At 62.5% G+C, this 57,671-nt stretch carries 47 protein-coding genes and 6 tRNA genes (2 of these 53 cut by a window edge); 21 read left to right on the forward strand and 32 right to left on the reverse strand.

The window, feature by feature from the left end; all coding sequences use genetic code 11:
• Positions 1 to 1,730, forward strand: partial view of an ATP-binding cassette domain-containing protein gene (locus ACOSV0_RS12565; RefSeq protein WP_434106501.1) — the 3' portion only. Its footprint begins 205 nt before the window's first position; only the last 1,730 of its 1,935 coding nucleotides appear in the window; the start codon falls outside the window, past its left edge; the stop codon is at positions 1,728 to 1,730.
• 190 nt (positions 1,731 to 1,920) lie between these two features.
• Positions 1,921 to 2,991 carry a CaiB/BaiF CoA transferase family protein gene (locus ACOSV0_RS12570; protein WP_434110258.1) on the forward strand — a complete coding sequence of 357 codons (1,071 nt, stop codon included), beginning with the start codon at positions 1,921 to 1,923 and terminating at the stop codon, positions 2,989 to 2,991.
• Positions 2,992 to 3,122: 131 nt separating this feature from the next.
• On the opposite strand, the gene ACOSV0_RS12575 is transcribed toward ACOSV0_RS12570, so the two are convergent.
• The 3 genes from ACOSV0_RS12575 to alr all read right to left on the reverse strand — a co-directional run bounded on the left by ACOSV0_RS12575 (position 3,123) and on the right by alr (position 6,166).
• Positions 3,123 to 3,401, reverse strand: a complete 279-nt coding sequence (locus ACOSV0_RS12575; protein WP_434106502.1) for a DUF2866 domain-containing protein — start codon at positions 3,399 to 3,401, stop codon at positions 3,123 to 3,125.
• Positions 3,402 to 3,545: 144 nt separating this feature from the next.
• Positions 3,546 to 4,922: a DNA repair protein RadA gene (gene radA / locus ACOSV0_RS12580; protein ID WP_434106503.1), complete on the reverse strand. Its 1,377-nt coding sequence runs from the start codon at positions 4,920 to 4,922 to the stop codon at positions 3,546 to 3,548.
• 173 nt (positions 4,923 to 5,095) lie between these two features.
• On the reverse strand, positions 5,096 to 6,166 hold the full coding sequence (alr, locus tag ACOSV0_RS12585) for an alanine racemase (protein ID WP_434106504.1): 1,071 nt from the start codon (positions 6,164 to 6,166) through the stop codon (positions 5,096 to 5,098).
• A 218-nt stretch (positions 6,167 to 6,384) separates the two neighbouring features.
• On the opposite strand from alr, the gene lplT (ACOSV0_RS12590) reads away from it, so the two are divergent.
• Positions 6,385 to 7,692 (forward strand): lysophospholipid transporter LplT, encoded by a 1,308-nt coding sequence (lplT, locus tag ACOSV0_RS12590; protein ID WP_434106505.1) that lies wholly within the window; start codon positions 6,385 to 6,387, stop codon positions 7,690 to 7,692.
• Between the two features lie 55 nt (positions 7,693 to 7,747).
• On the forward strand, positions 7,748 to 8,554 hold the full coding sequence (gene thiD / locus ACOSV0_RS12595; RefSeq protein WP_434106506.1) for a bifunctional hydroxymethylpyrimidine kinase/phosphomethylpyrimidine kinase: 807 nt from the start codon (positions 7,748 to 7,750) through the stop codon (positions 8,552 to 8,554).
• Positions 8,555 to 8,709: 155 nt separating this feature from the next.
• Here thiD and ACOSV0_RS12600 read toward each other — a convergent pair whose 3' ends face one another.
• From ACOSV0_RS12600 to tsaB, 4 genes are all read right to left on the reverse strand, one after another.
• A complete protein-coding gene (locus tag ACOSV0_RS12600; RefSeq protein WP_434106507.1) occupies positions 8,710 to 9,657 on the reverse strand; it encodes a DUF1853 family protein in 948 nt (315 codons plus the stop codon).
• Positions 9,658 to 9,950: 293 nt separating this feature from the next.
• A complete protein-coding gene (locus tag ACOSV0_RS12605) occupies positions 9,951 to 11,141 on the reverse strand; it encodes a uracil-DNA glycosylase family protein (protein WP_434106508.1) in 1,191 nt (396 codons plus the stop codon).
• Entirely contained in the window at positions 11,128 to 11,622 is a 495-nt protein-coding gene (gene rimI / locus ACOSV0_RS12610; protein ID WP_434106509.1) for a ribosomal protein S18-alanine N-acetyltransferase, read from the reverse strand. Before rimI ends, ACOSV0_RS12605 begins: the two co-directional genes overlap by 14 nt.
• Positions 11,619 to 12,434, reverse strand: a complete 816-nt coding sequence (gene tsaB / locus ACOSV0_RS12615; protein ID WP_434106510.1) for a tRNA (adenosine(37)-N6)-threonylcarbamoyltransferase complex dimerization subunit type 1 TsaB — start codon at positions 12,432 to 12,434, stop codon at positions 11,619 to 11,621. The genes rimI and tsaB overlap by 4 nt, the downstream gene beginning before the upstream one ends.
• Before the next feature lie 162 nt (positions 12,435 to 12,596).
• Here tsaB and ACOSV0_RS12620 point away from each other — a divergent pair, with 162 nt between their 5' ends.
• The 3 genes from ACOSV0_RS12620 (at position 12,597) to aceA (ending at position 16,871) form a co-directional block, all read left to right on the forward strand.
• Positions 12,597 to 12,866, forward strand: a complete 270-nt coding sequence (locus ACOSV0_RS12620; RefSeq protein ID WP_097389630.1) for an acyl-CoA-binding protein — start codon at positions 12,597 to 12,599, stop codon at positions 12,864 to 12,866.
• A 640-nt stretch (positions 12,867 to 13,506) separates the two neighbouring features.
• Positions 13,507 to 15,123 (forward strand): DEAD/DEAH box helicase, encoded by a 1,617-nt coding sequence (locus ACOSV0_RS12625; RefSeq protein ID WP_434106511.1) that lies wholly within the window; start codon positions 13,507 to 13,509, stop codon positions 15,121 to 15,123.
• Between the two features lie 443 nt (positions 15,124 to 15,566).
• Entirely contained in the window at positions 15,567 to 16,871 is a 1,305-nt protein-coding gene (gene aceA / locus ACOSV0_RS12630) for an isocitrate lyase (protein ID WP_028199401.1), read from the forward strand.
• A 309-nt stretch (positions 16,872 to 17,180) separates the two neighbouring features.
• Here the strand turns inward: aceA and ACOSV0_RS12635 are convergent, their stop codons facing one another.
• Both ACOSV0_RS12635 and ACOSV0_RS12640 read right to left on the reverse strand, forming a co-directional pair.
• On the reverse strand, positions 17,181 to 17,615 hold the full coding sequence (locus ACOSV0_RS12635) for a universal stress protein (protein WP_434106512.1): 435 nt from the start codon (positions 17,613 to 17,615) through the stop codon (positions 17,181 to 17,183).
• Between the two features lie 249 nt (positions 17,616 to 17,864).
• Positions 17,865 to 18,776 carry a LysR family transcriptional regulator gene (locus ACOSV0_RS12640; RefSeq protein ID WP_093633358.1) on the reverse strand — a complete coding sequence of 304 codons (912 nt, stop codon included), beginning with the start codon at positions 18,774 to 18,776 and terminating at the stop codon, positions 17,865 to 17,867.
• Positions 18,777 to 18,951: 175 nt separating this feature from the next.
• Between ACOSV0_RS12640 and ACOSV0_RS12645 the strand changes: the two genes are divergently transcribed.
• Together ACOSV0_RS12645 and aceB are read left to right on the forward strand one after the other, a co-directional pair.
• Entirely contained in the window at positions 18,952 to 19,800 is an 849-nt protein-coding gene (locus ACOSV0_RS12645) for a (S)-2-haloacid dehalogenase (RefSeq protein ID WP_434106513.1), read from the forward strand.
• 83 nt (positions 19,801 to 19,883) lie between these two features.
• A complete protein-coding gene (gene aceB, locus ACOSV0_RS12650) occupies positions 19,884 to 21,494 on the forward strand; it encodes a malate synthase A (protein WP_434106514.1) in 1,611 nt (536 codons plus the stop codon).
• A 268-nt stretch (positions 21,495 to 21,762) separates the two neighbouring features.
• Here aceB and ACOSV0_RS12655 read toward each other — a convergent pair whose 3' ends face one another.
• Both ACOSV0_RS12655 and rraA read right to left on the reverse strand, forming a co-directional pair.
• Entirely contained in the window at positions 21,763 to 22,164 is a 402-nt protein-coding gene (locus ACOSV0_RS12655) for a gamma-glutamylcyclotransferase family protein (protein WP_434106515.1), read from the reverse strand.
• Positions 22,165 to 22,216: 52 nt separating this feature from the next.
• Positions 22,217 to 22,711, reverse strand: coding sequence for a ribonuclease E activity regulator RraA (rraA, locus tag ACOSV0_RS12660; RefSeq protein WP_434106516.1), 495 nt, complete (start codon positions 22,709 to 22,711; stop codon positions 22,217 to 22,219).
• Positions 22,712 to 22,950: 239 nt separating this feature from the next.
• On the opposite strand from rraA, the gene ACOSV0_RS12665 reads away from it, so the two are divergent.
• Complete coding sequence (locus ACOSV0_RS12665) at positions 22,951 to 23,820, forward strand: AraC family transcriptional regulator (protein WP_434106517.1); 870 nt, start codon at positions 22,951 to 22,953, stop codon at positions 23,818 to 23,820.
• A gap of 90 nt (positions 23,821 to 23,910) precedes the next feature.
• On the opposite strand, the gene ACOSV0_RS12670 is transcribed toward ACOSV0_RS12665, so the two are convergent.
• From ACOSV0_RS12670 to gltX, 7 genes are all read right to left on the reverse strand, one after another.
• The gene (locus ACOSV0_RS12670; RefSeq protein WP_434106518.1) at positions 23,911 to 24,375 is read right to left on the reverse strand and encodes a GNAT family N-acetyltransferase; all 465 of its coding nucleotides are present in this window, start codon (positions 24,373 to 24,375) and stop codon (positions 23,911 to 23,913) included.
• Positions 24,376 to 24,529: 154 nt separating this feature from the next.
• Positions 24,530 to 24,606: transfer RNA gene (locus tag ACOSV0_RS12675), tRNA-Asp, on the reverse strand.
• Between the two features lie 82 nt (positions 24,607 to 24,688).
• A tRNA-Glu gene (locus tag ACOSV0_RS12680) sits at positions 24,689 to 24,764 on the reverse strand.
• Between the two features lie 61 nt (positions 24,765 to 24,825).
• Positions 24,826 to 24,902 (reverse strand) — tRNA-Asp (locus tag ACOSV0_RS12685).
• A 94-nt stretch (positions 24,903 to 24,996) separates the two neighbouring features.
• Positions 24,997 to 25,072: transfer RNA gene (locus ACOSV0_RS12690), tRNA-Glu, on the reverse strand.
• Between the two features lie 166 nt (positions 25,073 to 25,238).
• Positions 25,239 to 25,314, reverse strand: a tRNA-Ala gene (locus ACOSV0_RS12695).
• Between the two features lie 122 nt (positions 25,315 to 25,436).
• A complete protein-coding gene (gene gltX, locus ACOSV0_RS12700) occupies positions 25,437 to 26,846 on the reverse strand; it encodes a glutamate--tRNA ligase (protein ID WP_434106519.1) in 1,410 nt (469 codons plus the stop codon).
• A gap of 414 nt (positions 26,847 to 27,260) precedes the next feature.
• On the opposite strand from gltX, the gene ACOSV0_RS12705 reads away from it, so the two are divergent.
• Complete coding sequence (locus ACOSV0_RS12705) at positions 27,261 to 28,220, forward strand: patatin-like phospholipase family protein (protein ID WP_434110260.1); 960 nt, start codon at positions 27,261 to 27,263, stop codon at positions 28,218 to 28,220.
• 194 nt (positions 28,221 to 28,414) lie between these two features.
• Here the strand turns inward: ACOSV0_RS12705 and ACOSV0_RS12710 are convergent, their stop codons facing one another.
• From ACOSV0_RS12710 to ACOSV0_RS12735, 6 genes are all read right to left on the reverse strand, one after another.
• Positions 28,415 to 29,080 (reverse strand): C40 family peptidase, encoded by a 666-nt coding sequence (locus tag ACOSV0_RS12710; RefSeq protein ID WP_434106521.1) that lies wholly within the window; start codon positions 29,078 to 29,080, stop codon positions 28,415 to 28,417.
• A 136-nt stretch (positions 29,081 to 29,216) separates the two neighbouring features.
• Positions 29,217 to 30,815 carry an ABC transporter ATP-binding protein gene (locus tag ACOSV0_RS12715; protein WP_434110262.1) on the reverse strand — a complete coding sequence of 533 codons (1,599 nt, stop codon included), beginning with the start codon at positions 30,813 to 30,815 and terminating at the stop codon, positions 29,217 to 29,219.
• A gap of 32 nt (positions 30,816 to 30,847) precedes the next feature.
• A complete protein-coding gene (locus tag ACOSV0_RS12720; protein WP_434106522.1) occupies positions 30,848 to 31,954 on the reverse strand; it encodes an ABC transporter permease in 1,107 nt (368 codons plus the stop codon).
• On the reverse strand, positions 31,954 to 32,991 hold the full coding sequence (locus ACOSV0_RS12725; protein WP_434106523.1) for a microcin C ABC transporter permease YejB: 1,038 nt from the start codon (positions 32,989 to 32,991) through the stop codon (positions 31,954 to 31,956). Before ACOSV0_RS12725 ends, ACOSV0_RS12720 begins: the two co-directional genes overlap by 1 nt.
• A 42-nt stretch (positions 32,992 to 33,033) precedes the next feature.
• Entirely contained in the window at positions 33,034 to 35,007 is a 1,974-nt protein-coding gene (locus ACOSV0_RS12730) for an extracellular solute-binding protein (protein ID WP_434106524.1), read from the reverse strand.
• A 379-nt stretch (positions 35,008 to 35,386) separates the two neighbouring features.
• Positions 35,387 to 35,734, reverse strand: coding sequence for a hypothetical protein (locus tag ACOSV0_RS12735; RefSeq protein WP_115780276.1), 348 nt, complete (start codon positions 35,732 to 35,734; stop codon positions 35,387 to 35,389).
• An 868-nt stretch (positions 35,735 to 36,602) separates the two neighbouring features.
• Between ACOSV0_RS12735 and ACOSV0_RS12740 the strand changes: the two genes are divergently transcribed.
• The 3 genes from ACOSV0_RS12740 (at position 36,603) to ACOSV0_RS12750 (ending at position 41,584) form a co-directional block, all read left to right on the forward strand.
• On the forward strand, positions 36,603 to 37,889 hold the full coding sequence (locus ACOSV0_RS12740) for an MFS transporter (RefSeq protein ID WP_434106525.1): 1,287 nt from the start codon (positions 36,603 to 36,605) through the stop codon (positions 37,887 to 37,889).
• A 19-nt stretch (positions 37,890 to 37,908) separates the two neighbouring features.
• Positions 37,909 to 40,332 (forward strand): TIM-barrel domain-containing protein, encoded by a 2,424-nt coding sequence (locus tag ACOSV0_RS12745; RefSeq protein WP_434106527.1) that lies wholly within the window; start codon positions 37,909 to 37,911, stop codon positions 40,330 to 40,332.
• 64 nt (positions 40,333 to 40,396) lie between these two features.
• Positions 40,397 to 41,584 carry a porin gene (locus ACOSV0_RS12750; protein WP_434106528.1) on the forward strand — a complete coding sequence of 396 codons (1,188 nt, stop codon included), beginning with the start codon at positions 40,397 to 40,399 and terminating at the stop codon, positions 41,582 to 41,584.
• 94 nt (positions 41,585 to 41,678) lie between these two features.
• On the opposite strand, the gene ACOSV0_RS12755 is transcribed toward ACOSV0_RS12750, so the two are convergent.
• The 6 genes from ACOSV0_RS12755 to cysS form a co-directional block, all read right to left on the reverse strand.
• Positions 41,679 to 41,772 (reverse strand) — tRNA-Ser (locus tag ACOSV0_RS12755).
• Positions 41,773 to 41,985: 213 nt separating this feature from the next.
• Complete coding sequence (locus ACOSV0_RS12760; RefSeq protein WP_434106529.1) at positions 41,986 to 43,236, reverse strand: aspartate kinase; 1,251 nt, start codon at positions 43,234 to 43,236, stop codon at positions 41,986 to 41,988.
• A 395-nt stretch (positions 43,237 to 43,631) separates the two neighbouring features.
• Positions 43,632 to 45,122, reverse strand: coding sequence for a tRNA lysidine(34) synthetase TilS (gene tilS / locus ACOSV0_RS12765; protein WP_434106530.1), 1,491 nt, complete (start codon positions 45,120 to 45,122; stop codon positions 43,632 to 43,634).
• Between the two features lie 46 nt (positions 45,123 to 45,168).
• On the reverse strand, positions 45,169 to 46,140 hold the full coding sequence (locus ACOSV0_RS12770) for an acetyl-CoA carboxylase carboxyltransferase subunit alpha (protein WP_007181378.1): 972 nt from the start codon (positions 46,138 to 46,140) through the stop codon (positions 45,169 to 45,171).
• Between the two features lie 209 nt (positions 46,141 to 46,349).
• Positions 46,350 to 47,423, reverse strand: coding sequence for a DNA-3-methyladenine glycosylase family protein (locus tag ACOSV0_RS12775; RefSeq protein ID WP_434106531.1), 1,074 nt, complete (start codon positions 47,421 to 47,423; stop codon positions 46,350 to 46,352).
• A gap of 47 nt (positions 47,424 to 47,470) precedes the next feature.
• Entirely contained in the window at positions 47,471 to 48,868 is a 1,398-nt protein-coding gene (gene cysS / locus ACOSV0_RS12780) for a cysteine--tRNA ligase (RefSeq protein WP_434106532.1), read from the reverse strand.
• Between the two features lie 258 nt (positions 48,869 to 49,126).
• Between cysS and ACOSV0_RS12785 the strand changes: the two genes are divergently transcribed.
• The 4 genes from ACOSV0_RS12785 to ACOSV0_RS12800 all read left to right on the forward strand — a co-directional run bounded on the left by ACOSV0_RS12785 (position 49,127) and on the right by ACOSV0_RS12800 (position 51,979).
• The gene (locus ACOSV0_RS12785) at positions 49,127 to 49,855 is read left to right on the forward strand and encodes a tetratricopeptide repeat protein (RefSeq protein ID WP_434106533.1); all 729 of its coding nucleotides are present in this window, start codon (positions 49,127 to 49,129) and stop codon (positions 49,853 to 49,855) included.
• 49 nt (positions 49,856 to 49,904) lie between these two features.
• The gene (locus ACOSV0_RS12790; protein WP_097389655.1) at positions 49,905 to 50,486 is read left to right on the forward strand and encodes a peptidylprolyl isomerase; all 582 of its coding nucleotides are present in this window, start codon (positions 49,905 to 49,907) and stop codon (positions 50,484 to 50,486) included.
• A gap of 143 nt (positions 50,487 to 50,629) precedes the next feature.
• Positions 50,630 to 51,124 (forward strand): peptidylprolyl isomerase, encoded by a 495-nt coding sequence (locus ACOSV0_RS12795; protein WP_434106534.1) that lies wholly within the window; start codon positions 50,630 to 50,632, stop codon positions 51,122 to 51,124.
• Between the two features lie 57 nt (positions 51,125 to 51,181).
• On the forward strand, positions 51,182 to 51,979 hold the full coding sequence (locus ACOSV0_RS12800; RefSeq protein WP_434106536.1) for a UDP-2,3-diacylglucosamine diphosphatase: 798 nt from the start codon (positions 51,182 to 51,184) through the stop codon (positions 51,977 to 51,979).
• A gap of 187 nt (positions 51,980 to 52,166) precedes the next feature.
• On the opposite strand, the gene cysE is transcribed toward ACOSV0_RS12800, so the two are convergent.
• Positions 52,167 to 53,000: a serine O-acetyltransferase gene (cysE, locus tag ACOSV0_RS12805; RefSeq protein ID WP_434106537.1), complete on the reverse strand. Its 834-nt coding sequence runs from the start codon at positions 52,998 to 53,000 to the stop codon at positions 52,167 to 52,169.
• Positions 53,001 to 53,290: 290 nt separating this feature from the next.
• Positions 53,291 to 54,127, reverse strand: a complete 837-nt coding sequence (locus ACOSV0_RS12810; protein ID WP_434106538.1) for an RNA methyltransferase — start codon at positions 54,125 to 54,127, stop codon at positions 53,291 to 53,293.
• A gap of 411 nt (positions 54,128 to 54,538) precedes the next feature.
• Here ACOSV0_RS12810 and ACOSV0_RS12815 point away from each other — a divergent pair, with 411 nt between their 5' ends.
• From ACOSV0_RS12815 to mutS, 3 genes are all read left to right on the forward strand, one after another.
• Positions 54,539 to 55,342 (forward strand): inositol monophosphatase family protein, encoded by an 804-nt coding sequence (locus tag ACOSV0_RS12815; RefSeq protein ID WP_434106539.1) that lies wholly within the window; start codon positions 54,539 to 54,541, stop codon positions 55,340 to 55,342.
• Positions 55,343 to 55,608: 266 nt separating this feature from the next.
• On the forward strand, positions 55,609 to 56,907 hold the full coding sequence (lplT, locus tag ACOSV0_RS12820; RefSeq protein WP_434106540.1) for a lysophospholipid transporter LplT: 1,299 nt from the start codon (positions 55,609 to 55,611) through the stop codon (positions 56,905 to 56,907).
• Between the two features lie 148 nt (positions 56,908 to 57,055).
• Positions 57,056 to 57,671: the 5' end (the start) of a DNA mismatch repair protein MutS gene (mutS, locus tag ACOSV0_RS12825; protein WP_434106541.1), read on the forward strand. The gene runs 2,081 nt beyond the window's last position; only the first 616 of its 2,697 coding nucleotides appear in the window; the start codon lies at positions 57,056 to 57,058; its stop codon lies beyond the right edge, outside the window.

The following is a 57,671-nucleotide window of genomic DNA, read 5'->3' on the forward strand; positions in this document are numbered from 1 at the left end:
TCGCGCAGGAAACGCCCGCGGCAGATAAAACCGCCCTCGCCTACACGCTCGACGGCGACGCCGCATTGCGCGCAATCGAAAGGTGCATCGCCGAAGCCTCCGCCGCGCATGACGGCGCAGCCGAAGGCGAAGCGCACGCCGCCTTCGCCGACGCCGACGGCTACACCGCGCCCGCTCGCGCCGAAGCCTTGCTGCTCGGCCTCGGCTTCACCCTCGAACAGACGCGCGAGCCGGTCAGCAGCTTCTCGGGCGGCTGGCGCATGCGGCTGAATCTGGCGCAGGCGCTGATGTGCCGCTCCGATCTGCTGCTGCTCGACGAACCGACCAATCACCTGGATCTCGACGCGATCGTCTGGCTCGAAGACTGGCTGAACCGTTATCCGGGCACGCTGATCGTGATCTCGCACGACCGCGAATTTCTCGATTCGATCTGCAATGTCACGTTGCATCTGGAGCATCAGCAGATCAAGCGTTACGGCGGCAACTATTCGCAGTTCGAAATCCTGCGCGCGCAACAGATCGCTTTGCAGCAAAGCGCGTATGAGAAGCAACAGCGCACGGTCGAGCATCTGCAGAGCTACATCAACCGTTTCAAGGCGCAGGCCACCAAGGCGCGTCAGGCGCAGAGCCGCGTGAAAGCGCTCGAGAAGATGGAATTGATCGCGCCGGCACACGCGTCCTCGCCGTTCACGTTCGAATTCCGCACGCCCGATTCCGCACCGAATCCGATGATGGTGATGGAAGACGTACGCTGCGGCTACCGCGGTGAAGACGGCGAAATTCCAATCGTCGACCATGTGATGCTGTCGATCCAGAACGGTCAGCGCATCGGCCTGCTCGGCGCGAACGGTCAGGGCAAATCGACGCTGATCAAAACGCTTGCCGGCACGCTTGAAGCGCTCGGCGGCCATGTGCGCGAAGGCAAAGGCCTCCGCATCGGCTACTTCGCCCAGCACCAGCTCGAAACATTGCGGCCGGACGACACGCCGCTGCAGCATCTGGCGCGTCTTGCACCGGATACGCGCGAACAGGAATTGCGCGACTTCCTCGGCAGCTTCAATTTTTCCGGCGAGATGGCGACCGCGAAAATCGCGCCCTTCTCGGGCGGCGAAAAGGCCCGTTTGGCGCTCGCGCTGATCATCTGGCAAAAGCCGAATCTGCTGCTGCTCGACGAGCCGACCAACCACCTGGATCTCGAAACACGTCACGCGCTGACCATGGCGCTCGCGCAATTCGAGGGCACGCTGATTCTGGTGTCGCACGACCGGCATCTGTTGCGCGCCACGACCGACGTGTTCATGCTGGTCGCGAAGCATCGTCTGCAGGAATTCGACGGCGATCTCGACGACTATCGCGACTGGCTGCTGCAACATGCCGCGGAACAACGCGCGGCGCTGAAAGCGGGCACGGCGTCGAACGGTCCGGATGGTGCGGACAGCGGCGTCAATCGCAAGGAGCAACGCCGTCTCGAAGCGGAAACGCGCCAGAAGCTCGCACACCTGAAAAAACCGCTGCAAAGCCGTATCACGAAGATCGAAAAGGAAATGGACGCGCTCAACGCGGAAAAGGCGACGCTCGACGCGTTCGTCGTCGATCCGGCCAGTTACGAGCCCGAGCAGAAGAGCAAACTGACGGACGCGATCCGCCGTCAGGCAGATGTGAACGCGCGCCTCGAAACGCTCGAAGCCGAATGGCTCGAGACTCATGAGGAACTCGAACAAATCGGCTAGCGGCTGGCTGTTCGCGGTCCGCGCCGGCATCGATCGGAGGTAGCCCTTGTCACCCGTGAGTCCGTCTGCGTCCTCATCTGAGTCCTCATCTGGGTCCTCATCTCAGTCGTCAACTGAGTCGTCAACTGAGTCGCCATCTGCTTCAGCCGCGCCATCGGTTGCGTCGTCTTCCACAGCCGAGCCTGCTCCGCTGCAAGGCCTGCGCGTGCTGGACCTGACGCGCCTGCTGCCCGGTCCGGTGGCCGCCTTGAGGCTTGCCGAACTCGGCGCCGACGTGCTGAAGATCGAAGCGCCCGGCGCGGGCGACCCCACCCGCACGATGATGCAATCGTCGAGCGACCGCGTGGCGGGCCGCCCCGGCGCGTTTTACCGGCTGGTGAATCGCGGCAAGCGCGAAACGCGCCTCGACCTCAAATCGGAAGCGGGACGCAACGTCTTGCGCGCGCTCGCAGCCGAAGCGGACGTGCTGATCGAGAGTTTCCGGCCCGGCGTGATGGAACGCCTCGGCGTCGGCTACGAAACCCTGCACGCGCTCAATCCGAGACTGGTGTACTGCGCGATCAGCGGTTACGGCGCGAGCGGTCCGTTTGTCGACCATGCCGGTCACGATCTGAACTACATTGGCTACGCGGGCGTGCTCGATCAGTTGGCGAGCCGCGACGGCACGCCGATCCTGCCGAATTTCCAGATCGCCGACCTGCTCGGCGGCGCGTTGAGCGCGGTCACGCAGATTCTCGCTGCGCTATGGCATGTGTCGCGCGGAGGCGGCGGCCGCTTCGTCGACGTATCGATGGCGCATGTCACGTATGCGCACAACGTCGTCGCGCAAGTTTCGCTCGCCAACGAGGGCGCCGCGCCGGCCGCGGGCGCGAGTCTGCTGAACGGCGGCGTACCCTGCTACAACCTGTATCGGACGCTCGATAACCGCTGGCTCGCGGTCGGCGCGCTCGAACTCAAGTTCTGGGAAACGCTGTGCATGGCGCTGGACCGGCCCGAATGGGCGACGCGTCACTGGAGTCTCGGCCAGGCGATCGGCGGCCCGGACGCCGCCGCACTGACGCAGGAGTTGGCCGACCTGATCGCCAGGCGTCCGCTGGAGGAATGGGTCCTGCTGCTGGAATCGTTGGACTGCTGTGTCTCGCCGGTGCTGACCCCGGCAGAAGCCGCGCAGCACCCGCTGTTCAATCGCGAAGCGTACGCGGCGATGAGCGCGGACCAGAACGGAAACAATGCCGGAAACGACGGTCGCCAGAACGGTTAAGCGCTACCAGGATTAAACGGCGATCAGGCTAAGACTTGCCCGGACAGTCTGGGTGTGAGATCTGCGGCCCGCAGCGATTAACTCGCCATCCAGACAGAGGCAGCCGGGCCACACGCCCGCCGCGCAAAACCTCAGCGCCGCGCTGCTGTTTGCCGCGGCAAAACCTGGCGCGGCGTTTTTTCGTCGTCGTACAGAACATGTTTGCGGCCTTCGACATGACGGTTGATTGTCGCGCGCACTTCGGCCGCGGTCACATCTTCGGCCACCACCCGGCGCGAAATCTGCCCCGTCGTATCGATCCACTCGACAATCCGGCAAGCGCCGCCCCAGGGCTGGCGAATAGGCTCGGAGACGCGACAACCACGCACCTGCATCGGGCGCTCGGCCACGGTTTCATATGACTGTTTCAAGGCGCGATCCTTTTTCGGGCATCAGAAGGGATGCAATACCCTCGCAGCTTAGGAAAAAGGAATGGCGGCGTGGTTACAGCCAATATGGAGATATTTACCGCGCATTACCGGGGCCGAGCGCGCCCACAGGCGCCAAAGCCCCGTCTATTCGAGCGTGCGCACCCGGTCGATAGCCTGTTCGATCCGTTCGACCGCAACAACCTGTAAGCCTTCAATCGGCTGCTTCGGTGCATTGGCCTTCGGAATGACCGCGATCGAAAAACCCAGTTTGGCGGCTTCCTTAAGACGCTCCTGACCGCGCGGCGACGGCCGGATTTCGCCGGCGAGTCCGACTTCGCCGAAGACGACCAGCCCCTTGGGCAGCGGCTTGTTGCGCATCGAAGAGTGGATGGCGAGCAGCACGGCCAGGTCGGCCGCGGGCTCGGTGATCTTCACGCCGCCCACCGCGTTCAGGAACACGTCCTGATCGAAACAGGCAATGCCGGCGTGCCGATGCAGCACCGCCAGCAGCATCGCGAGGCGGTTCTGTTCCAGCCCGACTGCAAGGCGCCGCGGATTCGGCGCGTTGGCAGAATCCACCAGCGCCTGCACTTCGACCAGCAGCGGCCGCGTGCCTTCCTGCGTCACCAGCACGCAAGACCCCGGAACCGATTGCTCGTGCTGCGACAAAAACAGCGCCGACGGATTGGCGACGCCGCGCAAACCGCGCTCGGTCATCGCGAACACGCCGAGTTCGTTGACCGCGCCGAAGCGGTTCTTGATCGCGCGCACCAGGCGGTACGACGAATGGGTGTCGCCCTCGAAGTACAGCACCGTATCGACGATGTGCTCGAGTACGCGCGGCCCGGCGAGCGCACCTTCCTTGGTGACGTGGCCGACCATGATGATCGTGGTGCCCGACTGCTTGGCGATGCGCGTCAATTGCGCCGCGCACTCGCGAACCTGCGCGACCGAACCGGGCGCGGAGGTCAGCGCGTCGGAATAAACGGTTTGAATCGAGTCGATCACCGCGACGTCCGGCCGCTGTTCGGCGATGGTCGCCTGAATTTTCTCGAGCTGGATTTCCGCCAGCAGTTGCAATTCGCTCGCCTTCGAACCGGGTTCCAGCAACGAAAGCCGTTGCGCACGCAACGCAATCTGCGCGGCCGATTCTTCGCCGCTGATATAAAGCGCGCGTTTGTCCGCGGCGATTTCCGCGAGCGACTGCAGCAGCAGCGTCGATTTGCCGATGCCCGGATCGCCGCCGATCAGCACCACGCCGCCCGGCACGAGACCGCCGCCCAGCACACGGTCGAACTCGCTGACGCCGGTCGAAAAGCGCGGCACGTCGGACGCTTCGATATCGGCGAGACGCCGCACCGGCGCACTCTTCGCGAGCGACTGGAAGCGATGTGTGGACGGCGCCTCCGCGACCGACTCCACCAGCGTGTTCCACGCATTGCATGACGGGCACTGCCCGGCCCACTTCGGCGACTGGCCGCCGCATTCACTGCAGATATACAACGTCTTCTGTTTAGCCACGCGCCCTTGCCTTGTTGCTGTTCGTTGTTGCTGTTCTTTGGATTGATGCGCTCGCCGCGGTCCTCATTGAGCCGCTCCAGCTCACCGGGAACCTCACTGCGACCGTCCTGGGGATTGTCTTTGCACCGTCATCGAGACCGCCGGCACGGCGGCCCGCACGTCCGTGCTGCACGTTACTCCGCCCGCACCGGCACGCGCGGCGCCACCGCGCACATCAGCTCGTAGCCGATCGTGCCGCACGCCTGCGCGACGTCGTCGATCGGCAGCGCGGCCCCCCACAACTCGACGCGCGAGCCCACGTTGGCCGTCGGGATCGGCGTCAGGTCGACGGTCAGCATGTCCATCGACACCCGTCCGACGATCCGCGTACGCACGCCGTCGACGATCACCGGCGTGCCTTCCGGCGCGACCCGCGGATAACCGTCCGCGTAACCGCAGGCCACCACGCCGATGCGCATCGCCCCGCGCGCCTTGAACGCCGAGCCATAGCCGACCGTATTGCCTTCGGCGAGCGTCTGCACCGCGATCAGTTCGGAGGCGAGCGTCATGGCCGGCTGCAGGCCGGTGCCTGCGATCGCGGCCGTCACGCCCGACGGCGAAGCCCCGTACATGATGATGCCCGGACGCACCCAGTCGAAATGCGCTTCGGGATGCCATAGCGTTGCCGCCGAATTCGACAGGCTGCGCGCGCCGGCAATGCCCTGCGCGCCGCGCTCGAATGCTTCCATCTGATGCGCGACGCCGCGTTCGCCGTCCGCATCCGAGAAATGGGTCATCAACGTGATCTGGCCGACGCCCTGGCAAGCCCGCGCGCGCTCCCACGCGGAGCGGAATTTTTCCACCGTGTAGCCGAGGCGGTTCATGCCGGTATTCATCTTCAACTGGATATTGACCGGCTTGGACAGGCGCGCCATTTCGAGCATGCGCAACTGTTCGTCCGAGTGCAGCGCCGTGGTCAGACTGTAGCGGTCGATCACGTCGATATCGGTTGGACGAAAAAAACCTTCGAGCAACAGAATCGGGCCGGCCCAGCCCAGTTCACGCAACTTCACCGCTTCTTCGAGGTCCAGCAAACCAAAGCCGTCGGTTGCGCGCAAGCCGGGAAAAGCGCGTGCAAGGCCGTGCCCGTAAGCATTCGCCTTGACGACGGCCCAGATTTTCGACTTCGGTGCGTAACGCCGGGCGACGGCGAGATTATTGGCGAGTGCGGCGGTATGAATCGTGGCTGAGAGGGGGCGCGGCATGGGTAATTTTCGTAAAGACGCTTGCGAATCAGGAGCTTACAGGGCGTTTTCAACGCTCGGCGGCCCGCTGGGCGGTGCGATCAAGGATTCTGCTAGTCCGAATCCAGCTATTTTCGTGATATAAAGCCGTGCGCACAACCCATTTCGAACGGCATAAGCCCGGACGCTTTCCACACGGCCGGGGCGGACAGACCGCAGCGAGGACAGCATCGCATCAGATGAAAAAAGGTTTTTACACCATCATGGCCGCGCAGTTTTTTTCGTCGCTGGCCGACAATGCGCTTCTGATCGCTGCTATCGCACTGCTGAAAGATCTTCACGCCCCGAACTGGATGACGCCGCTGCTCAAGTTGTTCTTTGTGCTGTCGTACGTCGTTCTGGCCGCCTTCGTGGGCGCCTTCGCCGATTCCCGGCCGAAGGGGCACGTGATGTTCGTCACCAATACCATCAAGGTCGTGGGTTGCATCACGATGCTGGTCGGCGCGCACCCGTTGATCGCCTATGGCATTGTGGGTTTCGGCGCGGCCGCTTACTCGCCCGCCAAATACGGCATTCTTACCGAACTGCTGCCGCCTGACCGGCTCGTCGCGGCGAACGGCTGGATCGAAGGCACCACGGTCGGCTCGATCATTCTCGGCACGGTACTCGGCGGCGCACTCATCAGCCCGCACATTGCCGCGCCGATCCTCAGGCAGCACATCCCTACCGTCAACACGCCCGCTGAAGCGGCGATGCTGGTGATCATGGCCATCTACGTGATCGCAGCGCTGTTCAATCTGCGCATTCCCGACACCGGCGCGCGCTATCCGAAACAGGAACGCGGCCCGATCAAGCTGGTCACCGATTTCGCCGACTGCTTTCTCGTGTTGTGGCGCGACAAGCTCGGCCAGATTTCGCTCGCCGTCACCACGCTGTTCTGGGGCGCCGGCGCGACGCTGCAATTCATCGTGCTGAAGTGGGCGGAAGTGTCGCTGAACATGTCGCTTTCCGAAGCCGCGATTCTGCAAGCGGTGGTCGCAGTCGGCGTGGCGGTCGGCGCGATTTACGCAGCCTCGCGCGTGCCGTTGAAGAAGTCGCTCACCGTGCTTCCGGTCGGCATCATGATGGGTATCGCCGTGATGCTGATGGCCTTCTATACGCGCAATCTGTTCCCCACGCATTGGGGTCTGTATTTCGGCCGCATGCATGTGCCGGGCTATCTGATCGTCGCGTATATCTTCCTGATGGTCGTCGGCGGCCTGTCGGGCTTTTTCGTCGTGCCGATGAATGCGCTGCTCCAGCATCGCGGCCACGTGCTGCTGTCGGCGGGTCACTCGATCGCCGTGCAGAATTTCAACGAAAATCTCTCGGTGCTCGTGATGCTGTGCCTGTACGCCGTGCTGGTGTGGCTCGACGTGCCGGTCACGGCGGTGATCGTGCTGTTCGGCACCTTCGTCTGCGTGATGATGTGGTTCGTCATGCGCCGCCACCAGGCGAATCAGCGCGCGTTCGACTCGGTCGCGTTGATCGGCGAAGTCAAGCACTGACCCGCGGCGGGCACCGCGCCTGGTGCCCGCGCCTTCCCCCTCTCCTCGCTTTGCCATGACTCAACCCATTCCCAATGTGCTGACGATCGCCGGTTCCGATTCCGGCGGCGGCGCCGGCATTCAGGCCGATCTGAAGGCTTTCTCGGCGCTCGGCGCCTACGGCGCGAGCGTGATCACCGCGCTCACCGCGCAGAACACGCGTGGCGTCACGGCGATTCATGCGCCGGAGCCCGCCTTCATTGCCGCGCAACTCGATGCGGTGTTCGACGACATCCGTATCGATGCCGTGAAGATCGGCATGCTGGCGAATGCGGGAATCGCGCGTGCGGTCGCCGACGCGCTGCGGCGGCACAAGCCGAAACACATCGTGCTCGACACGGTGATGATTTCGAAGAGCAATCACGCGCTGCTGCTGCCGGATGCCGTTGCTGCCGTGCGTGACGAGTTGTTGCCGCTGGCCGATCTGCTGACACCCAATCTGCCGGAAGCCGCGGCCTTGCTAGGCGTGGAAGCGGCTACCGATGAAGCCGGCATGGTCGAACAAGGCGAAGCGTTGCGTGCGCTCGGTGCGCGGGCAGTGCTGATGAAGGGTGGCCATCTGAGCGCGGCGGACAGTCCCGACTGGCTCATTCAGGACAGCGGCACGCTGCGCCTGGGCGGCCCGCGCGTGCCGGTAAAGAATACGCATGGAACGGGTTGCACACTGTCGTCGGCGATTGCGGCTCTGATTCCGCAGCGCGCCGATCTGGCGAGCGCGGTCGCCGACGCCAAGCTGTATCTGACCGGTGCGTTGCAAGCGAGCGATCGGCTCGACGTCGGCAGCGGCGTCGGGCCGGTGCATCATTTTTATCGGTGGTGGTGAGGGGCTGAACGGGGCCGCATATGGCTGCACCGGGCGATGCCATCGGCCATTCGATTCAGGTGCCGGGTTCAACGATGAATCCGGTCGGAAGTCAGCGGCTACGCAGCTATGCGTTGGAACAGCCCCCGTGCCGATGTCGGCAACCACAAATCCCGCTACTGTCGCGCGTAGGCTTGCGCAAGCTCAGGCCATTCGTTGGGCACGATGAAGCCGCGCGAGCGTTCTATCAGGTTGCCGGCGTTGTCGGCAACGAACGCCGCCACCATCGTCGGTCCGTGCTGATGTGACGTTTGCGCAGCGAGCGTTCCGGCATCGACAAAAACGGATCCCACGCCCTCCGCCTCACCTGACACACCTGACTCGTGCCAGCGTGGCGCAAGCCATTCCAACCGTGGCAGCACACGCCACGTTTGCGCATGCGCCGCGGCAAAGTCCGTCCATTCGCCGCGAGTCACCCACCAGCCTCGTCCATGCGACGGATCGAGCTCGGCAGGATCGGCCGGCGTCTCGCCAGCGCGATAGAACAACCAGCCTTTGATGAACATCTGCGGCGTCCACGGCCCTGGATGACCGACCGAGGCGAACTCTTCGCGTGCGCTCAACGGTAGTTGATGATTCAGCACATGCGCGAGCTTCAAATCGAAGCGGTCTTTCAGATTCGGCCCGACGTAATCGGCTAAGCGCGCTGTCGACTGCGTGGTCGACTGCGTGGTCGATTGCGCACGGCTTTCGCCCGCATGCAGATAGCACTTCACCGCCAGCTCCCAATGCAACCGCGCGCCCTGCTGCGTCTGCACGAGAAAATCGCATTCGCCGAGCGTAACGCCCGCGCGCCGCAACGGCACCCCGGCCGCGACCAGCCGCGCTGCAGGTCCATGTTGCAGGAACCATCCGAGCAACCGTTCGGCATAGCGGCCAAGACGCGTGATACGCGTCGCGGCAAGATCGCGCTGCAACTCGGCCGGATCGGTATCTAACGCACGCAACCAGTCGACGGTTGCATCAGCTTCCTGCTGCGTGTCGAAAGGGTTCGCAAGCGCGCCCACCGGTGGTTGCGCTCGCAACAAATCGGCGCTCAGCAGCAACCAGGCAAGATCGCGCACTGCCGGTTCGCGAAGGGTGCCAAGCAGATTCTCGAGGACCGCCGCGGATGCGCCGGATGCGCCGGATGTGCCGGATGTGCCGGATGCGCCGGATGTGCCGGATGTGCCGGATGTGCCGGATGTGCCGGATGTGCCGGATGAGCCGGATGAGCCGGATGAGCCGGATGAGCCGGATGAGCCAGATGAGCCAGATGAGCCAGATGAGCCAGATGTGCTTGATGTGCTTGATGCGCCAGATTTGCCCGATGAGCCGGGCGCGGCGGCGCGACGCGACGCCGGCCAGGTCACGTCGGTCACTTTGCCGCGTTGGACGGCACGCCGCCCGCCGCAAGCCACGTGTCGCGCGCGAGGCACAGGTCCGCCCAGGCCTTCGCTTTATCCGGCAGGCTGCGCAACAGATACGCCGGGTGATAGGTGACGATGACCGGCACCCCCTCGTATTCGTGCACGCGGCCGCGCAGCGAGGAAATGCTCGCCTCGGTCCGGAGCAGACTTTGCGCGGCGAAGCGGCCGAGCGCGACGATCAGCTTCGGCTTGACCAGCGCGACCTGCCGTTGCAGATACGGCTCGCAACGCGCGACTTCGTCCGGCTCGGGGTTGCGGTTGCCAGGCGGGCGGCACTTGATTACGTTGGCGATATAAACGTTGCTGTCGCGTGCGAGCGTGAGCGAACGGAGCATATTGTCGAGCAGCTTGCCGGCCTGGCCGACGAACGGCTCGCCCAGGCGGTCTTCGTTCTCGCCCGGCGCTTCGCCGATCAACATCCAGTCGGCGTTGCGATCGCCGACGCCGAATACCGTGTTCGTGCGTTTCTCGCACAGGCGGCAACGTCGGCAGGCGGCGACCTGCTCGCTCAGCGGTTCCCAGTCGAGCGTCTGGATCGATAAGGGTTCGGGTGTCTCGCGGCGCGCTTCAGCGGGTGCAACGGGTGCGTGGGCAGGCTGATCGTCGAACCATGCGAAGTCGTCGTCGGGTGGGCCGTCGAACGCCGGCGGTTCGGGTGTACGAGGCTGCTGCGATGACTGCCGCGCTTCGGCCGGCGCCTGCACGCGTCCTGGCTGTTCCTGCTCCGGCGGCGCAAAGCGCTCGCCTTGATCCCGCTCCGGCATAGCCCGCGACGAATCGCCTGCACGAACCGGAGTCTGGCGATCAGATCGATCGCGCATTTCAGCAGGCGGTGACGCTTGATCCGCACGAACCGGCGCACGGCGCTCGCTCTGCACGTGTGCGGAATCGGCTTGTCGAGCGTCGCCGGTTTGCATTGCCGGCCGCGTACCGTCTCGACCATCCTGCGCAAACGCAGCCAAAGACGCGTCACGCGCCGCCACACGCGGATCGTCGCGATGCGCCTCCTGATTCGCTAACGCACCGGCGCCCTGCTCGACCCCGGCGTCACCGGCGGGCTCCTGCGCCGCCGACATCCCGCGACGCACCCACAGCGGCGCAAGTCCGAACTCTTCCAGTACCGATTCATGCAGCGCCATCTGCGCCCTCCGTGGCAAACGAGAAACGCATCACGATGGCGTCCTCCCGGCTGCGATGCCGCGCCGGATAATAGTTTTTGCGCCGGCCAATCGACGCAAAGCCGAAGCGCTCATAAAGCCGGATAGCCCGATGATTCGACGGCCGCACTTCGAGCAGCAAACCGTCGAGCTTTTCGGTGCGCGTAATTCGCACCGCTTCACGCAACAGCGCGAGCCCGGCACCGGCGCCTTGCGCGGCAGGCGCCACACACAAATTGAGCAGATGCATTTCGTCGACGACCGGCATCAGCACACAATAGCCGATCAGCGTGCCTGTTACGTGACGCAGGCAGATACCGAAATAACCGTTGCGCAGCGAGTCGCCGAAATTGCCGCGGCTCCAGGGGAATTCGTAGGCGATCTTTTCGATCGCCGCGACCTCGTCCAGATCGGCTTCGGTCATCGGCGACATGTAACGGTCCGCCAGCAACACGCCACTCATTGCCGGCCCTCACCTTGATGCGCATCTTGCGCGGGCCTCTCGGCAGCTTGCTCCGCCTTGGCGGCTTTTTCTGCGACGCGCTCCGCCGTGGTCTGGGCGACCTTGTCGCGTATGTATTCCGGCGCGGCCTGGTCGGCGGGCACGGTGCGGTCGGCGCGAAACGCGCGCAGCGCCGCATGCGCGAGCGGCACGGCATGCGGCAGCGCTTCACCGTCGACGATTCGCGCAGCCGCGACGGCGGGCAGCCGCGCGCCGAAGGCGGCTGCGGCATTACCTGCCAGCGTGAAGGGGACGTCGGGCAACACGAGCCGTTCCGGCGCGTCGAGCGAAGCCGGCTGGAGCGTGCGCCATTCGCCAGAGGCTGCGTCCCACGCGTAGTCGGCCCAATAGATTTCGTCCATCCGGGCGTCAAGCGCGGCGAGCACGCGGGTCGCCGACGGATCGCGCAGCCGTGCGCTTTCCGCGCATGCCAGCAGCGTGCTGACCGGCACGACCGGCAAATTCAGGCCGAATGCGAGGCCCTGAGCGACGCCGGTTGCCGTGCGAAGACCGGTGAATGAGCCGGGACCGGAACCGAAGGCGATGGCATGGCAGTCCGCCAGTTTCAGGCCGGCTTCGTCGAAAAGTTCGCGGATCGCGGGCAAGAGGCGCGTGCTGGAGACTGCGCCGGTTTGCTCGTGACGCACCCAGATCCGGGGTTCGGCGCGGTCTTGTTCCGCTGTCTGGCTCGCCGCGCCGCTAGCGGCGGACAGGAGCGCTACCGAGCAGAATTCGGTCGAAGTATCGAGGGCAAGGAGCACAGTTTGAGTCATGGACCGTATTGTAATCGGCACGGCGCGTGCAGATGCGGTTTTGGGTTTGCCCTCCCGGTGGAGAGGGATGTTTGGAATAAGCCCTCGGCCCCGCGGCGGCATGCAGTTGTTATGATCATCGGCCCAGCCAGAACTAACCCCGCCAGCCGGGCAAAAAACACCATGACAGACATCAACGCGCAATTCGTCCAGGCCCAGGAAGATGCCAAGCAACTGCCCGAGCGTCCGGGCAACCTTACCCTTCTGCGCCTTTACGCCCTCTACAAGCAGGCCATCGACGGTGACGTCCACGGCGACAAACCCGGCTTCACCGATATCGTCGGCAAATACAAGTACGATGCGTGGGCCGCGCTCAAAGGCACCGCGCAGGACGCGGCGAAGCAGCAATACGTCGAATTGATCGAAGCCCTCAAAAGCGGCACCGCCGCCTGAATCCGACCTCGCGGCGAAATCCGCCGTCTGGACGGCAGGCTGGGACGTCGTCCTGGAATGGCCGCGGTAATTGCGACCGCTTAGGCGATCCCTAGGATGTGTTCCCTAAAGTGCCCCCTGAGGGTCCCTAACGTGGTCCCTAAGGCGGCCCCCGTGGGCACGCCCGCTCGGGCAGCCCTGCGGGCAGGTCCAGGTCCTTAGGCGGCCCCGGCGGCGGGCTGCCTCCCTAAGCCCCTTCACGGGCAGCCAAACGGAAGTTTTCCACCAGGAAACTTCTTAACGGTGGCGCAGTGCAACAAAACCCTATACAATGCTGCCTGCGCTTCACTGCTTTGCCCGGCTTTCCTCTAGCGGCCTTTGCGGCGCAGCGCCTCGTAGCGTTTAGCTCCAATCCAGTTTAGAACCTGTCCCCTCCTGCCTAGCCCCCTACGGGCGATCATGTCCCAGGCTGGCGGCACGCCGTGTTGGCATGTCGCATCCGATACAGCTTCTAACGAAAAGCTCGCCTTCATTGCCGCGAGCTGCCCCCGTTTTTCGATTTGCTCGCTGCTTCTTTGCTCGCTGAATCCGACGACTTGGGTATGCCGATTGGCGCCGACGTTTTAATTCCGTGTGTACCAAGGATTTATCAAGGATTCTCATGACTTCGAGCAACACCCCCAGCAGCCCGTTGAACGCCATCGCCGATCAAGCCCTCGGTTTCGCAGACGCACCCGCACAAGCCGCAGCCGTTGCTGCCGCTCCGGAAGCCGTCGCCGCAGAAACCGCAGTGTCGACCGGCCCGTCGTTCGCGTCGCTCGGTCTCTCCGCGGATGTCGTCTCCGCGCTGACCGCCGCTGGTTATCAAAACCCGACTCCGGTTCAGCAACGCGCGATCCCCGCCGGCATCGCCGGCCGCGATCTGCTGGTCTCGAGCCCGACCGGTTCGGGCAAGACCGCCGCGTTCATGCTGCCCGCCATCGAACGTTTCTCGCAACTGCAAAAAGCACAAGCCAGCCAGCCGCGTGAGCCGCGCCCGGCCGACGGCGCCCGCACGCGCCGTCCGCAACCGGTTGCCCGTCCGACCATGCTGGTTCTGACGCCGACCCGCGAACTCGCAATGCAGGTCACCACCGCCGCTGCCACGTACGGCAAGCACCTCAAGCGTCTGCGCACCGTCAGCATTCTGGGCGGCGTCGCTTACGGTCAACAATTGATGCTGCTGGCAAAGAACCCGGAAATCCTGGTTGCTACGCCGGGCCGTCTGATCGACCACCTGGAACGCGGCCGTATCGATCTGTCGCAACTGCAGATCCTCGTGCTCGACGAAGCCGACCGCATGCTGGACATGGGCTTCATCGAAGACATCGAAACGATCGTTGCCGCTACGCCGGCTTCGCGTCAAACCATGCTGTTCTCGGCTACGCTCGACGGCAAGATCGGTTCGCTGACGGGCCGTCTGCTGAAGGATCCGGAACGGATCGAAATCGTTCAACGCCTCGAGCAACGTACCAACATCGCGCAAACCGTCCACTATGTCGACGACCGCGATCACAAGGATCGTCTGCTCGACCATCTGCTGCGCGACGAAGGCCTCGACCAGGCTATCGTCTTCACGGCAACCAAGATGGACGCGGACCAACTGGCCGGCCGTCTGGCCGACGCCGGTTTCGAATCGGCAGCTCTGCACGGCGATCTGCCGCAAGGCGCGCGTAACCGCACGATCAAGGCCCTGCGCGAGCGCCGTGTGCGCGTGCTGGTGGCAACGGACGTCGCCGCTCGCGGTATCGACATCCCGGGCATCACGCACGTGTTCAACTACGACCTGCCGAAGTTTGCTGAAGACTACGTGCACCGTATCGGCCGTACCGGCCGTGCTGGCCGCTCGGGTATCGCCGTGAGCCTCGTGCATCACGCGGAACAAGGCGCGTTGAAGCGCATCGAGCGTTTCGTGCGCACCCCGCTGCCGGTCAACGTCGTCGAAGGCTTCGAGCCGCGTAAATCGGCGCCGTCGGGCGGTGGCCGTCCTGGCTTTGGCGGCCGTGGCCGTCCGGGCGGTGGCAACGGCGGTGGCCGTCGCTTCGGTAGCGGCAGCGGCGCAGGCAAGCCGGCCGGTAACGGCGGCGGTTCGCGCAGCGGTAGCGGCAATGGCGGCGGTTGGGCCGGCAAGTCGGCTGGCGGCGGTTCGCGTGACGGCGGCTTCGGTGGCGGTTCGCGCGATGGTGGCTACGGCGCGCGCCGCAGCGACGGTCCGCGTACGGCGCGTCGCGGCAGCTAATCAGCAGTTATCGGGCAAGCGCCATTTACGTAGCTCGTTCAGTACGTAAGGCGGCCTGAAAAAAGACCCGGACGGCCCCGCGCCGCCTGTCAGTCGAAAGAAACCGGTGCTCAGGCGCCGGTTTTTTTTCGCCCGCGTTTTGGCGGGCACTTAAATTTCACGATGTGGAAAATTTTTTTGCGTCGTAAAAAATCGTGCTGCAAGGCACAAGACGCCCTATTGCAAGATGGAAAAAGACGTTTCTTAATGCGGAACGACACAAACAAATCATTGATTTTTAACAAAAATAAATATTAGAAAAACACTCTTCGGCCGCTATTGCGCGGAGGTCGATTTGCCTAGACTCTTATATAAGACTTCACGAAACGAAACGCCTCAATGGGCCAAGCGCTTCGACGAAGACAACAGTCACCTATCCATTACAGGCAACCAAGGAGCACACCATGTCGCGCGAACAACAAGCCAAGCAACTCCAACAGCAATGGGAAACCGATCCGCGCTGGAAAGGCGTGAAGCGTACGTACACCGCCGAAGACGTGATCCGTCTGCGCGGCTCGCTGCAAGTGGAGCACACGCTTGCCAAGCGCGGCGCGGAAAAGCTGTGGGAAAGCGTCAACAACGAGCCGTTCGTGAACTCGCTCGGCGCGCTGACCGGCAACCAGGCGATGCAGCAGGTGAAGGCCGGTCTGAAGGCGATCTACCTGTCCGGCTGGCAAGTAGCGGGCGACGCGAACGTGGCCGGTGAAATGTACCCGGACCAGTCGCTGTACCCGGCGAACTCGGTGCCGCTCGTCGTGAAGCGCATCAACAATACGCTGACGCGCGCCGACCAGATCCAGTGGTCGGAAGGCAAGAACCCGGGCGACGAAGGCTATATCGACTACTTCGCACCGATCGTGGCCGACGCGGAAGCCGGTTTCGGCGGCGTGCTGAACGCGTTCGAACTGATGAAGGCCATGATCGAAGCCGGCGCCGCAGGCGTCCACTTCGAAGACCAGCTCGCTTCGGTGAAGAAATGCGGCCACATGGGCGGCAAAGTGCTCGTGCCGACCCGCGAAAACATCGCCAAGCTGACTGCCGCGCGTCTGGCCGCCGACGTCTCCGGCACGCCGACCGTGCTGCTGGCTCGCACCGACGCTGAAGCCGCCGACCTGATCACGTCGGACGTGGATGACAACGACAAGCCGTTCCTGACGGGCGAACGCACGGTGGAAGGTTTCTATCGCACGAAGCCGGGTCTGGAACAGGCAATCTCGCGTGGCCTCGCCTACGCGCCGTACGCCGACATGATCTGGTGCGAAACCGGCAAGCCGGACCTCGAGTTCGCGAAGAAATTCGCCGACGCGATCCACAAGGAATTCCCGGACCAGCTGCTGTCGTACAACTGCTCGCCGTCGTTCAACTGGAAGAAGAACCTGGACGACGCAACCATCGCCAAGTTCCAGCGCGAACTCGGCGCGATGGGCTACAAGTTCCAGTTCATCACGCTGGCCGGCTTCCACGCGCTGAACTACTCGATGTTCAATCTGGCGCACGGCTATGCCCGCAACCAGATGACCGCCTTCGTCGAAATGCAGCAGGCTGAATTCGCCGCCGCCGAAAAGGGCTTCACCGCGGTCAAGCACCAGCGCGAAGTGGGCACCGGCTACTTCGACGCCGTGACGCAAACGGTCGAGCGCGATGCATCGACGACCGCGCTGCACGGTTCGACGGAAGACGAACAGTTTTTCGACAAGAAGGTCGCTTAAGGTACTTCGCGGTCTGATCGCGGGAACGGCAAGGCAAACAAAAGCGGCTCCGCTAGAGGGCCGCAGTCAGGGAGGAGCAGCCATCAGGGCCGAAGCACGCCGGTCTGCCCTGATGGCTGGAATCTGGGAGAGAAGGCAGCAGCGTTGCATGAAACCAGAGTAACGCGTTAAAGCGCGAACTCTGGTCGACAGTGCAGACAAAGCCAGCACAACGCATTGTGCGGCGAGCATCGAGCGCGCCGGCCTCATCGCCGGCGCGTTTTTTTGCCATGTCGTACCTGCCCGCGACGGCAATCGCGAGCAGGCACGTCAGCGATACACGATCACCGGAATTTTCGTATGCGTCAGGACCCGCTGCGTCTCGCTGCCGATCAGCAAGCTGCCGAGGCCGCGCCGTCCATGCGAAGCCATGAAAATCACGTCGCAGGCACCCTGCTCGGCCGCTTCGATGATGCCGAGATAGGGCGCCGGATGCACGCTGGTGCGGCTGTCGACCTCGACGCCGACACGGTGCGCGGCCAGCTCCACTTCCCGCAGATGCACGCGCGCCTCACGCTCGCTGCGCTGCAGAAACTCGACCGGCGGTTCGACCACAACGTCGGAGAACGGCGAGTACGGATATTGCGGCAGACAGGCGTAGGCGGTGACGCGAGCGCCGACGGCCTGCGCGAGATCGATGGCGCCGTTTATCGCTTTGCGTGACAGGTCTGACCCATCGGTTGGAACCAGGATGTGCCTGAACATGATGCCCTCCGTCGCCGGCTGCGCGCAGCGCGGCGTCAGCGTCCCACGAGGCTCGGCGTAGAAGCCGCTTCAATCGATTGTAGTTCGCAGAAATGCGGGTAAGGCCGTCGTGCGGGTCTTTCCGCATATCGAAAACCCGTTGCGCGAGCCTGCATGGCAGTCGTGTGGCGGTTGGGCCGGACAGCGTAAAGGTCGTTGTGCCGGGTTGCCGGGTCTCCGGGCCGCCCGATCGCAGGCCGCAGCCGCAACTCAGCCGCCCTCGCCCCAGTAATCAGGATGGCCGTACGTATGCTTGAGAAAATCCAGAAACAGCCGAACCCGCAGCGGCAAATGCCGGCGCTGCGGAAAAACCGCATGGATGCCGATCGGCGGCGCGGCAAACTCGTCGAGCACGCTCACCAGCCGCCCAGCCGCGATATCCGTGCCGACTTCCCACCACGAACGCCAGGCGAGTCCATAGCCTTCGAGACACCACTCGTGCAGCACGGCGCCGTCCGAGCATTCCATCGTGCCGGACACCTTGATCGACACCACCTTGTCGCCCTGCTGGAACATCCAGCCGCGCTGCTGATTGGCGCTCGCGCCGAGCGCGAGGCAATTGTGGTGCGCGAGATCCGCCAGTGTGTGCGGCGATCCGCGCCGGCTCAGATACGAGGGCGAAGCCACGCACACACGGCGGTTCTCACCGAGCTTGAGCGACACCAGCGACGAATCCGGCAACTCGCCCAGCCGCACGGCACAGTCAAACCCTTCGTTGACGAGATCGACCAGCCGGTCGGACAGGTCGAGCGTAATCGATACATCCGGATGCGCGACGGTGAAGGCCGGCACCAGCGGCGCAACATGCCGGCGCCCGAAGCCGGCCGGCGCCGACAGCCGCAAATGGCCGCTCGCCTTCACGCCGCCCGCCGACACGCTGGCCTCGGCGTTCTGCATGTCGTGGATGACGCGCTGACAATCTTCGAGAAACGCCGAGCCTTCGAAGGTCAGCGTGATCTTGCGCGTGGTGCGCACCAGCAATTTGACGCCAAGGCGCTCTTCGAGCGCATCGATGCGACGGCCAATGATCGCGGGCGCGACGCCCTCGGCCAGGGCCGCGGCGGACAGGCTGCCCTTGGCCGCGACGGTAACGAAAGTCTCGATCTGCTTGAAACGGTCCATGGGCAGTTGAATCGCAACGCCGCGAAGGAAGTCCCTCGGAGGTTGCGCGGGAAAGTGGTCGGTGCGCGTCAGATTAGGTGGATGAAAGTAAAAGATCAAGTGATGTTTAGCCTCTTTTTTAGCGCACAGCATCACTAATACAATCCGTCCTGACCTCTGATAGGAGTGCACGGCAATGTCGGCCACAACGACACCTTTCCCTAAAGCAGTGATTTTCGACGCGTACGGCACGCTTTTCGACGTGCATTCGGTGATCGCTGCCGCGGAGCAGATGTTTCCTGGCCACGGCGATGCGCTCTCGCAGTTGTGGCGCCAGAAACAGATCGAATACACGCAGTTGCGCACGCTCGCCGATCCGGCCAGTGCGCCCGGCGCGCACTACCGGCCGTTCTGGGACATCACGCTCGACGCCTTGCGCTTCGCCGCCAAGAAACTGCATCTCACGCTGGGCCGCGCGGCGGAAAAGCGTCTGATGGACGAATACGCGTGCCTGTCCGCCTTCCCCGACGCCGTGCCCGCGCTGCGCCAGTTGCGCGACACGCCTTTGGCGTCTTCTGGATCCGCACCTGCGTCTGCGGGCGGCAAACCCGGAACAGGGACAACGTCAAGGCCCGGTCTCGCGATCCTCTCGAACGGCAATCCGCAAATGCTCGACATCGCCGTGAAGAGCGCCGGCATGACGGGCCTGTTCGACCATGTTCTATCCGTCGACACCGTGCGCGCCTACAAACCCTCGCCCACGGCTTACTCGCTCGGCACGCAAGCCTTCGACGCAGAACCGCGCGAGATCGTCTTCGTGTCGTCGAACGGCTGGGACGTGGCAGGCGCGAGCTGGTTCGGCTTCACGACTTTCTGGCTTAACCGGCAAAACGCACCCGCCGAAGAACTGGGCGTCACGCCGCATGGCGCGGGCGGAGGCATGAACGATCTGCTCGCTTTTCTGAAGTCCCTCGCGTCGCCCGACCGCAATAGCGGCACCGGCAATCCCGGTGGCAACCGCACGCGCCACAGCCCTGGCGCATGACGGCTACGACCTGGACCCCGCGACGCAATTCAACCGCATCTCAACATTTGCATCTTTGCAATCTGACCGACCAAGGAGAAACCATGGCGAATTCGCTGTCATCGCAATCATCGCTGCAGTTGCCGCAGGGCATGGAAATCACGGCTGAGATCAAGCCGGGCTTTGAAGCAATTCTCACCCGCGACGCGCTCGAACTCGTCGCCGCGCTGCATCGCACGTTCGAACCGCGCCGTCAGCAGTTGTTGCAGGCGCGTGTGGAACGCACGAAACGACTCGACGCCGGCGAGCGTCCCGACTTTCTCGCCGAAACGAAAAGCGTGCGCGAAGGCGACTGGAAGATCGCGCCGCTGCCGCACGATCTGCAATGCCGCCGCGTGGAAATTACCGGACCGGTCGAGCGCAAGATGATCATCAACGCGCTGAATTCGGGCGCGGATTCGTACATGACCGACTTCGAAGATTCGAATGCGCCGAGCTGGGATAACCAGATCACCGGCCACATCAATCTGAAGGATGCAGTGCGCCGCACGATTTCGCTCGAACAGAACGGCAAGTCGTACACGCTGAACGATAAGGTCGCCACGCTGATCGTGCGTCCGCGCGGCTGGCATCTGGACGAAAAACACGTGACGGTGGACGGCAAGCGCGTCTCCGGCGGCATCTTCGATTTCGCGCTGTTCATGGTTCACAACGCGAAGGAACAGGTCGCGCGCGGCACGGCGCCCTACTTCTATCTGCCGAAAATGGAAAGCCATCTCGAAGCGCGTCTGTGGAACGATATCTTCCTCGCCGCACAGGAAGCCGTCGGTGTGCCGCGCGGCACGATTCGCGCGACCGTGCTGATCGAGACGATCGTCGCCGCGTTCGAGATGGACGAGATCCTGTATGAGTTGCGCGAACACAGCTCGGGTCTGAATGCCGGCCGTTGGGACTACATCTTCTCGGCGATCAAGAAGTTCAAGAACGACCGCGATTTCTGTCTCGCCGACCGCTCGCAGATCACCATGACCGCGCCGTTCATGCGTGCCTACGCGCTGCTGTTGCTGAAGACTTGCCATCGTCGCAACGCGCCGGCAATCGGCGGCATGAGCGCGCTGATCCCGATCAAGAACGATCCCGCTGCCAACGACAAGGCAATGGGCGGTGTGCGCTCGGACAAGGCACGCGATGCCGGCGACGGTTACGACGGCGGCTGGGTCGCGCATCCGGGCCTCGTGCCGATCGCGATGGAAGAATTCGTCAAGGTGCTCGGCGACAAGCCCAACCAGATCGGCAAGCAACGCGACGACGTGCTCGTCACGGCGGCCGACCTGATGGACTTCCGTCCGGAAACGCCGATCACCGAAGCCGGTCTGCGCAACAACATCAACGTCGGCATTCACTACCTGGGTTCGTGGCTCGCGGGCAATGGCTGCGTGCCGATTCACAACCTGATGGAAGACGCCGCCACCGCGGAAATTTCGCGCTCGCAGGTGTGGCAATGGATTCGCTCGCCGAAGGGCAAGCTCGAAGACGGCCGCAAGGTGACGGCCGAACTGGTGCGCGCGTTGTCGGCGGAAGAACTCGACAAGGTGAAGCAGGCAGTCGGCGGCGATACGAAGCCGTACGATCGCGCCGCGGAAATCTTCGAAGAAATGTCGACGTCGGAACAGTTCACCGACTTCCTGACGCTGCCGCTGTACGAGGAAATCTGAGGCGCCTGAACGGCTTCATGCATCAGCCTCATTTGCCAGCCTCATTTACGAGCCTCATTTACGAGCAATAACGACGTCGTCCCGGGCCCGCTTTCACCAGCCACGCAAGATGAAAGAGCGGCCCGGATCGCAAGGCTGACCGACCGGCGGCCCGACAGGCGTATGCCTGCCGGGCCGTTTTTTTATGTGCTCTCCATACCGCCGTGCGCTCGCCATGCGTTCGTTGCGATCTCCTGGCGAGCTGGCTGCCGGCTAGTTGCGTGTCTCCTCAACGCGCGCTGCGATACTCGACCCAATCGCCCGATCTGATTTCCGGCAGACCCTTCACCGCATTGGGCACGACCGGATAGAAGCGGCAGTTCACGACGTTACCGTCTACTTTCACCATCACCTCGCGTGCGAGGAAACGATCTTCGACGCCGGGATACACCGCTTCGATCTCATCGAGCACCGCAACCAGTTCATCGTCGATTTCGTAGACGTCGCCTACGACGTCCACGCCGGTTTCGTCGACCACGAGGCCCGGATACAAGCCGAAGTCGAATAGATGGCCGCGCACCGTGGCCGTGCCGAGCAGGCTCGGTGCGGCGATGTCGTTGCGCGCGGCAGCCTCTCTAAGGTCGTTCACTTCACCGGCCCGCAACGTGCCATATACAAAAACGGTCTGCATCGTCGTTTGCTCTCCTTGATTACCAGTTTGTGCCCTGGCTGTTGCCGAGGCTTCAGTTCAGCGACGCGCTCGCTACCAGCACGCCGTCGATATCCGCATAGATCCATTCGCCTGGACGGACCAGCGCGCCCGGCAGTTGCACCGGTACGTCGCGCTCGCCCGTACCGAGCTTCTGGCCACGTCGTGGGCAGGTCGCCAACGCCGCCACCCCGACATTGACTTCATTGAGCTCCAACGTATCGCGCACGCAGCCGTTCAGCACGATGCCCGCCCAGCCATTCTGCTCGGCAATTTGCGCGAGGTTGCCGCCTACCAGCGCGCAACGCAGACTGCCTCCGGCGTCGACTACCAGCACCCGGCCCGCGCCCTTCTCCTCGAGCGTGGCGCGTACGAGCGCATTGTCTTCGAACACCTTGAGCGTGACCGCCGCGCCGCTGAAGCACTCGGCGCGACTGAAAAGATGGAAGACCGGGTCGAGGACGCGCAGCGTTCCGAGCGCCAGTTGCTCCTCGTGTGCGTCGCACAAGTCAGCGGTTGCAAAGCTCATGGGGGTCTCCTCGGGATCCGTGCAATCGGGACATTATGCAACGTTGACACGGGCGTAACACCTACAATGAGAAGCTTGGAGTGGTTTTGGGGCTGTGGTTTTGGGTCCGTGCCTTCGGGTCTATGCTCCCGGCGCTCTGCGCTTGAAGACTCGGTGGTGCCCAGGCGCTCCGTGCTCGTGAGTTCCGCATTTCCAGGCGCTGCGTTTTTTGAGTTCCGTCCATTGGATCGTTCTTCAACATGAATTCGCCCACTGACTCAGTCCAGTCGAGCCGGATCCGCTTCGCCGACATCCCGCCCGAGTTCCAGCCGACGCAAACGCACCCGATCCGCGTGCGCTCGCGGCTGATGCCTTCGGGCTGGCGTATCGCACGGCACACGCACGCGTGGGCGCAGGTGGCCTATGCGTCGCGCGGCGTGCTGCGGGTCGCAACAACCGGCACGACGTGGATGGTGCCGCCGTCCCGCGCGATCTGGGTGCCGCCACATGTGACACATGAAGTGGTCGCCGTCGAAGATGCATTTCTGCGCACGCTCTACATTACCGAAAGCACCGTTCCGGCCGGACTGGATACGCCGCGCGTGGTCGAAGTATCGGATCTGCTGCGCGAAGTCATCGCCGCGCTCGATACGCCCGGCATCTCGGCGACGCGCGAACAGTTGCTGGGCGCGCTCGCGCTCGACGAACTGACACGTTCCGAGCCACTGCCTCTGTCCGTGCCGATGCCCAACGAGAAGCGCTTGCGCGCGTTGTGTGAGGCGGTGATCGCAGACCCGACGAACGGCGATTCGCTCGAACAATGGGCATCGAGCGTGGGTGCCAGCACGCGCACGATTGCGCGGCTGTTTCGTCAGGAGTTGGGTGTGAGCTTTTCGCAATGGCGTCAGCAGGCGGTTCTGGCGCGCGCGATCCCGCTGTTGAGCCAGGGACGGCCGCTTTCGCATGTCGCGCAGGAGCTGGGTTATCAGAGCCAGAGTGCGTTCTCGGCGATGTTCCGGCGAGCGTTCGGCGAAAGTCCACGTGCGTTCATCGAGCGTGGCTCGGAGCATCGTGTGGAAAGCGGAGATCGTGGTGATGCAGAGGCAGACGAAGAGACCCTGCGCAAGTGACGGCGTCGCGCGCAATCGCCAGCCGCTCGGTGTCAGATGCGCAGTGAGTTAAACGTGGTGAACCAGACGTATTGAGTCAACCGCGCTGCGTCAGACACGCCGCGCCAGATGACGGATCGCCCCGAGTTGCGCCAGACGCGGTCCGGTCAGCTTGTACCCCTTGCGTTGATACAACCGCGCAGCAGGATTGTCGACGAACACGCGCAACTGCAACTCGCGCAGCCCGCGTTCGCGCGCCCACTGATGCGACATATCGAGCAGATACGTGCCGGCGCCGAGCCGCCGATGCCCTTCGGCAATCTGTACGTCGCGGATATGCAAGGAATCGCCTTCTTGCGTGATGCGCAGTACGCCGATCGGGTGGCCGTCCACTTCGAGAATGAAATTCTCCGACTCGCGCCAGCTACCGAGAAACAGATCGCCGCGCCAGACCAGATGGTGCCGGCGATAGTAGCCACCCATGTTATTGCGAGTCAGCGCTTCAGCGAACTCGAAATCGTCCATGCTGGCGCTGCGCAGATGAAACGGTGACGGAGCTTCGGTTGGATCGAACATGGTGGAACGGCGAAGATGAGTCGGGTCAACGGTAAAACAGGCCGCGCGCGCTGGCAATGGCTGTTTGTCCCGAGCATACCCGGACGATACCCAGGCGGACCCGGCTGCGGAAATAAAAAAAGCCCACTTCTTACGAAGTGGGCTTTCTAAAATCTGGCGGAGCGGACGGGACTCGAACCCGCGACCCCCGGCGTGACAGGCCGGTATTCTAACCAACTGAACTACCGCTCCAGATTTTTGCACCGTGGCTTGTGAGCTTTGCTCATTCGCCACCCGCACCGTTCAAACTTCCAACCGAACGACGCCGATGTTTTGGCGTCCCCTAGGGGATTCGAACCCCTGTACTCACCGTGAAAGGGTGATGTCCTAGGCCTCTAGACGAAGGGGACAACGTACTGCTTACACCTTTAATGAAAAAGCCCGTTCAAGTTTGTATGAACGGGCTTTGTCTGGCGGAGTGGACGGGACTCGAACCCGCGACCCCCGGCGTGACAGGCCGGTATTCTAACCAACTGAACTACCACTCCAGTTTGCCTATCATGACTTGCGAGCGTTGGTTTTTTCTCTGCAAGCTGCGCTGCTTTATTACTTCTTATCGAATACTAAAGCGACGCTGATATTTGGCGTCCCCTAGGGGATTCGAACCCCTGTACTCACCGTGAAAGGGTGATGTCCTAGGCCTCTAGACGAAGGGGACATAATCTTTTCAGATCTGTCTTTATCTTGCTGCCAACTCACTTTAACTTTCGGTTAAAGTTGTTTGCCTCAGCAGCAAAGACCAATATTCTAACTACGTTACCGCTGTTTGTGAAGTCTTTTTTGCTACAAGCTCCAGACTTCGGAACCACTTCACTCTGCTCTGATGGTGGAGGTAAGCGGGATCGAACCGCTGACCTCTTGCATGCCATGCAAGCGCTCTCCCAGCTGAGCTATACCCCCCTTGCAGAACAGAAACGAGATTTTAGAGGCCAATCTGCGCTTTGTAAATACCCTTTGAGCAATTGCATGCGACTTTTTTCGCAAGTCGCATGCAAACCATCTCAAGGCACGCACGAACGCGCTTAAGCCAACGCTTTTTCGATACGGCTCACGACAACATCGCGACCAAACAGCATCAGCACGCTGTCGATCGACGGAGTATGCGTAGTGCCCGCCACCAGCAGACGAACCGGCATGGCCAGTTGCGGCATCTTCAGCTTGTGCGCGCCGAGCGTTGCCTTCAATGCTGCCGCGATCGCTTCCTTGGTCCACTCGACCGTCTTGAGCGAAGCAGCCAGATCGGCAAGCGCCGGACGCACGACATCCGTGACGTGCTGCGCAAGTGCATCGGCTTCGGGTGCCGGCACACGATAGAACATCGCAGCGTTCTCGGCGATTTCCTTCACCGTCGACGCGCGATCCTTCAGCAAGCCCACCACCGACGTCAGATCGGCGCCCTGCGCGATGGCGGCTTCGTCGATACCCAGTTCAGCGAAGAAAGGCTTGGCGAGCGCCGCGAGGCGCGCGTTGTCCGCCTCCTTGATGTAGTGCGCGTTGAGCCAGTTCAGCTTGTCGTGATCGTACTGAGCCGGCGACTTGCCCAGATGCTCCAGATCGAACCATTCGACGAACTGCTCACGCGTGAAGATTTCCGCATCGCCATGCGACCAGCCCAGACGCGCCAGATAGTTGACCACGGCTTCCGGCAAAAAGCCTGCGTCGCGATAACCCATCACGCTCATTGCGCCGTGACGCTTGCTCATCTTCTCGCCCTGCTCGTTCAACACGGTCGGCAAGTGCGCGTAGACCGGCGGCTCGGCCCCGAGCGCGCGCAGGATGTTGATCTGGCGCGGCGTGTTATTCACGTGATCGTCACCGCGAATAACGTGCGTGATGCGCATGTCCAGATCGTCGACAACCACGCAGAAGTTGTAGGTCGGCGTGCCATCCGGACGCGCGATCACGAGGTCGTCGAGTTCTTCATTCGAGATTTCGATGCGCCCCTTCACGGCGTCGTCCCATGCAACCACACCCGTGAGCGGATTGCGGAAGCGCAGCACGGGCTGCACGCCCGCCGGCGGCTCCGGCAGGACCTTGCCGGGTTCCGGGCGCCACGTGCCGTCATAGCGCGGCTTTTCGCCGGCCTCGCGCTGACGTTCGCGCAATGCGTCCAACTCTTCCGTCGACATGTAGCACGGGTACACGAGCCCCTCGCCTTGCATCTGCTTGAGCACTTCGCGGTAACGGTCCATGCGCTGCATCTGGTAGAACGGGCCTTCGTCGATATCGAGGCCGAGCCATTCCATGCCTTCGAGAATGGCGTCGACCGCTTCAGTACTGGAACGCTCGACGTCGGTGTCCTCGATCCGCAGCACGAAGGTCCCTTTCATCTTGCGCGCGAACGCCCACGGATAAAGCGCGGAGCGAATGTTGCCGAGGTGGATGAAGCCGGTGGGACTCGGTGCGAAACGGGTACGGACGGAGGTGGTCATTAGCGGTTACTCGGAAGACAGGCGCCGGCGCCGTGGCGAACCTTGCCAGTGAAGCGCGGCAGCGGACCGTGCCCGCGCGGCAAAAAACGCCTTGCACGGACACGAAGGAAATAAATGCGAGAGCCGAATTATACCTTCCGAACCCGCGTTGCCTGCCCTCGTCCGAATGGCCAATGCCCGCACGCAAGATGCTCGCAAAGCGAGCTTCAGGACCCCCGAGGCCTTCCTCTGCAACGTTTCATTACAGGGTCCACGCGCATCCGGCGCTTTGATTTATGATGTGCGCGCGCTACGGGTAGGGATAGAACCGCAGTGTACGGAATCGCCGCCGGTGGTCCTGTCCGTTTGACTATCCGCCTGATCGCGGCACAGGTTGCGCCGATTGCGTCCCCCTGGCCGTTGCTGGAGAACCCGTTGAAACCGTCATCCCCTAGCCTCGCCCGCCGTAACTTCTCATTGGCGGCAGCCTCCGCGGTGCTGGCCGCCTGCACCACGACCGGCGGCAGCAAGACCGATAGCACGCCCATTGCTACCACGCCTACCACGCCCACCACCAACACACCACCGCTCGATAAACCGCCGCGAACGATCCGCGTCGGGCTCGCCCTGGGCGGCGGCGCCGCGCGTGGTTTCGCGCACATCGGCGTAATCAAGGCGCTCGAGGCGCGCAATGTCCAGGTCGATCTGGTGGCGGGCACGAGCGCGGGTTCGGTAGTCGGTGCGCTGTACGCCTCGGGAATGAACGGCTTCGCGCTCAACAAACTCGCGCTGACCATGGACGAAACCTCGATCAGCGACTGGGCCATGCCGTTTCGCACGCGCGGCTTTCTGCAAGGCGTCGCGCTGCAGAACTATCTGAATACGACCCTCAACAATCGTCCGATCGAGAAGATGGTCAAGCCGCTCGGCGTGGTCGCCACCGATCTGCGAACCGGCCAGCCGATCCTGTTCCAGCGCGGCAACACCGGCATCGCAGTGCGCGCGTCATGCAGCGTGCCGTCGATTTTCGAGCCGGTGAAGATCGGCGGTCACGAATACGTGGACGGCGGCCTGGTGAGTCCGGTGCCCGCCTCGTTCGCACGCAAGATGGGCGCGGATTTCGTGATCGCAGTGGACATCTCGCAGCGCCCGGAAACCGGCCTCACGGTCAGCTCGTTCGACGTGCTGATGCAGACTTTCACCATCATGGGCCAGACGATCAAGACCTATGAACTCGACAAGTACGCCGACATCGTGATCCGGCCGAATCTGGCGGCCATGAGCGGCAGCGATTTCTCGCAGCGCAATGCGGCGATCCTGGCCGGAGAGGAAGCGGTGGCGAAGATGATGCCCGAGTTGCAACGCAAACTGGCCGCGAGCCGCGTCGCGGCTTAAGCCGTCAGGACCGCGCCGGTTATGGCAACCGGCGCTTCTACTGGTCTTCACGCACACAGCGCGGCTACGGCCTGGGGTAAAGCGGCGCGAATGATTCGCCGACACGTATCGGCAAGCTCAAACGCAAAAAGCCTGCTTCGAAGAATGAAGCAGGCTTTTTTTCACACCCAAACAGCCGGTGCGAGCCGAATCAGTTACTGATTGCCGCCGATCGACGCATTCACGCGCTTGCGCAGATCTTCACCTTCCTGATAGGAGGTCTCGATCCGGCGTGCACCCGTAAAACGCTTTTCCCAGTAGCCGCTATCCAGATCGTCGACGCGGATCGTGCTGCCCGTGGAAGGCGAATGCACGAACTTGTTGTCGCCGATGTAGATGCCGACGTGCGAGAACGTACGGCGCATCGTATTGAAGAACACCAGATCGCCCGGCTTCAGGTCGCTGACGCGAACCTTTTCGCCCACGCGGCTCATTTCCTCGGCGCGGCGCGGCAGTGCCATACCGAGCGTGTCCTGGAACACGTAGCGAACGAAGCCGCTGCAATCGAGCCCCGAATCGGGCGTATTACCACCCCAACGGTAGCGAACGCCGATCATGTTCAGCGCGCCGACCACCACGTCGCCCGCTTTGCCGGCCATGCCGGACAGGAACGATTTGGCACCGCCGTCGCTATCAGGGGCGGTGGATTGCGAATTGAGGGGAGACAAAGAATTCGACCCGCTGGGGGTCGAATATGAGGCATTCTGATTAAAACTGCTTACTTCGTCGGCGAAAGCGCCGGGAGCTGCTGCCATCAAGACGCCAATGAACATCCCGGCGACGACGCGCGTGCAAGCCTGGGTTAGGTTTCTGTGCTGCATTGGTCGGTATTTTTTGCCTGAAAATCAGTGGGCTACGGAAAAAGTTTGGTCGATACTAGCCAGTAAGTATTCGTGTGTCAAAACAAATAGAAAAATACAATCGAGACACGCACCCAATTGGTGAAAGAGTGCAAAATCAGTGGTCAAGCGCCGCTTTCAGCAGCTTTCGAGTGTAAGGGTGCGCCGGTGTCGCAAAAATCTGCTCAACGTCGCCGCTTTCCACGATCGAACCGTTTTGCATGACCGCGACACGATGCGCCATTGCGCCGATCACGGCCAGATCGTGGCTGATGAAAACGAAACCGAGGTTGTACTTCTGTTGCAACCCGGCGAGCAGCTTCAACACCTGCTGCTGGATCGACACGTCGAGCGCACTGGTCGGTTCGTCGAGAATCAGGATGCGCGGCTCCAGCACCAGCGCGCGCGCAATCGCAATCCGCTGACGCTGGCCGCCGGAAAACTCATGCGGATAGCGGTACAGCACGGTACGGTCCAGACCGACTTCCCGCAGGACCGACACCACCTTGTCATGCCGCGCCTCCCGGCTCATTTGCGGCCGATGCAGCGCCAGCCCTTCGCCGACGATCCGTTCGATGGTCTGGCGCGGCGACAGCGAACTGAACGGGTCCTGAAAGACGACCTGCATATTCGAGCGTAAGGCGGTCTGTTCAGCGCCGCGATAACTGCCGAGCGCCCTGCCCTGAAATTCGATCTCGCCGTGCGCGGTGCGCTGCAGACCGAGCAAGGCCATCGCGAGCGTCGATTTACCTGAACCCGATTCGCCGACAATCCCCAGCGTCTCGCCCTGGCGCACCGACACGGTCGCATCGGCGACGGCTCGAAAATGTCTGGAGCGGAACCAGCCGCTCACGCCCGGCAGTTTCGTTTTGAAATCGACTGAAACATCGCGCGCTTCGAGCAGCACCGGTGAAATCGGCAGCACGGGGACCACCGTGCGCTGCGGGCGGCTCGCCAGCAGACGTTGCGTGTACGGATGCTGCGGCGACTCGAACACCTGCTCGACCGTTCCGCTTTCCACGAGTACACCCTTCTCCATCACCGCGATGCGTTGCGCGAAATGCCGCACCAGATTCAGGTCGTGCGTGATCAGCAGCACGGCCATGCCGCGTTTCTCGGCTTCGTCGCGTTGCAACTCCAGCAGCAGCTCGACGATCTGTGCGCGAATCGTCACGTCGAGCGCCGTGGTCGGCTCGTCGGCGAGCAACAGGCGCGGGCGGCACGCGAGCGCCATCGCGATCATGGCGCGCTGCCGCTGACCGCCCGAGAGCTGATGCGGATAGCTATTCACGCGCTTGCCGGGCTCGGCGATGCCCGTGCGCCCCAGCAACGCCACCGCACGCTTACGCGCCTCGTTCGCCATGACGCCGTCGTGCACGACGATCGTCTCCGCAATCTGGTCACCGATCGTATAGAGCGGATTGAGCGCTGTCATCGGCTCCTGAAAGATCATCGCGATGTCCGAGCCGCGCATGCCGCGCATCTCGCGCTCGCTTTTGGCGAGCAGATCTTCGCCGTCGAAACGAATCGACCCGCTCACTTGCGCATCGCTCAACAGACGCAGGATCGACAGCGCGGTCACGCTCTTGCCCGAGCCCGATTCGCCGACCAGCGCGACCCGCTCGCCGCGCTGGATGGCGAGCGTCACGTCGTTCACTGCGACCGTATCGCCGAAGGTCACGTGCAGACGATCGAGTTCCAGCAGCGGCGGCGTCATGCCGTGTTGTCCGTTGTTGTCCACCGTGGCGCTCACTGGTTGCCTCCCGCGCGCATGGCATCGGCGATACGGGTATCCAGCGCATTGCGCAGGGCGTCGCCCATGAAGGTCAGCAGCAACAGCATCGTGACCAGCACGCCGAAAGTGGATAGCGAAATCCACCATGCGTCGAGATTCGCTTTGCCTTGCGCAAGCAGTTCGCCCAGGCTCGGCGTGGGTGAAGGTACGCCGAGGCCGAGAAAGTCGAGGCTGGTGAGCGCGAGAATCGAGCCGCTCATGGTGAACGGCAGAAACGTGATCACCGGCGTCAGGCTGTTCGGCAATATATGCCGCCACATGATCTGCCAGTTCGACAGACCGATCGCGCGTGCCGCGCGCACGTAGTCCTGCTGGCGATTGCGCAGAAACTCCGCGCGCACATAGGTCGCGAGGCCCACCCAGCCAAACAGCGACAGCAGCACGATCAACAGAATGAAGCCCGGCTCGAAGATCGAAGCGAAAATGATCAGAAGGTACAACTGTGGCATGGCGCTCCAGATTTCGATCAGCCGCTGCCCGACAATGTCGATACGTCCTCCGAAATATCCCTGCACCGCGCCCGCCGCAATCCCGAGTACCGTGCCGATCAAGGTCAGCACCAGCCCGAATTCGACCGACACGCGAAAACCGTATAGAAGACGCGCGAACAGATCGCGGCCGCGGTCGTCGGTACCGAGCCAGTTGTCACGCGACGGCGGCGCCGGGTTCGGCGCCTTCGAGAAATAATTCAGCGTGTCGTAGTAGTACCGGTTCGGCGGATACACCGCGAAGTTGCCCGGCGCATCGAAACGATGCTTGATATACGGATCGAGATAATCGGCAGGCGTCGGGAAGTCGCCGCCGAAGGTGGTCTCCGCGTAGGTCTTGAACATCGGAAAATACAACTGTCCTTCGTAGCGCACGACGAGCGGCTTGTCGTTCGACCACAGCGGCCCGGCGAGGCTCGCCGCAAACGCGACGACGAAGATGACCAGGCTCCAGTAGCCAAGGCGCTGCTGGCGAAAACGCTGCCAGACACGACGCGCCGGCGTTGGCGAGACGAATGCGCGAGCCGGTTCGGTGCGCGCCGCCGCATCGGCGGAAAGGCGGGCTCGATTCATCAGCGCTCCAGTTGTTCGAATTGGATGCGGGGATCGACCCACACATAGCAAAGATCGGAAATCAGATTGGTCGCAAGACCGATCAGCGTGAACAGATACAAGGTGCCGAGCACAACCGGATAGTCGCGCCGCACCACCGATTCGTACGACAGCAAGCCGAGTCCGTCGAGCGAAAACAGCGTCTCGATCAACAGGCTGCCGGTGAAAAACGCACCGATAAACGCCGCCGGAAAACCGACGATCAACGGCAGCAATGCATTGCGAAACACATGCTTCCACAACACGCGCTTTTCCGACAACCCTTTGGCGCGCGCGGTCAGCACGTATTGCTTGCGGATCTCGTCGAGGAAAGCGTTTTTCGTCAGCATCGTGACGACGGCGAAACTGCCGACCACCGAGGCCGTGATCGGCAACGCGATATGCCACAGATAATCGACGATCTTGCCGCCCACACTCAACTGCGCCCAGTTATCCGACGTGAGATTGCGCAGCGGGAAGAGCTGCAGGAAGCTGCCGCCACCGAACAGCACCAGCAACAGCACGCCCAGCACAAAACCTGGAATGGCATAGCCGACCAGCACGACGAGGCTCGTCGCGATATCGAACCGCGAGCCGTTGCGCACCGCTTTGGCGATGCCCAAGGGCACCGATATCAGGTAGGTCAGAAAGAAGGTCCATAAGCCGATGCTGATCGATACCGGCAACTTCGAAACGATCAGCGACCACACGCTTTGGTGGCGGAAATAGCTCTGACCCAGGTCGAAGGTCGCGAAGCGCTTTAGCATCAGCACGTAGCGTTCGAGCGGTGGTTTGTCGAAACCGTATAGCACTTTCAGTTGCGCGATCTGCTGCGCGTCGACGCCGCTATGCGTGCGCAGACCGAACGGCGCACCGTTCTCCGCGCCTTTGCGCAGCTCGTGCTGCATCTGTTCGACCGGGCCGCCGGGAACGAACTGGATCACGGCAAAGGTCAGCGTCAGCACGCCGAGCAAGGTCGGGATCATCAACAGCAAGCGTTTGAGGATGTAGCTCCACATGGCGTCGTTTCCGGTGCGAAGGCGGTGAATGAATGGACGCGTTCAGTGCGACTGCGCTTGCGGCTGTTGCGGTTGAGGTTCCGCGTACCACCACGTCGACGTAATCCAGCCCTCGGCGCCATAGTACAGAGGCAAGGTTCTGGGCCACGCGAGACCCCGCTTGAACGCTACCCGATGCGTTGCGCTGTACCACTGCGGAATCACATAGTAGCCATGCATCAGCACGCGGTCGAGCGCGTGCGTTGCGTCGATCAGTTGCTCACGCGTTTGGGCATGCACGAGCGCATTCAGAATCGCGTCGACAGCCGGCGACTTCAACCCGATCACGTTGTCCGAGCCTGGCGTGTCCGCGGCCTTGCTGCCGTACCGGTCGATCTGCTCCGAACCGGGCACCTGCACGTCCGGCATGCGGATCGTGGTCGTGTCGAAATCGAACGCGTCGAGTCGCTTCTGATAGACCGCGAAGTCGGACACGCGAAACGTCGCGGTGATGCCGAGCTTCTGCAGATTGCGGATGAGCGTCGCGACGATCGGCTCGAACTGCGCGGACGAGCCGGAATCGTCGAGAATCTCGAACCGGAACGGCTCGCCTTTGGCGTTACGCAATGCGCCGTCGCGATAGGTCCACCCTGCCTGCTGCAACAACGCGCGCGCCTGCAGCAGATTGGCGCGCAGCGAGCCCGGCGGATCGGTGTCCGGCTGCTTCGGCGGCGGACCGAACACGGCTGGATCGAGCTTCGCACGCCACGGGTCGAGCAGCGCCAACTCGCCAGGCGTTGGCAGCCCCTTCGCCTGCAAGTCCGTATTGACGAAGAAGCTGTCGATGCGCGTGTACTGATTGAAGAACAACTGGCGGTTCAGCCACTGAAAGTCGAGCGCGAGATCGAGCGCCTTGCGCACCCGCACGTCCTGGAACAACGGCCGCCGCGTGTTGAGCACGAAGCCCTGCATGCCGGTGCCGTTATGTTGCGGAAATTCGCGTTTGATCAGCTCGCCGCTATCGAACTTCTTGCCGACGTCGCGCCGCACCCAATTGCGCGCGACATATTCGACCAGTACGTCGTACTCGCCCGCCTTGAAGGCCTCGAGCCGCGCCGTGTTATCCGAATACAGCTTGTAGACGATCCGGTCGAAATTGTTCGTGCCGACCCGCACAGGCAACGCCGCCCCCCAATAGTTCGGATCGCGCCGGAAGGTAATCGTGCGGCCATTGTCGTATTGATCGATCAGGTAGGGTCCGCTGGCAATGGGCTTCTCGAACGCCAACTGGTCGAACGCGATCCGGCTGCCGTCCGGCTTCATCCCCCATTTGTGCGAGAACACCGGCATGCTGCCCGCCAGCAGCGGCAACTCGCGATTGCGCTGGCGAAACTCGAAACGGATCGTGTGCGGGTCGACGACTACTGCGCGCGTGATCTCGCCAAAGATCGACGCGAATTGCGGCGCGGCTTGCGGGCTTTTCAACGTGTCGAGCGAAAATTTGACGTCGTCCGCGGTGACCGGATCGCCGTTCGAAAAGCGGGCGCGCGGATTGATGTGGAAGGTGGTCGACAGACCGTCGGGCGCAATATTGATGTCGTCGGCGAGCAGGCCGTAGGCGGAGGCCACTTCGTCGCTGCTGCCGATGGTCAGGCTTTCGAACATCAGATCCACGCCCGGCGCGGTATTGCCGCGCAGCGTGAACGGATTGAATTTATCGAAGCTGGTAAGCCGGCTCGGATTCGCCATCACCAGCGTGCCGCCTTTGGGCGCATCCGGGTTGACGTAGTCGAAGTGCTTGAAACCGGCCGGATATTTCGGCTCGCCGTATTGCGCGATCGCATAGACCGCGTGAGCCTCGGGCGCTGCGAGCAAACCGGCCACCACGCACAGGCCGCACAGTACGCCGGCGCACACCGACCGCCAGGAGTCAGGTACAAACCGCCGCACAACCGGAAGACCGACACGCGATAGCCCGTGAATCACGCTGCATCGAAGTGCACGAGGCGTTTTAGCCCATCGCGAGCCAGTTGTCATAGGGGCCTTGTTGGTCAGTGGGCAATTGCAATCTGAAAGAATTCTACCCAATAACCCGCGCAATCCACACATCTCATCTGAGCGACGTTCACGTGCGTGGTCGCAGACCCCATCGGGAGGAGCTGTGGGCTTCCTCGCCGGTAAACTTCCTCCTTGCTGACCGGCCTGCTGTCGAACCATTCGATTGCTGCACGGCGTCGCGCAGGCTTGCCGGCGCAAAAACGCCGAACGCGCGATTCCAAGCTACAACAGCACGGGCCTCGCCAAGGTTTCGCTCGAGGCAAGCGTGTGTAGCCGGCGCAATAAAAAAACCGCCCTGGCCTGGGCGGTTTTTTATTCACGGCTGGATCAGCCGCGACGATCTGGCTTAGTGCCAGCCTTAATGCCAGCCGCGACGATTGTCGTAGTGGTCACGGCCGTAGTCGTAACGGCCCGGGGGATGATGGCGATACCAGTCATCACGCGCCCAGTAGCGACGGCCATCCCAGTAGCGGTCGCCGTGCCAGCCGATCACAATCGCCGGACCGCCGTAGTAGACGGGAGCCGGTTGATAGACCACTGGCGGCGGAGGCGGGGGCGGCGGTGCATAGACCGGCGCGGGGGCCACGTAGACCGGCGCGGGAATGCCGATGTTGACACCAATGTTGAGCCCACCGGCCATTGCAGCACCCGACGCAGCCAACCCGAGAACCCCGATCAGAAGTGGAACAAGACGTGCGGACTTCATTGATCACCCTTTTGAAGAATGTGTGTTGTTGGCCGAAATATAACGCAAGGCAGCCCTCCGCGTATTTCAACTTTGTAATAACTGATGCACAACATCGCAGTGCCGGCCGCCCGGTTACGTCTCGTTACATTGACCCAAAGTTCGGTGAAAAGGTAGTGACGGTGTAATCGGACCACCACTCCGTTAGTCACCCATTTGCCGATGGTTTTTCCTATCGGTCATTGATCATGTCTGCCTCAGGGGCGATTCTGGCGTGGCTCCCGGATGCGCCATGGCAATCCGGCCGCTTGCTCCACGATCAGCCTTGGGACCGCGATACTGCCGACGCATCAAAATCAGTAGGATGTCGAAGTATTCATGCGGCACGGCACGTATCCGGCAAGTAATGGAATAACGGATCTGGCCGGACTCCAAGGTCCACCCATTTCCCGCCGCCTCAATCGCCCTCGCCTTGTCGCGCGTCCGCGACCCTCCTCCATAGGCCGGTGACATGGGATTGCAAAACGGCATGGCGGCGTTGCAAAGCATCGCCTGCCGCCCCGCCACGCTGCAGCCGCGCTTACCACGACGCCCGGCTGCACCCATTCGCGCAAGATGCCAAAAACGAACATCCGATGTTCGAAAGAACATTCTCTCAATATTTCCATGTCACCGGTCGTCCGACCTCATCATCCAAAAATCCTCCAAAAAACACCCTATTCAGTAGATATTTCAAGAAACTCAACCACTTAAACCATGGTTTTCCCTAGTACTCCCACGCCATACTAGTGATACGATGACTGACACTAAACGCAGATAAATGTTCGAATTCGAGCATTCCTGGCGTCCAACAGCCAGTCAGTAGATACATTGGGTACGGAGACAGATTTTGAAAACAATCATTGGTTTGCGCTGGTGGATCATCGCGCTCGTCTGTGCCGGGACGATCATCAACTATCTGTCGCGCAACGCCCTCGGCGTGATGGCGCCCGAGTTGACGAAGCTCCTGCACATGAGCACCAAGCAGTATTCGTACGTCGTCGGCGCTTTCCAGATCGGCTATACGATCATGCAACCGGTGTGCGGCCTGATCATCGACCTGATCGGCTTGCGCCTCGGTTTTGCACTGTTCGCCTGCCTTTGGTCGCTGACCGGCGTGTTGCACGGTTTCGCGAGCGGCTGGCTCTCGCTGGCGGCCTTGCGCGGACTCATGGGATTGTCGGAAGCCGTCGCCATTCCGGCTGGCATGAAGGTGGTCGCCGAATGGTTTCCGAACCGCGAGAAATCCGTGGCGGTGGGTTACTTCAATGCGGGCACGTCGCTCGGTTCGCTGCTCGCCCCGCCACTCGTCGTCTTCCTGTCGTTGAGATATGGCTGGCAAAGCGCGTTTGCGGTGACGGGTGCGCTCGGCTTCGTCTGGGCTGCCGTCTGGTACGTGCTGTACCGCTCGCCGGCCGATCACGCACGCATCAGCGCGGCGGAGCGCGAGACGATCGTCAGCGGACAAACGCCGGGCACGCCGCAACGGCGCAGCATCCGCGAAGTGCTCCGTACGCGCCGGTTCTGGGCCATCGCCCAGGCCCGTTTCTTCGCGGAACCCGCGTGGCAAACATTCAGCTTCTGGATTCCGCTTTATCTCGCGACGCAACGCCACATGGATCTGAAACAGATTGCGATGTTCGCGTGGCTGCCGTTTCTTGCCGCCGACCTTGGCGGCCTCTTCGGCGGCTATCTGTCGCCGCTCCTGATGAAGCATTTGCGCATGCCGCTGATCGCGTCGCGTATCGCGGGTGTCGTGCTCGGCGCGTTCATGATGCTCGGACCGGCATGTATCGGCCTCGTCGCCTCGCCGTATCAGGCAATCGCGCTCTTCTGCGTGGGCGGCTTCGCGCATCAGATGATCTCCGCGCTCGTCAACACCCTGGCAGCGGACGTGTTCGACTCCAGTGAAGTCGGCACCGTCGCAGGATTCGCCGGGATGTCCGCGTGGATCGGCGGCCTGGGCTTTTCGCTGCTGGTCGGCGCGCTGGCCGATTCGATCGGCTACACGCCGCTATTCGGCGCCCTCGGTGCTTTTGACCTCATCGGCGCCACCTTGCTAATCATTCTGATGCGCGGCGTCTCCAGCGACGCGCGTCCGCGTCGTATCGACAACAACGCCAGCACGGCTGCGTGACCTCACCCAAAGACACATCATGCGTTCCCTGACGAATCTGAAACACCCGCCGCGTTTTTCACTGTCCTCCCAGAACGGCAATCACATCGTGCTCGCCGCGCAGGAGAACTGCCGGATTGAACTGTTCGTTCTCGCCGACGACATCATCCGGGTACTCGTACTGCCGGACGGCGAAACGCGCGGTCCGCGAACCTGGTCTATCGCGCCGGGCGCGGACGACGCACCACTCGAAGGCCGCGATCGCCGGGACATGAGCGATTTCACGCCGCCCAGCTTCGACGTATCGACCCAGGCAGGGCACGTTGTCGTCGAAACGTCGCGCATCCGTTTGACGGTCACGCTAGACGGCGGATTCTGCGCGTGGGACATCCTGCACGACGCGACGTGGCATCGCGTGATGAACGACAGGAAGACTCAGGCGTACAACTTCGGCTGGTGGGACGAGCGCGTGTACCACTACATCGAGCGGCGCAAAGGCGAAATGTATGTGGGTCTCGGTGAGCGCGCCGGTTCGCTCGACCGCGCGAACCAGTCCTACGAAATGCGCAACATCGACGCAATGGGTTATAGCGCACGCACAACAGACCCGCTCTACAAGCACATCCCCTTCTACATCACGTGGCAGCCGGAAACGTCGACAGGCTTCGGCCTGTTCTACGACACGCTTGCCGACTGCCGCTTCGACATGGGCCGCGAGCTCGATAACTACCACGGCCACTACCGGCACTTTGTCGCCGAGCATGGTGATCTGGATTATTACTTCATCGCGTCGGCGGCCACGCCCTTGCATGCGGTGCGCCGCTTTACGTGGCTGACCGGACGCCCGGCCTGGATGCCGAAATGGGGGCTCGGCTATTCCGGCTCGACGATGAGCTACACCGACGCGCCCGACGCGCAGCAACGCATGGGCGAATTCATCGAACGATGCAGCGAGCACGACGTGCTGTGCGATTCGTTCCATCTGTCCTCGGGCTATACGTCGATCGGTCCGAAGCGCTACGTGTTCAACTGGAACCACGAGAAGTTTCCTGACATCGACGGCTTCGTGCAGAGCTATCTGGAGCACGGCGTGCGTCTGTGCGCGAACATCAAGCCATGTCTGTTGCAGGACCATCCGGCGTTCGACGAAGTGGCACGCGCCGGCTTGCTGATCGCGTCGCGCGACGGCGACCCGGCGTGGGTGCAGTTCTGGGACGAAGTAGGCGCGTATCTGGACTTCACGAATCCCGCCACCATCGACTGGTGGAAAGCGCGCGTGAAAGACAGTCTGTTGAAACACGGTATCGCCGCGACGTGGAACGACAACAATGAGTTCGAGATCTGGTCGCCCGACGCGATGGCCCAGGGCTTCGGCCAACCATATCCGGCGCGTGAGGCGAAGGTGCTGCAAACGCAGTTGATGATGCGCGCGTCGCACGACGCGCAGCGCGAATACGCGCCGGACCGCCGGCCGTTCCTCGTGTCCCGCTCGGGCGGCGTCGGCATGCAACGCTATGTGCAGACATGGTCCGGCGACAACTTCACCTCATGGGAAACGCTGCGCTTCAATCTGAAGATGGGCCTCGGTCTCGCCATGTCCGGCGTCTCGAACAGCGGCCACGATATCGGCGGATTCTCAGGCCCGGCGCCAGGTCCGGAACTGTTCGCCCGCTGGGTCGCCTTCGGCATCTTCCTGCCGCGTTTCAGCATTCATTCATGGAACGACGACGGCACGGTCAACGAGCCCTGGATGCATCCCGAAGTCACGCCGCAGGTGGCGTCGCTGATCAAACTGCGATACCGGCTGATCCCTTACCTGTACGAATTGCTATGGCAATCGCACAGCGCGTACGAGCCGGTACTGCGCCCCATGTTCGCCGAGTTTCCGCATGATCCGCACTGTCTTGCCGACGGCGACGACATGATGCTCGGTTCGTCGATGCTGGTCGCACCGGTAGTCGAAGCAGGTCAATCGACGCGCGACGTTTATCTGCCGGCCGGCACGCATTGGGTGTCGTACTGGAGCGGCGAGGTGTTCGAAGGCGGTCGGACGGTGACCCTGCCGGCCCCGCTCGAACAGCCGGTGACCTTGCTGCGCGAGGGCAGCGTGATTCCGTTGAACATTGCGGAACAACACTTCGGCCGTCCTGCCGACGAACGCGCGTTCATTGCCGTGCCGCATGCCGGCGCGGGCATCGCTCGCGGCGGCTGTGTCGAAGACGATGGCGAAAGCGAAGCCTGGCGCACAGGCGCGCAAGGCCGCTGGAACGTCACGATTACAGGCGATGCAAGCACGCTCCGCATTTCAATCGTCCGCGAAGGCTGGGTCCAGCAGCCACAACAGGAAGTTCGACTGTTCGTGCCGGCAAACGAAGTGCGCACGGCCGTCTGCGTCGACAGCACGCTGGTCGCCGACCACACGGTTGACGGCTGGCGCTGCCTGACGATTTCCATCGCTCACTAACAAAGCATGCACCACCACCCCGAAGCGCAACGCTCACCTATCTAATCCGGAGACCCGCAAAACCATGAACTCATTGAAGCGCGCGCGTACACGCGCATTCGTCCTCTCGTGCCTGCCGTTGGCGGGCGCCGCGCTGTCAACCGGCGCGTCGGCGCAAAGCAGCGTGACGCTGTACGGCGTGGTCGATAACGCGTTCACGTATGTCAGCAATCAGAAGGGGCATTCCAACTTCTACATGAGCCAGGGCAACCTGCAGGCAAGCAAGTTCGGCCTGCTCGGTTCGGAAGACATCGGTGGCGGCACGAAGGCGATTTTCAGGCTCGAAAGCGGTTTTAACTCGCTCACTGGCGCGCAAAGTAGCTCGGGCTACATTTTCAATCGGCAAGCGTACGTTGGCCTGACCAATGACAAATACGGGACGGTGACACTCGGCCGTCAATACACGCCCTACTTCCAGATGGTCGGCGCACTCGGGCCAACGGGCGTATTGACGGGCGCGACAGGCGCGCATCCAGGCGACGTCGACGCGCTCGACACCACGCTGCGTCTCAACAATTCGGTTACCTATCTATCGCCGAACCTCGCCGGTTTGCAATTCAGTGCGCAGTACGGCCTAGGCGGTGTGCCGGGCAGCGTGGCCAGCGGCAGCCAATTCAGCGCGGCACTTCGCTACGACTATCAACCGTTTGCGATCGCGGTGGGCTATCTGAAACTGAAAGATATCGCGACGAGCCAGGCGCTGGGTACCTACGCCGTCAACTCGCCGGTGAACAGCGGCTATGCGACAGCACGCAGCGCGCAATTGTTCGCCGCGGCGGCTCGCTACACTCATCAGGACCTGATGGTCGGCGTGAACTATTCGAACGTGCAGTACGCGCCGGGCTCCGGTTCGCTGTTCACCGACGAAGGCGTGTTCAATACGTACGGTCTGATTTCCACGTATCGGATCACGCCGGCCATCACTGTCGGCGCCGGCTACAGCTACACGCAGGCAAGCAAAGCGAATGGCATCAGCGATGCGGCCCGCTATCACCAGATCTCGCTCGAGCAGACTTACAACCTCTCTACCCGCACCACGTTGTACGCACTGGAGGCGTATCAGCATGCGCACGGCAAGACGCTGGTTGCAGCGGGCAGCACGGGGACGAGTATTACTGACGCGGTAGCTGTGGTTGGCGACTCGCAGAATACGACGCCTTCGTCAGGGCCGTCGCAATTCGTCGGCATGGTGGGGTTGCGGCACGCGTTTTAATGGCGATAGCAGGTCCTGCCGCCGCATAAATTGCGAGCCGAAAAAACAAAAACCCCGCAGAGCCTAGACTCTGCGGGGTTCTCTCTACCACTTCTGGCGGAGACGGAGGGATTCGAACCCTCGATCCAGGTTTTGGCCCAGATGCTCCCTTAGCAGGGGAGTGCCTTCGACCTCTCGGCCACGTCTCCCAAACTTTCGGTTGCGCAGGGAGTCAGCGCAACGAAGCCAAGATAATAGCGGGCCGAACCGCGAAGGTCAATGTCTACCGCACATTTTTTGTGCCAGGTTTGTCGTGGTTGACGCAATTTATTCACATTCACATCATCACATTCACCCCGGCCACGCGCACGGTAAAGCATCAGAGATGAGGCGCGCCTGTACGCCCCACCCCGTGCGGCAAATTACGCCTGATCCAGTTCGAACGCCTTATGCAGCGCGCGCACGGCGAGCTCCATGTACTTCTCGTCGATCAGCACCGAAATCTTGATTTCGGAGGTCGAGATCATCTGGATGTTGATGCCCTCTTCCGACAGCGTGCGGAACATCGTGCTCGCGATACCCACGTGCGAACGCATGCCGACGCCGACCACCGACACCTTCGACACCTTCGGATCGCCCAGCACCTGTTCAGCCTGCACGTGCCCCTTCACCTGGCCCGTGAGGATGTCCATGGCGCGCTGATAGTCGCCGCGACCGACCGTGAACGTGAACGCCGTTTTGCCCTCGACGCTCTGGTTCTGGATGATCATGTCGACGTCGATATTCGCGTCCGCCACCGGGCCGAGAATCTGATAAGCGATGCCCGGCTTGTCGGGCACACCCATCACGGCGATACGAGCTTCGTCGCGCTGGAACGCGATGCCCGAGATGACTGCTTTTTCCATGGTCTCGTCTTCTTCAAAAGTAATCAGGGTGCCCGACTTCATTTCGGCGTCGAGCGGGATGAGCGGATCGGTCAGGCTCGACAGCACGCGCGTCTTCACCTGATATTTGCCGGCGAATTCCACCGAGCGGATCTGCAGCACCTTGGAACCCAGGCTTGCCATTTCCAGCATTTCTTCGAACGTCACGCGATCGAGGCGGCGTGCTTCTTCCACCACGCGCGGGTCGGTCGTGTAGACGCCGTCGACGTCCGTGTAAATCAGGCACTCGTCGGCTTTCAATGCGGCAGCGACTGCGACAGCGGACGTATCCGAGCCGCCGCGCCCCAACGTAGTGATGTTGCCTTCAGGGTCGATACCCTGGAAGCCGGTAATCACCACCACCTTGCCTGCGTCGAGATCGCGCAGTACGCGCTCGCCGTCGATTTCGCTGATGCGTGCTTTCGTGAATGCGCTATCCGTTTTGACCGGCACTTGCCAGCCGGCGTAGCTGACCGCGTCGACGCCGGCTTCCTGCAGCGCGATCGCCAGCAGACCCGAGCTGACCTGCTCGCCCGTGGCGGCGATCATGTCGAGTTCGCGCGGGCTCGGCTGACTCGTGATCTCTTTCGCGAGACCGAGCAAGCGGTTGGTTTCGCCGGACATTGCCGACGGCACGACGACCATCTTGTGGCCGGCCTTATGCCATTTCGCGACGCGCTTGGCGACGTTCTTGATGCGCTCGACCGAGCCCATCGAGGTGCCGCCGTATTTATGTACGATGAGTGCCATTGTCGTTCTGAACTGGAGGATAAACCGCGCTGGCGCGCTGGAGACGACCGCACAAAAGCACAGGGAGCGCAACGTCTTGTGAACGACGGCAAAGTGTGTGGCGGCGTAGATGCAGCGCGCGTGTAACACGCGCGGATTTGCCCGGGAATGATCGCTAGTGGCTTACCGGAAACGACGGATCACGCTCGCAGGCCGGCAAATACGACAAAATTGACAAAAGCGACGGCGAAATCGGGTCGGGCAAACAAGCTAAATTACCCGATCGAGCGCAAAAAGACAAGCCGGAATGCCCGTCGAATGGCCCGGATTATGGGCTGCGAAGGCTTATCCGGCATGGTTTTGCGTCCTATTTCCGGGCTCCGCCGGCCAGATCACCTGCCCGTCCGATCGGCCGGTCAGGCGATCAGCAGGTCGTCGCGCCAGATGATCCTGACACGCGGTTCAGCCGCATCCACCTGCCCGGGCAACGCTGCGCGATTCACGCCGAGCAGGGGCACGAACAGCAGGTCGCCGCCCACGTAAAGCAGCGGCACGTCGCGCTTCCATGCAGGAATGCCATGCTCCTGGAACAGGTTTTTCAGCGTACGGCTCGGGCTGTTTTGCGCAGCGCCGGTGCGCATCCGTTCGCCGCCGCTGCGCGATCGCGCGCTCAACACCGCCCGGCGTAGCACGCTGACGGGAAGCGTATCGGGATCGGCCGGCATGGCACCTGCATTGCCGGCGGCATCGGGATCAGCGCCGGCTTCCCCGCCCGGATTCGCATCGACAGCGACGAACACAAAGGTGCCGCGCCATTGCGGCAGGCGCCAGATCGTTTCGCCTTGCCAGGTAAGCTCGCTGACGGCGCGCCCGGTGAGCGCGGTTTCGTCGGCAGGTTCGCTGCTATCGCCCGCTTCCCAATAGACGAGGCCACGATAACTGCGCAACGCCTGCCCCGCATGATCGATACGCAGGCTGTGGCCCTCGCCTGCCTCGCTGACTTCGCGCAACTGGCGCAAAGCATCGGTAAGACGTGCGGTCGATGCCGCGACCAAACCCAGCGTGCGCATCCAGTAGCGCAACAGGTTGAGCGCACGATCGTCGTCGAGGGCGAGCAGCGCGTCCTGCGATAGCGCGCGGCCTTCATCGCGTGCTGCTGCGTCCAGATCGATGCGCGCGAGATCGTCGAGCAGACGTTGCGCCGATGCCGCGTGCGCCGCCGTGCGCGCGAGCGCGTCGCGAAAACCAGGAAAGTGGATGGCCAGCGCCGGCGTCACCTCGTGGCGCAATGCGTTGCGCGCGTAACGGGTGTCCGCGTTCGATTCGTCGTCGATCCAGCGTAGATTGCGAGCGCTCGCGTACTGCTCGAGTTGCGTACGCAGCAGGTGCAGCAGAGGCCTCACGCGCACCGCAGCGGCACCCGTCGGCAAGTACTCGGGCGCCATCGCGGCAAGACCCGCCAGGCCCGCGCCGCGCAGCAGTTGCAACAGCACCGTCTCCGCCTGGTCGTCAGCGTGCTGCGCGAGCCATAGCGTGTGAACGGCGCGTGCTGCGCACATGACGTCCAGCGCACGGTAACGCGCATCGCGCGCCGCAGCCTCGACACTCACACCACTGTCTCGCGCCACGTCCACGCGCTGCGCCGCGAATTCAACGCCGTGTTCCCGCGCAAACGCTTCGCAGTGCGCGAGCCACTCGTCGGCGTGAGCGCTGAGGCCATGATGCACATGCAGCGCAACGCAACGCGATGCGCCGGCAGCACGCACAGCCGCATCGAGCAATACGCTCGAATCGACGCCGCCACTGAACGCAATCGCAATGCGCGCGTTCGCAGGCAACGCGGACAGCGCGATGCCGACCGCCTCGAGAACGAGGCGGTCGGCGGGCGAATCGGCGGTGGGAGTCACGTCGCTAGCGCGTTACGCGCTGAAGGACGAAAGGGAACGCGCGGGCTTAAGCACCCGGCGTCGTTTCCTTGAACTTGCCGTACGACATCAACCGTTCGAAACGGCGTTGACGCAGGTCGTTGATGCTCATACCCTGGAACTGGCGCAGCGAATCGGCGAGCGCACGGCGCAACATCGCGGCCATGCCCTTCGGATCGCGATGCGCGCCGCCGAGCGGCTCGTTGACGATCTTGTCGATCAGGCCGAGCGCCTTGAGACGATGCGCGGTCAGACCGAGCGCTTCTGCTGCTTCCGGCGCTTTCGCGGCGCTCTTCCACAGGATCGACGCGCAGCCTTCCGGCGAAATCACCGAATAGGTCGAGAACTGCAGCATCAGCACGCTGTCGCCGACGGCAATCGCGAGCGCGCCGCCCGAACCGCCTTCACCGATGATCGTGGCGATCAGCGGCGTCTTGAGTTCAGCCATGACGTACAGATTGCGGCCGATCGCTTCCGACTGGCCGCGCTCTTCCGCGCCGATACCCGGATAGGCACCCGGCGTATCGATGAACGTGAAGATCGGCAAGCCGAACTTCTCGGCGAGACGCATCAGGCGTTCAGCCTTGCGATAGCCTTCCGGACGCGGCATGCCGAAGTTGCGCAGCGCGCGCTCCTTCGTGTCGCGGCCCTTCTGATGGCCGATCACCATGCAAGCCTGGCCGTTGAAACGCGCGAGGCCGCCGACGATCGACAGGTCGTCCGCATAGTTGCGGTCGCCGTGCAGTTCGTGGAAATCGGTGAACAGCTCGTTCACGTAATCGAACGTGTACGGGCGCTGGGGATGTCGGGCGATTTGCGAAACCTGCCACGGGGTGAGGTTCGCGTACAGATCTTTGGTGAGCTGTTGACTCTTCTTGGACAGCCGCTCGATCTCTTCCGAAATATCGACGGCCGAATCGTCCTGCACGAAGCGCAATTCTTCGATCTTCGCTTCGAGTTCAGCGATCGGCTGTTCGAAATCCAGAAAGGTGGTCTTCATTGGTTGTAATCCTTGGACTTACCGGCAGCGCGTATTCTAACCGCGCTCGCCGATGTCAAAACCATCTCGCAACTATCAATTTTTAACAATTGATAGCTTTTTAAACAATACTTCTCGTTCTTCTCAAGAAACCGCCGGGGCTGTCACACGCTTTCCGCACCGCGGGAAGTTTCACCAAACGCGTGATGCGAAACGCTGGATTGGAAGATTTAGTAATCGACCGGCAGCGGATCGAGACTCCGCCACATATACCAGGTGGCGACGGTGCGCCACGGCTCCCAGTTCGCCGCAACCTCACGCGCTTCGCTGCGCGTAACCGGTTCGCCGCTAAAGTAATTGACGCTGATCGCGCGGATCAGGCCGAGATCGTCGAGCGGCAGCACGTCCGGACGCGACAGATTGAAGATCAGGAACATTTCCGCGGTCCAGCGGCCAATGCCGCGGATCTGCGTCAGTTCGGCGATCACCGCCTCGTCGTCCATCGAGGTCCACTTGCCGACGTGCAATGCGCCCGACACGAAGTGCTGCGCGAGATCGAGTACGTATTCGGCCTTGCGCTTCGACAACCCGCACGCGGTCAGCTTGTCCTGACCGAGCTTGATGAACTGTTGCGGCACGAGCTTCGGACACGCCGCTTCGACTTTCGCCCAGACGGCTTGCGCGGACGCCACCGAAATCTGCTGCCCGACCACCGAACGCGCGAGCGTGACGAACGGGTCGCCACGGCTTAACAGATGCACCGGGCCGAATTTCGGAATCAGCTTCTTCAGAATGCGGTCGCGCTTGACGAGGTCCGCACACGCCTTGTCCCAATACGCCGGACGGGTGACTTCAGGCGTGAGGCCGCCGATCTGCACCGGCACCGCGATTTCAGCGGCACCCGCTGCTTCGCCGCCCGCGCTCGATGACGCACGCGTCTTGCGTACGACTTCGCCTTCGCGGCCGTCGTGCGTAATGCGTGTGAGTTCCTGCACGTTGCCGGCGAGTTCAGCCGGCAATGCACCATTGCTTTTTGCACGCGGTGCTTTGGCGCGCGTCGAAACAGGCGCGTGCGCCGACGCGCCGTTCAGCGCGCGTTTGACCGCGGCCTTCTTCACTGCCGTCGCAGCCGGGCCTGCCGCTGCGCGCGCGCCCGTCTTCGCGGCCGCGCCAGCGACTTTCGACGATGCTTTCTTCACCGCGCCGCCGCCCGCACGAGTCGACGTTCGTGTCGACTTTGCCGCGGCTGCTGCGTTTGTTTGAGACGTGGCTCGTTTAGCCGCCGTCTTCGTGGCCGTTGCCATCCTGCCTCCTGCCTGGCGAGTCGATCAAAGGGACGGTCGAGGTGCGCTCACACGCGCCGCCACTCGGTCAACCCGCCGGGTTTGTCTTCAAGTGCAACGCCGGCCTCGAGCAATTCGGCCCGGATCCGGTCTGCTGCCGCATAGTCTTTCGCCTGCTTGGCGGCCACGCGCGCGGCGATCCTTGCTTCGATCGCGGCGGCGTCGAGCGCGCCTTCAGCAGCTGCGCCCGCAGCCCGCTGCAGGTATGCACGCGGCTCCCGGCCGAGCAACCCGATCAGCGCGCCAAGCGAGCGCAATTGACGGGCCAGCGCGGGGTCGCGCGTGCGGTTCACTTCAGTTGCCAACTCGAACAACACCGACACTGCAACCGGCGTGTTGAAGTCGTCGTTCATTGCTGCGTGGAAACGCTGCGCATGCGCTTCGTTCCAGTCGAGCTCCGCGCCGTCCGGCGTAACATCTTTCAGCGCGGTGTACAAACGCGTCAGGGCATTGCGAGCGTCGTCGATATGTACGTCGCTGTAATTCAACGGCGAACGGTAATGTGCACGCGCGATAAAAAACCGTACCACTTCGGCATCGTACTGCGCCAATACTTCGCGGATCGTAAAGAAGTTATTCAACGACTTCGACATCTTCTCATTGTCGATCTGCACGTAGCCGTTGTGCATCCAGTAATTGACGAAGGTTTGTCCGGTCGCAGCTTCGCTCTGCGCAATCTCGTTCTCATGGTGCGGAAACTGCAGGTCCTGCCCGCCGCCGTGAATGTCGAAATGATTGCCGAGCAGCGTGCAGCCCATCGCCGAGCATTCAATATGCCAGCCGGGACGGCCGCGCCCGAACTTCGACTCCCAGCCAGTGTCGACCGGTTCGTCCGGCTTCGCCTGCTTCCACAGCACGAAGTCGAGCGGGTCCTGCTTCGCGTCGTTCGCGGCGACGCGTTCGCCGGCGCGCAGATCTTCAAGCGACTTGCCCGACAGCTTGCCGTAGCCCTCGAACTTGCGCACCGCATAGTTCACGTCGCCGTCGCTCGCCTGATACGCGTAGCCGTTCGCCTCGAGCTTCTCGATCATGCCGAGCATCTGCGGGATGAAATCGGTGGCGCGCGGTTCAAGATCGGGCCGCTCGATGCCGAGCGCGTCCGCGTCTTCATGCAACGCCTTGATGAAGCGGTCGGTCAGCGATTTGATCGTTTCGCCGTTCTCGACTGCGCGGCGAATGATCTTGTCGTCGATATCCGTGATGTTGCGCACGTAAGTCACGTCGTAACCGAGCGTGCGCAACCAGCGTTGCACGATGTCGAACACAACCATCACCCGCGCATGACCGACGTGACAATAGTCGTACACGGTCATCCCGCAGACGTACATCCGCACGACGCCATCTTGCAGCGGCACGAAAGTTTGCTTGTCACGCGCGAGCGTGTTGTAGATGCGCAGTGATTCCATAGAGAACGGTGCGTGGGCCGAAGGAAATCCACAATGTGTTTCGTGCATGATGTTTCGTGCATGAGGCGCCCGCGGGAAGACAGCGGAAGCGTCCTGAACTGCAACATGCACAGCAGCAAATCGGTGCACCTGGTGCGGCGATCAGACTGCGATCAAGGCGGAGACGACCACGAGTGGCGAAAAGACAGTTTGCGGTTCGACGGAACGCGCAGACCTTTTGTTAGAATGGGTCGGAGTATAACATCCAGACCCGAGCCTATGAAACCTTCCAGCGGCCGCGCGCGCAGCGCTGCGACCCTCGCCGCGACGGCATTCTGTGCTGTCGCCCTTACGGTCCTGCCGGGTACTGCCGCCTACGCGCAGAAAGCCGCCACGATGCCGCAAGGCCCCGCCGTGCGTGACAACACGCCGGAGATCGACGCGTCGATTGCGCAGAAAAACTGGCAAGCCTCGCTTACCCAGCTCGACGCGCGCATCGCCTCGAATCCGCGCGACGCGCAAGCAAAGTTCAAGCGCGGCACGGTGCTGGCCCACCTGAATCGGGACGACGAGGCAATTACCGCCTTTACCGAACTCACCCAGCTGTATCCGGAACTGCCCGAGCCGTATAACAATCTGGCTGCGCTTTATGCGAAGCACGGCCGTTATGCCGAAGCACGCGCCGCGCTCGAAACGGCAACCAAGGTGAATCCGGGCTACGGTCTCGCGTACGAGAATCTCGGCGACCTGTATCTGCGCATGGCCAACGAAGCGTACCGTCGCGCCCAGAGCCTCGGCAAAGCAAGCGCCACGACCACGCAACGCCTCGCGGACATCCAGAAGATCGTCTCGCCGCCCAAGAGTACCGCGTCGGCGAAAAAAGCCGCCGCGCCCGCCGAGGCCAGCGCCACGCGCGCCACCTCAGACATGACGCAAACACCGAGCTTCCAGTTCGGCGGCGCAAATGGCTCGCTCGCCATGCCGCCTTACATGGCGCCGTCGAATTAACACGGTCACCGGTTCCGGCAACACGTTTTTTCCAACCCCGAGGATTTTCATGAAATGGTTGATGTTGGCGCTCGGCAGCGCCGCCCTGATCGCAAACGCCCCCGCCTTTGCCCAGTCCGGTTCGCAGGCCGCGCATCCGTCCGTCCTCTTCAAGACCACGGAAGGCGACATCCGCGTCGAGTTGTATCCTGAGAAGGCGCCGAAGACGGTCGCCAACTTCCTCGACTACGTGAAATCCGGCCAGTACAGCGGTACGATTTTCCATCGTGTGATTCGCGGCTTCATGATTCAGGGCGGCGGTTATACGCAGAGCTTCGCTGAAAAGCCCACGCGCGCGCCGATTCCGCTCGAAAGCCGTAACGGTCTGAAGAACGCCGCCGGCACGCTCGCCATGGCGCGCACCAGCGATCCGAATTCGGCCACCGCGCAGTTCTTCATCAACACGGTGGACAACGCCGGCCTCGACTATCCGAATCCGGACGGCAACGGCTACGCGGTGTTCGGCAAGGTCACGAGCGGCATGGACGTCGTGAAGAAGATCGAAGGCACGGCCACCACCACACGCGGCCCGATGAGCGACGTGCCGCAAAAACCGATCGTGATCGAATCGGCCACGGTGGTCGGCAAGTAAGCACGTCATAGAGCAGGAAGCGGCACCAGGCACGCTGCACAGGAAGTCAACCCAATCTACGCCCCCGGCGCGGCCCGTCGTCATCTCACTTCGTGACGAGCGGCCGCGCCTTTTACCCACCCCGTTCATCAAAGGATTCCATCATGGTTGAACTGCATACAAACCACGGCGTCATCAAACTCGAACTGAACGCTGAAAAGGCGCCGAAGTCGGTTGAGAATTTCCTCAACTACGTGAAGGCCGGTCACTACGACAACACGGTGTTCCACCGCGTGATCGACGGCTTCATGATCCAGGGCGGCGGTTTCGAACCCGGCATGAAACAGAAGCCGACGGCGGACGCGATCGCTAACGAAGCGAACAACGGCCTGAAGAACGTCAACGGCTCGATCGCGATGGCTCGCACGAACGACCCGCATTCGGCGACCGCGCAATTCTTCATCAACGTGAACGACAACGACTTCCTGAACCACTCGTCGCCGACGCCGCAGGGCTGGGGCTACGCCGTGTTCGGCAAGGTGGTCGAAGGCATGGACGTCGTCGAGAAGATCAAGAAGGTCAAGACGGGTTCGAAGGGCCACCATCAGGACGTGCCGGCCGACGACGTCGTGATCGAAAAAGCGGTGATCGTCGACTAAGGTCAGATAAGCGTCCAATAAGCGCCAACCTGTTTGAACTGAAATCAGGCACCTTCAATGCTGCAAGAAACGCCGCTGCGAAGCGTCGCCGCGGGCGTGCCTGGCGAGGGCAAGCGCCCGCACGCCGCACGCCCGTTTTTTTTCCTCTCCGATATTCATCTGAGCGAGGCGATTCCGCGCACGGTCGCCGCGTTCGAGCACTTCATTCGCGTCACGGCTGAGCAGGCGGATTCGGTTTTCATTCTCGGCGATCTGTTCGAGTACTGGATCGGCGACGACATGCTCGTCGAGCCGTTCGCCGCGCGAATGGCGGCGTTGCTGCATACGCTGTCGGAACGCGGCATCGCGCTCTACATCATGCACGGCAATCGCGATTTTCTGCTCGGCAAGCGCTTCATGAAAGCGGCCGGCGCGATCTGGCTGCCCGATCCGTTCGTGATCACCGCATTCGGTACGCGTGTCGTGCTCGCGCACGGCGACAGCCTCTGCACCGCGGATCGCGGCTATCAATGCTTCCGCCACTTTGCGCGCAACCGGCTGGCGCAGATGCTGTTTCTCGCGTGGCCGTTTCGCTGGCGTCAGGCGCTTGCGGAGAACATGCGCTCGAAAAGTGAGCAAGGCCGCTCGCGCCCGGTTTCGCCGAAATATGACGTGACGGCGAAGGGTGTCGCGAGGTTATTCAAGTCGTCGAAAACGACGACGCTCATCCATGGGCATACGCATCGGCCGGCGCGGCATCGCGAGCCGGGCGGCACGCGATGGGTGTTGCCTGATTGGGATCTCGACCATGGCGAGCGCCGTGGCGGTTATCTGCGGATCGATGCGGAAGGGATTCGGGCGTTGCCGCTGGATTGATCAGCGTGAGCCGACGCCGCCTTGCGCGCTATCTTTGATCGGCCCGCCGACGCCCTCTTCTGCATTACCTTTGATCAGCGCGCCATACCCTCTTGCGCATCGCCTTTGATCAGCCAGCCGACGCCCTCTTGCGCGTCACCGTTGATCAATACCCCGACACGCTCTTCTGCATCGCCTGCGCGGAGCATTAGTGCTCCGCCGCCCCTTCGACCTTTCCTGCAATCGCGGCCGACAGGCGCCGCAAGTCGAGCAGCGCCGCATCGGCGCCTTGCAGCCCTTCCAGGCTTGTTCCCAGCCGCTCCAGCGCGTCGACGATTTCGTCGATGCGCTTCGATTGCGTCGCGGCGTGATCGATCAGGCCGTGAATCGCTAGCGACACCGGATCGTCCGCATTCGGCGTGATGCCGTATGCGCAGAATGCGCTGCTTTCGGTCGTACGTTTTGCATCGCGCGAGGCACCGTCGGATCCTGCATTGGACGCCGCGGCTGAAACCACGGCAGCTGCCGCCGGGACGATGATCCGCGCCGGATTGCCCACCGCCGTGCCACGCGCCGGCACCGGCTTCGTGACCACCGCATTCGAGCCGATCTTCGCGTCCGCACCGATCGTAAAGCCGCCGAGCACCTTCGCCCCCGCGCCGACGATCACGCCGCGCTCGAGCGTCGGATGGCGCTTCGCACCCCGCGCAAGCGACGTGCCGCCGAGCGTCACGCCCTGGTAGATCGTGCAGTCGTCCCCGATTTGCGCCGTCTCGCCAATCACGACGCCCATGCCGTGATCGATGAACACGCGGCGGCCCAGCGTGGCGCCCGGATGGATTTCGATGCCGGTCATAAAACGCGCCATCTGCGAAACGAAACGCGCGAGCCAGCGGCGTTTAGCCTGCCAGCATGCATGCGCGAGCCGATGCAGCACGAGCGCGTGCAAACCCGGGTAACACGTGAGGACTTCCCAGGCGCTGCGGGCGGCGGGATCGCGCTCGCGGATCGTGGCGATGTCTTCGCGGAGTCTCGTGAACATGGCAGGGACTGTGTCGTGGGGGAAAAACCGCGTGCGTGAAACACCACGCACGACGGATGCTTGCCGCATAGCAGATCGGCAGCTTTGCTTAGAACGTTTCGAGCGATTGTAGGACGATTGCGCGAAACCTGCCGGAAGCCCACGCTGCCGGCAAGGTCGTCGATTGGGGGCGAGTGCTGCGCCGGATGGGGTTGGGCTGGCGGGCCGATACCTTGCGGCCTGGTTGCAATCCGGCCTTGGCTTGGCCGCGACGTCGCGGTTTCGCCGACCGTGGCTCAGTCGCGCTGCCCTTAAGAAGCGTCGTCGCCCGGCGGTTTGGTTTTCAGCAAAATATGCTTGGCGATGCCGCGTACGATATTCACTTCCTCGCGCTCCAGACCGGAACGCGCGAACAGACGCCGCAAGCGGGACATCAGCTTCTTTGGATTCGCCGGATCGAGAAACTCGAGCGCGACCAACGCGCTTTCGAGATGCGCGTACATGCTTTCGATCTCGTCGCTTGCCGCCCGGGCGCCGACCGGCTCGCCCTGCCCGGCGGCCGCCTGAGCCACCGCAGATGCTGCAGCCGTCGCATCGCCATCCGACAGATACGCCGTACGCAATTCATACGCCAACACCTGCACGGCCTGGGCCAGATTGAGCGAGCTATAGGCCGGATTGGCCGGAATATGCGCGAGCGCACTGCAACGTTCGACGTCCTCATTCGACAAACCCGTGCGCTCGTTGCCGAACACCAGCGCGATCTCGCCATGCACCGCCTGCTCACGCGCGACGCCGGCCGCAGCGCGCGGCGTCCATTGCGGCGGCCCGTATTCACGCAGCCGCGCGGTCAACGCGATCGACCAATGCACGCCGCTCAACGCATCGGCAAGCGTCGGTACGACGTGCGCGGAGGCCAGCACGTCGTCGGCGCCGCTCGCCATGGCGATGGCTTCCGGATCGCTTTGCACGTGCGGCACACGTGGCGACACCAGCACGAGACGCGAGAAACCCATGGTTTTCAACGCGCGCGCCGCCGCGCCGACGTTACCGGGATGGCTGGGCTCGACGAGCACGAAGCGCGTCGACGTAAAACCGCCACGCAGCTCGGCCACGGAGGGATCGGAAGAATGGTGGGTGTGGTCCACGGTGGAATTCGGCAAGCTAAAGAACGCGTATGGTAGCGCCAACCCCGCATCGGCTCCGAATTACGCGTGGGTTGCGTGTGAATCACGGGTGAGTTGCGCGTGAATTGCGTGTCACAGCCGCACAAAACGCGCGCCAATCGGCCGTCATCTACCGCCGTGCCGGACAGCAACCGCTGCCGCGGCGCCCGGACTCAGGTAAAATACCCCTATTCGCGCCCGGCTTATCGCCTACGAAAAGTCCGGCGCCTCGTTCTTATTCAATTCGTCTCCGTCGGCGGAATGTGCACCGGTCCTTGATCGGGCGTGCGTTCCGTGCTGTTTCCGCGCCCCTTGATGGCGCTCAATTAGCGCTTATTCCGCGCTCATTTACCGGTAAGCAGCCGTGCTGCCCCGGCACAAGGATCCAGTCTCATGCATCCCATGCTCAATATCGCTGTGAAGGCCGCGCGCCGCGCAGCCCAGATCATCAACCGCGCGTCGCTCGACCTCGATCTGCTCCAGGTCAGCAAGAAACAGCACAACGATTTCGTCACGGAGGTCGACAAAGCGTCTGAAGCGGCGATCATCGACACGCTCAAGACAGCCTACCCCGATCACGCCGTCCTCGCCGAAGAATCCGGCAAGTCGGACAACGAGTCCGAATATCAGTGGATCATCGATCCGCTCGACGGCACCACCAACTTCATCCACGGTTTTCCGTACTACTGCGTCTCGATCGCGCTTGCCCACAAGGGCACCGTGACCCAGGCCGTGGTCTACGATCCGACCCGCAACGACCTGTTCACCGCCTCGCGCGGCCGCGGCGCGTTCCTGAACGACCGCCGCATCCGCGTCGCCAAGCGCGACCGCCTGGCTGACGGCCTGATCGGCACCGGCTTCCCGTTCCGTGAAAAGGACAGCCTCGAAGCGTACGGCCGCCAGTTCGCTGAAATGACCGAAGCCTGCGCCGGCCTGCGCCGTCCGGGCGCCGCCGCGCTCGATCTGGCGAACGTCGCTGCGGGCCGCATGGACGGCTTCTTCGAACAAGGCCTGAGTCCGTGGGACGTCGCCGCAGGCAGCCTGCTCATTACGGAAGCCGGCGGTCTGGTCGGCAACTACACGGGCGACTCGGATTTCCTGCACGTCGGCGAAATCGTCGCGGGCAATCCGAAGGTCTACGCGCAGATGATCCCGATCCTCTCGCGCTATAGCCGCACGCGTCAGCAAGCGGCTTAAGGGCTCGGGGTCTCAGGACCCAACCCGTCACCCGGCCGGCTACGGCTTCGGCTTCGGCTTCGGCTTCGGCTTCAGCTTCGGCTTCAGCTTCGGCAACACGAAAAAGCGGCTTCGGCCGCTTTTTCGTTGGCGCGCCTGCATCCGGCAGGCGTTCGTGCTACAAAGCGGGAAGCCGCGCCGGCACGCTCGATCGCCGGGTGCGTTTCGCGCGTTTTTTGCAGCGCCCTGCTTCGCACCAGATTTCCGCGCAGCTTTCGATCCGCTTCATGAAAAAAGGCTTCTACACAATTATCGCGGCGCAGTTCATTTCGTCGCTCGCGGACAATGCCCTGCTGATCGCCGCCATCGCCCTGTTATCGGTGATCCGGTCGGCCGCGTGGGTCACGCCGCTGCTGCAGATTTTCTTCACCGTTTCCTACGTGTTGCTCGCCCCCTTCGTCGGCGCGTTCGCCGACGCGATGCAAAAGCGGCACGTCATGTTCATCTCCAACGCGCTAAAAGCGAGCGGCTGCCTGATGATGATCGCCGGCGTCCACCCGATGATCGCGTACGGCGTGGTCGGCTTCGGCGCGGCTGCGTATTCGCCGGCCAAATACGGCATTCTCACCGAACTCCTGCCCGCGGAAAAACTCGTCAAGGCGAACGCGTGGCTCGAATCGGCCACTGTCCTGTCGACGATTGTCGGCACGATGGTCGGCGGTGCGCTGATCAGCACCCTGGCCGATAAATTCGTCGCGCATGCACAACTGCCGCTAATCCGCTCGTCCGCCGATCTCGCCATGTTCGCGGTGATGGTCACGTATGCCATCGCGGCGGCGATCAACATTTTCATTCCCGACACCGGCGCGCGTTATCCGAACCGTTTGACCGAGCCGAAGAAACTGGTCGGCGATTTCTATCACTGCTTTAACGTGCTGTGGGCCGACAAGCTCGCGCAGATCGCGCTGTGGGTCACGACGCTGATGTGGGGCGGCGCGGTCACGCTGCAACTGCTGGTGCTCAAATGGGCGAACGTGAACCTCGGCCTGTCGCTCTCGAAGGCTGCCGTGATGCAAGGCGTCACGGGGCTCGGCATCGCCGTCGGCGCGGCGGCCGCGGCCGCGCTGATTCCGTTGCGCAGTTCGCTGCGCGTGCTGCCGATCGGCATTCTCACCGGCGCGGTGGCGATCGCCGTAGCGTTCTACAACAAGGACCTGTTTCCGGCGGGCGCCGGCATTCGCGTCGGCTCGTATGTTCTGCCGTTCTATATCCTGTTCGCCTATCCTTTGATGATCCTGCTCGGCGCGCTGTCCGGCTTTTTTATCGTGCCGATGAACGCGATTCTTCAGCATCGCGGCGCGACGCTGCTCTCCGCGGGACATTCGATCGCGGTGCAGAATTTCAACCAGAATCTGGCCGTGCTGCTGATGCTCGGCGCCTACGCGATACTGCTCACCGCGAGGATGCCGGCGCAATGGATCATTGTCGTGTTCGGCAGTTTCGTCACGTTCATGATGTGGCTCGCAAAACGGCGCAGTGCCGTAAACGAGCGCACGGTGGATATGCGGGCGCTGGTGGAAGAATGACGGCGTGGCGAGCGTCGCCCGGCCGGCGCGGAAATTTGCCGCAAGGCAGGCGAACTGCTTTGCGGATTAGCCGTTCGGCCAGGGTCCGCTCGCCACGCCGGCAGGTTAAACTCACGCCCTGAACAGCTAACGCAAGAAGACACCGAGGATGGGCATTCAAACCGCAGCGGCCAATGACGTCGCACAACATACGCCAATGATGCAGCAATATCTCCGCATCAAGGCGGACCATCCGGGCACGCTGGTGTTCTACCGGATGGGCGATTTCTACGAGCTCTTCTTCGAAGATGCGGAAAAAGCCGCGCGCCTGCTCGATTTAACACTTACGCAGCGTGGCGCGTCGGCGGGCAATCCGATCAAGATGGCGGGTGTGCCGCATCACGCCGTCGAGCAATATCTGGCCAAGCTGGTGAAGCTCGGCGAATCCGTTGCGATTTGCGAGCAGATCGGCGATCCGGCTACGTCGAAAGGCCCCGTCGAGCGCAAAGTCATGCGCGTAGTCACGCCGGGCACGCTGACGGATGCCGCGCTCCTGTCCGATAAGAACGACGTCTATCTGATGGCGCTGTGCGTCGCGCATAACCGCCGCGGCGTTGCAACGAGCGTCGGGCTCGCGTGGCTGAATCTGGCGAGCGGCGCACTGCGCCTCGCCGAAGTCGCGCCCGACCAGGTGGCCGCCGCGCTCGAACGGATTCGTCCCGCGGAAATTCTGGTGGCCGATGCGCCCGCCGACTCCGCGAGCTGGACGCCCCCCGTCAACGCCG

The sequence above is a fragment of the Paraburkholderia caffeinilytica genome (genome assembly GCF_051027425.1).
GTDB lineage: Bacteria > Pseudomonadota > Gammaproteobacteria > Burkholderiales > Burkholderiaceae > Paraburkholderia > Paraburkholderia caffeinilytica_A.

Bases quoted from the DNA above. Each gene is read 5' to 3' on its own strand.
- alr (WP_434106504.1), bottom strand. From the start codon at position 6,166: ATGCCGCGCCCCCTCTCAGCCACGATTCATACCGCCGCACTCGCCAAT.
- lplT (WP_434106505.1), top strand. From the start codon at position 6,385: ATGAAAAAAGGTTTTTACACCATCATGGCCGCGCAGTTTTTTTCGTCG.
- thiD (WP_434106506.1), top strand. From the start codon at position 7,748: ATGACTCAACCCATTCCCAATGTGCTGACGATCGCCGGTTCCGATTCC.
- ACOSV0_RS12605 (WP_434106508.1), bottom strand. From the start codon at position 11,141: ATGGCGCTGCATGAATCGGTACTGGAAGAGTTCGGACTTGCGCCGCTG.
- rimI (WP_434106509.1), bottom strand. From the start codon at position 11,622: ATGAGTGGCGTGTTGCTGGCGGACCGTTACATGTCGCCGATGACCGAA.
- tsaB (WP_434106510.1), bottom strand. From the start codon at position 12,434: ATGACTCAAACTGTGCTCCTTGCCCTCGATACTTCGACCGAATTCTGC.
- ACOSV0_RS12620 (WP_097389630.1), top strand. From the start codon at position 12,597: ATGACAGACATCAACGCGCAATTCGTCCAGGCCCAGGAAGATGCCAAG.
- ACOSV0_RS12625 (WP_434106511.1), top strand. From the start codon at position 13,507: ATGACTTCGAGCAACACCCCCAGCAGCCCGTTGAACGCCATCGCCGAT.
- aceA (WP_028199401.1), top strand. From the start codon at position 15,567: ATGTCGCGCGAACAACAAGCCAAGCAACTCCAACAGCAATGGGAAACC.
- ACOSV0_RS12635 (WP_434106512.1), bottom strand. From the start codon at position 17,615: ATGTTCAGGCACATCCTGGTTCCAACCGATGGGTCAGACCTGTCACGC.
- ACOSV0_RS12640 (WP_093633358.1), bottom strand. From the start codon at position 18,776: ATGGACCGTTTCAAGCAGATCGAGACTTTCGTTACCGTCGCGGCCAAG.
- ACOSV0_RS12645 (WP_434106513.1), top strand. From the start codon at position 18,952: ATGTCGGCCACAACGACACCTTTCCCTAAAGCAGTGATTTTCGACGCG.
- aceB (WP_434106514.1), top strand. From the start codon at position 19,884: ATGGCGAATTCGCTGTCATCGCAATCATCGCTGCAGTTGCCGCAGGGC.
- ACOSV0_RS12655 (WP_434106515.1), bottom strand. From the start codon at position 22,164: ATGCAGACCGTTTTTGTATATGGCACGTTGCGGGCCGGTGAAGTGAAC.
- rraA (WP_434106516.1), bottom strand. From the start codon at position 22,711: ATGAGCTTTGCAACCGCTGACTTGTGCGACGCACACGAGGAGCAACTG.
- ACOSV0_RS12665 (WP_434106517.1), top strand. From the start codon at position 22,951: ATGAATTCGCCCACTGACTCAGTCCAGTCGAGCCGGATCCGCTTCGCC.
- ACOSV0_RS12670 (WP_434106518.1), bottom strand. From the start codon at position 24,375: ATGTTCGATCCAACCGAAGCTCCGTCACCGTTTCATCTGCGCAGCGCC.
- gltX (WP_434106519.1), bottom strand. From the start codon at position 26,846: ATGACCACCTCCGTCCGTACCCGTTTCGCACCGAGTCCCACCGGCTTC.
- ACOSV0_RS12710 (WP_434106521.1), bottom strand. From the start codon at position 29,080: ATGCAGCACAGAAACCTAACCCAGGCTTGCACGCGCGTCGTCGCCGGG.
- ACOSV0_RS12715 (WP_434110262.1), bottom strand. From the start codon at position 30,815: ATGACGCCGCCGCTGCTGGAACTCGATCGTCTGCACGTGACCTTCGGC.
- ACOSV0_RS12720 (WP_434106522.1), bottom strand. From the start codon at position 31,954: ATGAATCGAGCCCGCCTTTCCGCCGATGCGGCGGCGCGCACCGAACCG.
- ACOSV0_RS12725 (WP_434106523.1), bottom strand. From the start codon at position 32,991: ATGTGGAGCTACATCCTCAAACGCTTGCTGTTGATGATCCCGACCTTG.
- ACOSV0_RS12730 (WP_434106524.1), bottom strand. From the start codon at position 35,007: ATGACAACTGGCTCGCGATGGGCTAAAACGCCTCGTGCACTTCGATGC.
- ACOSV0_RS12735 (WP_115780276.1), bottom strand. From the start codon at position 35,734: ATGAAGTCCGCACGTCTTGTTCCACTTCTGATCGGGGTTCTCGGGTTG.
- ACOSV0_RS12745 (WP_434106527.1), top strand. From the start codon at position 37,909: ATGCGTTCCCTGACGAATCTGAAACACCCGCCGCGTTTTTCACTGTCC.
- ACOSV0_RS12750 (WP_434106528.1), top strand. From the start codon at position 40,397: ATGAACTCATTGAAGCGCGCGCGTACACGCGCATTCGTCCTCTCGTGC.
- ACOSV0_RS12760 (WP_434106529.1), bottom strand. From the start codon at position 43,236: ATGGCACTCATCGTACATAAATACGGCGGCACCTCGATGGGCTCGGTC.
- ACOSV0_RS12770 (WP_007181378.1), bottom strand. From the start codon at position 46,140: ATGAAGACCACCTTTCTGGATTTCGAACAGCCGATCGCTGAACTCGAA.
- ACOSV0_RS12775 (WP_434106531.1), bottom strand. From the start codon at position 47,423: ATGGCAACGGCCACGAAGACGGCGGCTAAACGAGCCACGTCTCAAACA.
- cysS (WP_434106532.1), bottom strand. From the start codon at position 48,868: ATGGAATCACTGCGCATCTACAACACGCTCGCGCGTGACAAGCAAACT.
- ACOSV0_RS12785 (WP_434106533.1), top strand. From the start codon at position 49,127: ATGAAACCTTCCAGCGGCCGCGCGCGCAGCGCTGCGACCCTCGCCGCG.
- ACOSV0_RS12790 (WP_097389655.1), top strand. From the start codon at position 49,905: ATGAAATGGTTGATGTTGGCGCTCGGCAGCGCCGCCCTGATCGCAAAC.
- ACOSV0_RS12795 (WP_434106534.1), top strand. From the start codon at position 50,630: ATGGTTGAACTGCATACAAACCACGGCGTCATCAAACTCGAACTGAAC.
- ACOSV0_RS12800 (WP_434106536.1), top strand. From the start codon at position 51,182: ATGCTGCAAGAAACGCCGCTGCGAAGCGTCGCCGCGGGCGTGCCTGGC.
- cysE (WP_434106537.1), bottom strand. From the start codon at position 53,000: ATGTTCACGAGACTCCGCGAAGACATCGCCACGATCCGCGAGCGCGAT.
- ACOSV0_RS12815 (WP_434106539.1), top strand. From the start codon at position 54,539: ATGCATCCCATGCTCAATATCGCTGTGAAGGCCGCGCGCCGCGCAGCC.
- lplT (WP_434106540.1), top strand. From the start codon at position 55,609: ATGAAAAAAGGCTTCTACACAATTATCGCGGCGCAGTTCATTTCGTCG.